This is a genomic window from Paenibacillus montaniterrae, from assembly GCF_018403185.1.
Lineage (GTDB): Bacteria > Bacillota > Bacilli > Paenibacillales > Paenibacillaceae > Pristimantibacillus > Pristimantibacillus montaniterrae.
Window position 1 is genome coordinate 173,015 of the sequence record NZ_BOSE01000002.1, and the last position, 57,335, is coordinate 230,349.

At 46.5% G+C, this 57,335-nt stretch carries 56 protein-coding genes (1 of these 56 cut by a window edge); 16 read left to right on the plus strand and 40 right to left on the minus strand.

All coding sequences use genetic code 11. The annotated features are described in order from the left end of the window. From KJS52_RS06610 to KJS52_RS06630, 5 genes are all read right to left on the minus strand, one after another. Positions 1–236, minus strand: partial view of an ABC transporter substrate-binding protein gene (locus KJS52_RS06610; protein ID WP_213513968.1) — the beginning only. It extends 1,237 nt beyond the left edge of the window; 236 of the gene's 1,473 nt are visible here — the first part of the coding sequence; it begins with the start codon at positions 234–236; the stop codon falls past the left edge of the window. A gap of 41 nt (positions 237–277) precedes the next feature. After that, positions 278–1,201, minus strand: coding sequence for an N-acetylmuramic acid 6-phosphate etherase (gene murQ, locus KJS52_RS06615; RefSeq protein ID WP_213513969.1), 924 nt, complete (start codon positions 1,199–1,201; stop codon positions 278–280). 1,128 nt (positions 1,202–2,329) lie between these two features. Further along, positions 2,330–3,193, minus strand: a complete 864-nt coding sequence (locus KJS52_RS06620; RefSeq protein ID WP_213513970.1) for a MurR/RpiR family transcriptional regulator — start codon at positions 3,191–3,193, stop codon at positions 2,330–2,332. A gap of 38 nt (positions 3,194–3,231) precedes the next feature. Next, a complete protein-coding gene (locus KJS52_RS06625) occupies positions 3,232–4,590 on the minus strand; it encodes a (Fe-S)-binding protein (protein WP_213513971.1) in 1,359 nt (452 codons plus the stop codon). Between the two features lie 4 nt (positions 4,591–4,594). Beyond that, positions 4,595–6,010, minus strand: coding sequence for an FAD-binding oxidoreductase (locus tag KJS52_RS06630; protein ID WP_213513972.1), 1,416 nt, complete (start codon positions 6,008–6,010; stop codon positions 4,595–4,597). A gap of 112 nt (positions 6,011–6,122) precedes the next feature. On the opposite strand from KJS52_RS06630, the gene KJS52_RS06635 reads away from it, so the two are divergent. After that, complete coding sequence (locus tag KJS52_RS06635; RefSeq protein ID WP_213513973.1) at positions 6,123–6,836, plus strand: FadR/GntR family transcriptional regulator; 714 nt, start codon at positions 6,123–6,125, stop codon at positions 6,834–6,836. 25 nt (positions 6,837–6,861) lie between these two features. Beyond that, positions 6,862–7,089: a hypothetical protein gene (locus KJS52_RS27335; protein WP_246563256.1), complete on the plus strand. Its 228-nt coding sequence runs from the start codon at positions 6,862–6,864 to the stop codon at positions 7,087–7,089. A 327-nt stretch (positions 7,090–7,416) separates the two neighbouring features. Here the strand turns inward: KJS52_RS27335 and KJS52_RS06645 are convergent, their stop codons facing one another. From KJS52_RS06645 to KJS52_RS06660, 4 genes are all read right to left on the minus strand, one after another. Then, the gene (locus KJS52_RS06645) at positions 7,417–7,938 is read right to left on the minus strand and encodes a DoxX family protein (protein WP_213513974.1); all 522 of its coding nucleotides are present in this window, start codon (positions 7,936–7,938) and stop codon (positions 7,417–7,419) included. 177 nt (positions 7,939–8,115) lie between these two features. After that, positions 8,116–9,216: a PAS domain-containing sensor histidine kinase gene (locus KJS52_RS06650; protein WP_213514434.1), complete on the minus strand. Its 1,101-nt coding sequence runs from the start codon at positions 9,214–9,216 to the stop codon at positions 8,116–8,118. Further along, positions 9,209–9,871, minus strand: coding sequence for a response regulator transcription factor (locus tag KJS52_RS06655; RefSeq protein WP_213513975.1), 663 nt, complete (start codon positions 9,869–9,871; stop codon positions 9,209–9,211). Before KJS52_RS06655 ends, KJS52_RS06650 begins: the two co-directional genes overlap by 8 nt. Positions 9,872–9,974: 103 nt before the next feature. Beyond that, entirely contained in the window at positions 9,975–10,424 is a 450-nt protein-coding gene (locus KJS52_RS06660) for a hypothetical protein (protein WP_213513976.1), read from the minus strand. Between the two features lie 185 nt (positions 10,425–10,609). Between KJS52_RS06660 and KJS52_RS06665 the strand changes: the two genes are divergently transcribed. From KJS52_RS06665 to pflA, 4 genes are all read left to right on the plus strand, one after another. Further along, positions 10,610–11,368: a Crp/Fnr family transcriptional regulator gene (locus tag KJS52_RS06665; RefSeq protein ID WP_213513977.1), complete on the plus strand. Its 759-nt coding sequence runs from the start codon at positions 10,610–10,612 to the stop codon at positions 11,366–11,368. A 915-nt stretch (positions 11,369–12,283) separates the two neighbouring features. Then, entirely contained in the window at positions 12,284–14,875 is a 2,592-nt protein-coding gene (gene adhE / locus KJS52_RS06670) for a bifunctional acetaldehyde-CoA/alcohol dehydrogenase (RefSeq protein ID WP_213513978.1), read from the plus strand. 35 nt (positions 14,876–14,910) lie between these two features. Next, entirely contained in the window at positions 14,911–17,172 is a 2,262-nt protein-coding gene (pflB, locus tag KJS52_RS06675) for a formate C-acetyltransferase (protein ID WP_213513979.1), read from the plus strand. Then, positions 17,172–17,960: a pyruvate formate-lyase-activating protein gene (pflA, locus tag KJS52_RS06680; protein WP_213513980.1), complete on the plus strand. Its 789-nt coding sequence runs from the start codon at positions 17,172–17,174 to the stop codon at positions 17,958–17,960. The genes pflB and pflA overlap by 1 nt, the downstream gene beginning before the upstream one ends. A gap of 118 nt (positions 17,961–18,078) precedes the next feature. On the opposite strand, the gene KJS52_RS27660 is transcribed toward pflA, so the two are convergent. The 6 genes from KJS52_RS27660 to erpA all read right to left on the minus strand — a co-directional run bounded on the left by KJS52_RS27660 (position 18,079) and on the right by erpA (position 24,226). Next, positions 18,079–18,207 carry a hypothetical protein gene (locus KJS52_RS27660; RefSeq protein ID WP_281425565.1) on the minus strand — a complete coding sequence of 43 codons (129 nt, stop codon included), beginning with the start codon at positions 18,205–18,207 and terminating at the stop codon, positions 18,079–18,081. A gap of 81 nt (positions 18,208–18,288) precedes the next feature. Then, complete coding sequence (locus tag KJS52_RS06685) at positions 18,289–18,822, minus strand: hypothetical protein (RefSeq protein ID WP_213513981.1); 534 nt, start codon at positions 18,820–18,822, stop codon at positions 18,289–18,291. Between the two features lie 18 nt (positions 18,823–18,840). Continuing rightward, a complete protein-coding gene (locus KJS52_RS06690; RefSeq protein WP_246563258.1) occupies positions 18,841–21,081 on the minus strand; it encodes an ABC transporter transmembrane domain-containing protein in 2,241 nt (746 codons plus the stop codon). An 806-nt stretch (positions 21,082–21,887) separates the two neighbouring features. After that, positions 21,888–22,415, minus strand: a complete 528-nt coding sequence (locus KJS52_RS06695; protein WP_213513982.1) for a hypothetical protein — start codon at positions 22,413–22,415, stop codon at positions 21,888–21,890. A 235-nt stretch (positions 22,416–22,650) separates the two neighbouring features. After that, on the minus strand, positions 22,651–23,523 hold the full coding sequence (locus KJS52_RS06700) for a putative RNA methyltransferase (RefSeq protein ID WP_213513983.1): 873 nt from the start codon (positions 23,521–23,523) through the stop codon (positions 22,651–22,653). A gap of 343 nt (positions 23,524–23,866) precedes the next feature. After that, entirely contained in the window at positions 23,867–24,226 is a 360-nt protein-coding gene (gene erpA, locus KJS52_RS06705; RefSeq protein ID WP_213513984.1) for an iron-sulfur cluster insertion protein ErpA, read from the minus strand. Between the two features lie 279 nt (positions 24,227–24,505). Between erpA and KJS52_RS06710 the strand changes: the two genes are divergently transcribed. After that, positions 24,506–25,570, plus strand: a complete 1,065-nt coding sequence (locus KJS52_RS06710) for an NAD(P)/FAD-dependent oxidoreductase (RefSeq protein ID WP_213513985.1) — start codon at positions 24,506–24,508, stop codon at positions 25,568–25,570. 190 nt (positions 25,571–25,760) lie between these two features. Here the strand turns inward: KJS52_RS06710 and KJS52_RS06715 are convergent, their stop codons facing one another. Beyond that, on the minus strand, positions 25,761–26,033 hold the full coding sequence (locus KJS52_RS06715; protein ID WP_213514436.1) for a YuzB family protein: 273 nt from the start codon (positions 26,031–26,033) through the stop codon (positions 25,761–25,763). A 91-nt stretch (positions 26,034–26,124) separates the two neighbouring features. Here KJS52_RS06715 and KJS52_RS06720 point away from each other — a divergent pair, with 91 nt between their 5' ends. Further along, on the plus strand, positions 26,125–26,370 hold the full coding sequence (locus KJS52_RS06720; protein WP_213513986.1) for a NifU family protein: 246 nt from the start codon (positions 26,125–26,127) through the stop codon (positions 26,368–26,370). Positions 26,371–26,427: 57 nt separating this feature from the next. Here the strand turns inward: KJS52_RS06720 and KJS52_RS06725 are convergent, their stop codons facing one another. The 10 genes from KJS52_RS06725 to KJS52_RS06770 form a co-directional block, all read right to left on the minus strand. Beyond that, the gene (locus KJS52_RS06725; protein WP_246563260.1) at positions 26,428–27,207 is read right to left on the minus strand and encodes an SDR family oxidoreductase; all 780 of its coding nucleotides are present in this window, start codon (positions 27,205–27,207) and stop codon (positions 26,428–26,430) included. Positions 27,208–27,397: 190 nt separating this feature from the next. Then, positions 27,398–28,105, minus strand: coding sequence for a Cthe_2314 family HEPN domain-containing protein (locus tag KJS52_RS06730; RefSeq protein ID WP_213513988.1), 708 nt, complete (start codon positions 28,103–28,105; stop codon positions 27,398–27,400). Between the two features lie 175 nt (positions 28,106–28,280). After that, positions 28,281–29,204, minus strand: coding sequence for a COX15/CtaA family protein (locus KJS52_RS06735; protein WP_213513989.1), 924 nt, complete (start codon positions 29,202–29,204; stop codon positions 28,281–28,283). 91 nt (positions 29,205–29,295) lie between these two features. Continuing rightward, complete coding sequence (locus KJS52_RS06740; RefSeq protein ID WP_213513990.1) at positions 29,296–29,634, minus strand: thioredoxin family protein; 339 nt, start codon at positions 29,632–29,634, stop codon at positions 29,296–29,298. 28 nt (positions 29,635–29,662) lie between these two features. Beyond that, the gene (locus KJS52_RS06745) at positions 29,663–31,330 is read right to left on the minus strand and encodes a putative polysaccharide biosynthesis protein (RefSeq protein ID WP_213513991.1); all 1,668 of its coding nucleotides are present in this window, start codon (positions 31,328–31,330) and stop codon (positions 29,663–29,665) included. Positions 31,331–31,353: 23 nt separating this feature from the next. Then, positions 31,354–32,067 carry a ThuA domain-containing protein gene (locus KJS52_RS06750; RefSeq protein ID WP_213513992.1) on the minus strand — a complete coding sequence of 238 codons (714 nt, stop codon included), beginning with the start codon at positions 32,065–32,067 and terminating at the stop codon, positions 31,354–31,356. 17 nt (positions 32,068–32,084) lie between these two features. Then, positions 32,085–32,564 (minus strand): DUF456 domain-containing protein, encoded by a 480-nt coding sequence (locus tag KJS52_RS06755; RefSeq protein WP_213513993.1) that lies wholly within the window; start codon positions 32,562–32,564, stop codon positions 32,085–32,087. A 23-nt stretch (positions 32,565–32,587) separates the two neighbouring features. Beyond that, positions 32,588–33,352, minus strand: a complete 765-nt coding sequence (locus KJS52_RS06760; protein WP_213513994.1) for a Cof-type HAD-IIB family hydrolase — start codon at positions 33,350–33,352, stop codon at positions 32,588–32,590. 430 nt (positions 33,353–33,782) lie between these two features. Then, on the minus strand, positions 33,783–35,903 hold the full coding sequence (locus KJS52_RS06765; RefSeq protein ID WP_213513995.1) for a peptidoglycan D,D-transpeptidase FtsI family protein: 2,121 nt from the start codon (positions 35,901–35,903) through the stop codon (positions 33,783–33,785). Between the two features lie 39 nt (positions 35,904–35,942). Next, a complete protein-coding gene (locus KJS52_RS06770) occupies positions 35,943–36,443 on the minus strand; it encodes a hypothetical protein (protein WP_213513996.1) in 501 nt (166 codons plus the stop codon). 227 nt (positions 36,444–36,670) lie between these two features. Between KJS52_RS06770 and KJS52_RS06775 the strand changes: the two genes are divergently transcribed. The 3 genes from KJS52_RS06775 (at position 36,671) to KJS52_RS06785 (ending at position 39,065) form a co-directional block, all read left to right on the plus strand. Next, entirely contained in the window at positions 36,671–37,867 is a 1,197-nt protein-coding gene (locus KJS52_RS06775) for an MFS transporter (protein ID WP_213513997.1), read from the plus strand. Between the two features lie 173 nt (positions 37,868–38,040). Then, the gene (locus KJS52_RS06780; RefSeq protein WP_213513998.1) at positions 38,041–38,574 is read left to right on the plus strand and encodes a class I SAM-dependent methyltransferase; all 534 of its coding nucleotides are present in this window, start codon (positions 38,041–38,043) and stop codon (positions 38,572–38,574) included. A gap of 149 nt (positions 38,575–38,723) precedes the next feature. After that, a complete protein-coding gene (locus KJS52_RS06785) occupies positions 38,724–39,065 on the plus strand; it encodes a toprim domain-containing protein (protein WP_213513999.1) in 342 nt (113 codons plus the stop codon). Positions 39,066–39,258: 193 nt separating this feature from the next. Here KJS52_RS06785 and KJS52_RS06790 read toward each other — a convergent pair whose 3' ends face one another. Next, positions 39,259–39,888: an SCO family protein gene (locus tag KJS52_RS06790; RefSeq protein WP_213514000.1), complete on the minus strand. Its 630-nt coding sequence runs from the start codon at positions 39,886–39,888 to the stop codon at positions 39,259–39,261. A 22-nt stretch (positions 39,889–39,910) separates the two neighbouring features. Next, positions 39,911–40,768, minus strand: a complete 858-nt coding sequence (cyoE, locus tag KJS52_RS06795) for a heme o synthase (protein WP_213514001.1) — start codon at positions 40,766–40,768, stop codon at positions 39,911–39,913. Positions 40,769–40,991: 223 nt separating this feature from the next. Between cyoE and KJS52_RS06800 the strand changes: the two genes are divergently transcribed. The 3 genes from KJS52_RS06800 to KJS52_RS06810 all read left to right on the plus strand — a co-directional run bounded on the left by KJS52_RS06800 (position 40,992) and on the right by KJS52_RS06810 (position 43,004). Then, positions 40,992–41,414 (plus strand): cell wall hydrolase, encoded by a 423-nt coding sequence (locus tag KJS52_RS06800; protein WP_213514002.1) that lies wholly within the window; start codon positions 40,992–40,994, stop codon positions 41,412–41,414. Positions 41,415–41,444: 30 nt separating this feature from the next. Continuing rightward, a complete protein-coding gene (gene gerQ / locus KJS52_RS06805; protein WP_213514003.1) occupies positions 41,445–41,870 on the plus strand; it encodes a spore coat protein GerQ in 426 nt (141 codons plus the stop codon). A 138-nt stretch (positions 41,871–42,008) separates the two neighbouring features. Next, entirely contained in the window at positions 42,009–43,004 is a 996-nt protein-coding gene (locus KJS52_RS06810) for a metal-dependent hydrolase (RefSeq protein ID WP_213514004.1), read from the plus strand. A 220-nt stretch (positions 43,005–43,224) separates the two neighbouring features. Here KJS52_RS06810 and KJS52_RS06815 read toward each other — a convergent pair whose 3' ends face one another. Beyond that, a complete protein-coding gene (locus KJS52_RS06815) occupies positions 43,225–43,437 on the minus strand; it encodes an alpha/beta-type small acid-soluble spore protein (protein WP_213514005.1) in 213 nt (70 codons plus the stop codon). A 117-nt stretch (positions 43,438–43,554) separates the two neighbouring features. Here KJS52_RS06815 and KJS52_RS06820 point away from each other — a divergent pair, with 117 nt between their 5' ends. Continuing rightward, a complete protein-coding gene (locus KJS52_RS06820) occupies positions 43,555–43,749 on the plus strand; it encodes a DUF5325 family protein (protein WP_213514006.1) in 195 nt (64 codons plus the stop codon). On the opposite strand, the gene KJS52_RS06825 is transcribed toward KJS52_RS06820, so the two are convergent. Beyond that, a complete protein-coding gene (locus tag KJS52_RS06825) occupies positions 43,737–44,138 on the minus strand; it encodes an O-methyltransferase (RefSeq protein WP_213514007.1) in 402 nt (133 codons plus the stop codon). The two genes, KJS52_RS06820 and KJS52_RS06825, sit on opposite strands and share 13 nt — an antisense overlap. Before the next feature lie 250 nt (positions 44,139–44,388). On the opposite strand from KJS52_RS06825, the gene KJS52_RS06830 reads away from it, so the two are divergent. Next, complete coding sequence (locus KJS52_RS06830) at positions 44,389–45,660, plus strand: methyl-accepting chemotaxis protein (RefSeq protein ID WP_213514008.1); 1,272 nt, start codon at positions 44,389–44,391, stop codon at positions 45,658–45,660. Positions 45,661–45,792: 132 nt separating this feature from the next. On the opposite strand, the gene KJS52_RS06835 is transcribed toward KJS52_RS06830, so the two are convergent. The 10 genes from KJS52_RS06835 to KJS52_RS06880 all read right to left on the minus strand — a co-directional run bounded on the left by KJS52_RS06835 (position 45,793) and on the right by KJS52_RS06880 (position 57,218). After that, complete coding sequence (locus tag KJS52_RS06835; protein WP_213514009.1) at positions 45,793–46,713, minus strand: CAP domain-containing protein; 921 nt, start codon at positions 46,711–46,713, stop codon at positions 45,793–45,795. A 301-nt stretch (positions 46,714–47,014) separates the two neighbouring features. Further along, entirely contained in the window at positions 47,015–47,743 is a 729-nt protein-coding gene (locus tag KJS52_RS06840) for a hypothetical protein (RefSeq protein ID WP_213514010.1), read from the minus strand. Between the two features lie 90 nt (positions 47,744–47,833). Continuing rightward, a complete protein-coding gene (locus tag KJS52_RS06845) occupies positions 47,834–48,559 on the minus strand; it encodes a hypothetical protein (protein WP_213514011.1) in 726 nt (241 codons plus the stop codon). 69 nt (positions 48,560–48,628) lie between these two features. Beyond that, complete coding sequence (locus tag KJS52_RS27665) at positions 48,629–49,363, minus strand: hypothetical protein (RefSeq protein WP_281425566.1); 735 nt, start codon at positions 49,361–49,363, stop codon at positions 48,629–48,631. A gap of 277 nt (positions 49,364–49,640) precedes the next feature. Continuing rightward, positions 49,641–50,576: a glycoside hydrolase family 43 protein gene (locus KJS52_RS06855; RefSeq protein WP_213514012.1), complete on the minus strand. Its 936-nt coding sequence runs from the start codon at positions 50,574–50,576 to the stop codon at positions 49,641–49,643. A gap of 28 nt (positions 50,577–50,604) precedes the next feature. Next, complete coding sequence (locus tag KJS52_RS06860; RefSeq protein WP_213514013.1) at positions 50,605–51,663, minus strand: glycoside hydrolase family 43 protein; 1,059 nt, start codon at positions 51,661–51,663, stop codon at positions 50,605–50,607. A 49-nt stretch (positions 51,664–51,712) separates the two neighbouring features. After that, complete coding sequence (locus tag KJS52_RS06865; RefSeq protein ID WP_213514014.1) at positions 51,713–53,701, minus strand: hypothetical protein; 1,989 nt, start codon at positions 53,699–53,701, stop codon at positions 51,713–51,715. A gap of 69 nt (positions 53,702–53,770) precedes the next feature. After that, a complete protein-coding gene (locus KJS52_RS06870) occupies positions 53,771–55,456 on the minus strand; it encodes a type 2 periplasmic-binding domain-containing protein (RefSeq protein WP_213514015.1) in 1,686 nt (561 codons plus the stop codon). A gap of 68 nt (positions 55,457–55,524) precedes the next feature. After that, positions 55,525–56,394 (minus strand): carbohydrate ABC transporter permease, encoded by an 870-nt coding sequence (locus KJS52_RS06875; protein ID WP_213514016.1) that lies wholly within the window; start codon positions 56,392–56,394, stop codon positions 55,525–55,527. Positions 56,395–56,408: 14 nt separating this feature from the next. Next, entirely contained in the window at positions 56,409–57,218 is an 810-nt protein-coding gene (locus KJS52_RS06880) for an ABC transporter permease (protein WP_246563262.1), read from the minus strand. Positions 57,219–57,335 lie beyond the last annotated feature (117 nt).

The following is a 57,335-nucleotide window of genomic DNA, read 5'->3' on the forward strand; positions in this document are numbered from 1 at the left end:
TCCATATCAGCAAATCTCGCTTGATAATTTGCAGATACAGGCGGCAGCAAAGCTGTAATTGTATCTTTTTCCGGCTCAGAGCCTGACGTGTTGTTGCCAGTAGAAGACGAGTTGTTAGTCCCTGTTTTATTGTTGGAAGCATTGGAGTTGCCATTGCTTCCGCCGCAAGCTGCAAGCAGTGAAACAAGCATCGTTACTGCCAAAAATAGAGATAAAACACGTAATCTTTTTTTCATAGATAGTACCCTCCTCAATTTTTGTAATTCTTTCAGCTTTCTCACTTCTGATTGATGCTCTGCTCAAGCGAGTGAATAGCTTGCTTGAGTCTGCCCTGATGCTGAGCGAGCACCTCCTCTGCTTCTTTCGCATCTAACCCCGTTTTAATCATCATAATCGCCAGTTTACAGTTCATAGATGCTTGCTCAAGCACTGCTTTAGCGGTAGTAGCATCCACATCAGTTGTTTGCATGATGATACGAATTGAGCGATCCACCAGCTTGATGTTGCTTGCCTTCAGGTCAACCATCAAATTGTTGTACGTTTTGCCAAGCTTCACCATCGTGCAGGTCGTCAGCATGTTGAGCACCAGCTTTTGCGCAGTTCCGGCTTTCAGCCTTGTCGAACCACCAATAACCTCTGCACCAACAACGGGAGCGATGCAAACATCTACAACAGGCTCCAGCTTTGAGCCTTTATTATTGCAAACCCCTATTGTAGCTGCTCCCAGCTCTTTCGCCTTCTCGAGCGCAGCAATGACAAATTGCGCGCTGCCGCTCGCCGAAATGCCCACAACCGCATCTTTCTCTGTAACGCCAGCATTAAGGATCAAGGAGATTCCATCTTCACCGTCATCCTCGCAGCCTTCAACCGCATTTCGCAGCGCATAGTCTCCACCAGCGATATAGCCTTGAACGAGCGAAGGATCCGTTCCGAAGGTTGGGGGACATTCCGAAGCATCCAGTACACCCAGACGTCCCGAAGTCCCTGCTCCTATGTAAAACATTCGTCCACCATTCGATAACCGATGATGTAGAATATCTACCGCTTTCGCAATACTTGGAATTTCTTTGGCTACTGCTGCGGGCACCAGAGCATCTTGCTGATTCATTAGCTGCACCATTTGCTCCGTTGTGCATTCATCGATCATGAACGTCTCTGGGTTAATTGCCTCTGTTGTTAATCCCGCAAGGTAGTCATTCATAGCCATCCTCCTCATGTCGATAAAATATAACGCTATAATTACGAGGAATGTTAGGTTAACTTACAATCCTTATACTTCTATAGTAAATCAACCACATGAAAACGTCAATACTTTTCGAAATAAAATTTCATAAAAAAATATTATTCTGAGGTTTTATTTCAAGATTCGATTAAATCCATCTCATTTTCTCATGGTTCCGTTTTCATTTTCTAATATATGGCATATGTTGGCGTTTACAAAAATTGTAAGCGTTTGCTTTTGGCTGCGACAAACGAAGCTGACAAATGTAACCAATCTTTTGCAAAAATAAACAAAGGCACTGGTCTTTTCTACAAGACCAATGCCTTTGTCATATTTTATTACACCGCTCCGGAGCAATGCATCCTCAAGTCGCTTTTTAAATCGTAATACTCTTATTTGAAATATTTATAGGTTGCATTACGATGTTAAAGGCGACACACTCCGTTTTTCAGCGCTCCGGAGCAATGCATCCTCAAGTCGCTTTTTAAATCGTAATGCTCTATTTGAAATATTTATAGGTTGCATTACGATGTTAAAGGCGACACACTCCGTTTTTCGGTATGCATTGCTCCTCCGCTGGAGCTTTTTTGAGTGCAGGGCCAAGAAGACTGTCAGAGTAGAATCGCTGCGGCGAATGCTACATGAGCACCGCAGCCTTCGGTAGTGTGACATATTCGTCGTCGAATACGCTACAACGCGCTACATCGTCATCAAAGTCCAGTTTTTTTAAACTTCATCTTCCAATAAAAGTTTAAAAAGTTCGGCTTTCAGGACCAAGAAGATGGCACGATACTAGAAGGCGAGGAGCGCAGCGTAGGCACTTGCTACGTGAGCACCGGAGCCTTCGGTAGCGTGACATATTCGCCGTCGAATACGCTACAACGCGCTACATCGTCATCAAAGTCGAACTTTTTAAACAACCTCTTCCAATCGAGGTTCAAAAACTGGGCTTTCAGGACCAAGAAGCTTGGACGCTAGTAGAAAATGAGGAGCGCAGCGTAGATAGACCTACGTGAGCACCGGAATTTTCGCTAGCGTTCAAGATTCGCCGTCGAATACGCTCCAACGCAAACGCATCGTCATCAAAGTCCAGTTTTTGAACTTCCTCTAATATTTGAGTTTTTTTGTTACAATATTATGCGTCATCGTCAAATACTTCTTCACGCTGTCGTATTCTGCGCTGGCTACTCCAGCAAACAAAATGTCGATTACAGTCAGCATCGCGATGCGTGAGCCCATGGCGCCGCTTCTGATCGTCAGCTCAGGGGTCGAGATGCTTAGTACAATATCAGCACGCTCGGCGAGCGCGCTTTTATGGTATTTGGTAATAGCAATGCAGGTCGCTTTATTTTTTTTCGCAATTTCAAGCGCATCCAATATTTCAATCGTAGCGCCAGAGTTGGAGATAAAGATCGCCACATCATCCTCTTCAAGCAGTGTAGCAGCAGTTAATTGACTATGGCCATCACGATAAGCATGACAAATTTTATTAATCCGCGAAAACTTTTGTTCTCCGTCCATGCAGATTAAGCCGGATGCTCCGACACCAAAAAAGGCAATGCGCTTACACTCGCGAAGGATATCGACCGCCTTGGCAATTTCCTCTCGGTCAATTACGCTTAAGGTGTCATCGATGGACTTGCGATTGTTCAAGGAAATGTTCGCTATTATAGTGGATAGCTCATCTCCTGGTCTAATGTCGGTGTACTGCACCTTCATTTCGTCATCACGCGAGCCAAGCGCAGCAGAAATGCTGACGATAAAATTGCGATATCCGCTGTAGCCTAGCGTCTTGCAGAAACGCAGAACGGAAGCGTCACTTGTCTTGCTTGCTTGTGCAAGCTCTTTAATCGACAGATGAGGAATCTCTTCTGTGTTTTCCAAAATATAGTCGCCTACCATCCGTTCAACGGGAGTGAGGCTCTCTCTCATTTCGCGAATTTTGATCAGTACATTGTCATATAAACTCATAATCTACCTACTCTAGCTTAGATTTATAATCACAATTGCTATTTTGAGAATAGCATTCGCTCGTGCAAAAAGTCAACAATATGCATCGCTTTCATTGGTTCACTTGGAAGATGCTTGTCAATTCCCAGCTTCATTTGCAGCAGGCAGCCAGGATTACTGGTCAGCATATAGCTGGCAGAGGTTTGTGCAGCATGTTCCATTTTATGCTCCAGAATAGAGCCTGCCATCTCCGGCTGCACGACATTGTACACGCCTGCAGAGCCGCAGCAGCGGTCTGCTTCCTTCATTTCGATAAATTCCGTACCTGCTACCTGCTTCATCAGCACGCGCGGTGCGCTGGAGCCCTTCATCACATTGCGCAAATGGCAGGAGTCCTGATACGTCACCTTAACAGGCTCAGCGCTTGAGCGCTCGGCAAACTGCGGCAGCCGCCCTTTCTCCACAAGCAGTGTGCTAATGTCTATAACGCGCGATGCAAACCATTTCGCAGCCTCTGCATACTGCTGATCCTCCTGCATCAAATGGTCATATTCTATCAGCAAAGCGCCACAGCCGCCCGCATTGGAAACGATATAATCAACACCGAGCGATTTGAACGTATCGATATTAATGGCAGCAAGACTGCGAGCATCCTCCATTTCGCCGCTATGCGCATGCAGGGCGCCGCAGCACACCTGCTCCTGCGGAATGTAAACATCAAAGCCCGCTTCAGTCAGTAGCTCAACCGTATTGACATTCGTATCTGCAAACATCACATCCATAATGCAGCCGCGGAACATTGCAACCCTGGCAATCGCTTCTCCTTTCGCCGGTACAAATGTGCCAAGCCGTTCAACAACTCCTTTGCCGCTTGCCGGCGGCAAAATGCCCTCCATTTCCCGCAAATGCTTCGGAAACAGCTTCATCGCTCCTGTTTTGTGAGCCAAACTTTGCATGCCCGATTTCTGGTAAAGCGCCAAGGAATGACCAAGCAGCTTTAAATTGCCCCGCTTCGGAAACAGCGCCTTGAATAATGTTTTGCGCATCAGCTTAACCGGCAGGCTATGGCTGGCATGCTGCTCAATCGCCTCCTTCGTCTGCTCGATTAATTGACCGTATTTGACATCGGCTGGGCAAGCAGGCTCGCAGGCACGGCAGCCAAGACACAGGTTCATCTGATCCTGAAATTGCTGATCCGGCTCCATCAGCCCGTCTACCGCCGCCTTCATCATCGCTATGCGGCCGCGCGGCGAAGCAGGCTCCATGCCTGTTTCCTTAAAGGTTGGACATGCAGGCAAGCAGAAGCCGCAGCGCATGCAATTCGTCAGCTGGTCATAATCAAGCTTTTCCAGCAAGGTACGGGCAAGCCGATTTTTGTGCTCAATATTTGGCTTTCCCAGTTTGCTTGCGTTATCCATTGTGCTAGCCATGCTGAATCACCACTCTTTTCTTCGTTTCCTTGGCAAACATTTTATTCGGGTTAAGGATGTTTTGCGGATCAAACGCCGCTTTAATGCCCTTCATTATCTCAATGCCAGCCGTACCAACCTTCCATTCCAGGTATGGAGCCTTTACGATGCCAACGCCATGCTCTCCCGTAATCGTGCCGCCAAGCGCAATCGCCGCCTCGAAAATTTCTGCAAATGCCTCCTCAACACGATGCACCTCCTCCTGATCGCGCGCATCGGTCGTTGCAGTTGGATGGAGATTGCCATCGCCAGCATGGCCGAAGGTGGCAATGCTCACGTTATACTTTTTCGCGATCGCATTTGTTTTCAGCACCATATCGGCGATTTTTGAGCGCGGTACCGTTGCATCCTCGAGAATCGTCGTCGGACGCAGTCTTGCCAGCGCGGTAAAGGCGCTGCGGCGTGCTGTAAGCAGCTGCTCTGCCTGCTCGCGCGTTTGCGCCATTTCAATTCGATCCGCCTGCTCCTGCTCACAAATATGATAAATGCTGGCCATGTCTCGTTCTACAACCTCCGGCTCGCCATCCTGCTCTATGATCAGAATCGCTTCCATATCGCGCGGCAAGCCGATTTTAGCAAAATCGTCGACGACCTGAATCGTCGCGTTATCCAATATTTCCAATGTCGCCGGAATAATTTGCTGCTTAATAATGCTGGATACGGTGCGCGCTGCGCCATAAATATCCTTGTACATGGCAACCATCGTTTTTTTCGTTTTCGGCTTTGGTACGAGCTTCAAAATCGCCTCTGTTACAACAGCAAGCGTGCCTTCTGAGCCAACAAGTAGCTTGGTCAGATCATAGCCAGCAACATCCTTCGTCAGCTTGCCGCCCGTTTTCAGCACCTCGCCGCTTGGCAGCACCGCGGTCAAGCCCAGCACATAGTCCTTCGTTGTGCCGTATTTCAAGCCGCGCAGGCCGCCTGAGCATTCGGCAATATTTCCGCCAATCGTTGATATTTTCATGCTGCTTGGATCAGGCGGATAGAACAAGCCCAGCTCCTCGACATGAGTAATAAATTCCCCAGTAATCACACCTGGCTGAACGGTTGCCGTCAAATTTTCCATGTCGATCTCGATAATGCGGTTCATGCGATGCATAACCATTACAATGCCGCCGCTAACCGGCGTCGTGCCGCCACACAGGTTGGAGCCGGAGCCTCTCGTTACGACAGGTATCACATATTGGCTGGCTATGCGCATAATTTCACTCACTTGCTCGGTAGTCTCGGGGTAGATGACACCGTCAGGCAGCGCTTGCAGCATCGGCGTCCCGTCATAGGAATGAGCGATAAGTGCTTCTTGATCGATGCGAAAATAAGCATCGCCTACAATCGACTTTAATTGCTGTACTACTGATTCGTTCAGCATGGTACATCCTCCATTTCGGTAAATTGAACAGGTCATCTGATGACTTTTCATTGCTTATAGTGTAAATTCGTTGTACAGTATAGTCAAGACGATGTTTTTCGGAGGAGACTGCATGCATTCGATAAAGGTTGAAACGGAAAAAGGGCATGAAATCGTGAAACGGATGATTTTAACGCAAATTCAGGAGGGCAAGCTGCAGCCAGGGGAACGGCTGCCTTCTGTCGTTGAGCTGGGCAACAGCTTCGGCGTCGGGCGCTCAACGATTCGCGAGGCTTTAAGCGCGCTGAAGGCGACTGGCTGGATTGAGGTCAAGCATGGCGGCGGCACATTTGTCAGCAAGGTTTTGCCAAGCGAGCAAGCGGAGAACAATGATCCGTTCCAGCAATCCGACAACATCCGCGAGCTTTTGGAGGTGCGTATTTGGTTGGAAAGCGGCTCTGCGGCTGCAGCAGCAAAGCGGCGCAATGAGCAGGATTTGAAGCAGCTATCCAGCATATTGGCGCAGATGGAGCAAGCAATTGCCAGCAATGACACTCAGCTGAGCGAGCGCGCTGATATTGAGTTTCATCTAGCGATCTCCTCCGCTTCACATAATGAGCTGCTGAATACGCTGATGGTCTCCCTGACCAGCAAGCTGGTCGAAACGATCGGCACTACCCGCAGGCTTAGATTTTTCGGAGACTCCTCATCAGCAACGCTGCTGCTTAAGGAGCATCAGGACATCTATAAGGCTATTGAGCAGGGCCAAAGCGAGCTGGCGAGCGAGCTTATCCAAACGCATTTGCTAAAGGTGCAGCAGGCGCTCAGCAGCAGTCTGCCGAACTGACCACATTTGAAAGGATGATTAGGATATGATATTAACCGTATTAAGCCATGTACGTACTAACAATTTTAGCGATCCGCAATTGCTGGATAAGCTGTCGCAGGCGTGGCAAAGCGCCTCTCGTTTGCTAGATGGCAGCAACACCGTACGCTCTGGCGTCTATCACCAGTATGAAAGCAACTATAAGGGCAACTATACATTAAGCATCGCAGTTGAAGCTGCCAGCCTTGCTGCTGATGCTGGCAGCCATGAATGATTAGAGCTGCCCGATTCTGCCCATTATAAAATCTTCCCTGTTGATTCCAGCGACGAGCTTGGAGTTGTAAAGGCATGGCAGAACATATGGGAGCTTGAAGAAGCAGGTGCATTGAACAGAGCGTACACCTATGATTTTGAAAAGTATAATACTGACGGAAGCGTAGAAATACATATTGCTACTAAAGCTTTTTGATTTTCATTTAAAATCAGATTCAAAAAGCTGGGCTTTCGGGACCGAAGCAAAAAAGGAGCTGCTGCCCTTCAGCATCACTGCTGAGGGCGATAGCTCCTTTCTGTTAAAACCAATACTGCTAGCTTTACTGTGTTATGCTTCAACAGGCTTTGGCTTTTTGAATTTGGCAATCAACTTGCTGCCTACCTTTTCCTTCAGCCACGGATTTACGAAATGGTCACCGCCGAATTTGCCAGCATTGCCTGCTGCCAGAATAACAATAAAGCCGAGTAAAATCATAAACGGGTTCGTGCTCACTGTGCCGGCAAACATAAACATAAAGTTCATCAACAAGCCGAAAAATGCAGCGGGCAAGGTTAGTATCCCGGTAATTAAGCCAATGCCGACAAGCAGCTCGCCCCATGGAATAATGAAGTTAATGACATCAACCATCGGCAGCGCAGCATGCTCGATAAATGCGTTGTATACTGGATAAAGCACCTCCTCGCCTTTTGCTACCGGATTGGTAATCACATTGTTCAAGTAGCCTGTTGCATCAAATGTGCCCTCTGTTATTTTGCCCCATGCGCTCGTAATCCATTTATATCCAAGAATAATTCGGATGACCGCTACAATAACAGCAGCGTATTTGTTCTCTCGCCAAAACTTTAGCATATGAATCACTCCTTGTTTTTATCGCTGATCTAATCTTCTTTATGGCTTTAGTATATAGCGGGCACAACGGGGGGTATGTGATTAAAATCACAAATTAAGTGAAATTTTTCACTTTGTTCACAGCAGAGGAGCAAAGCATTCCAAAAAACGACTGGAGAATGCTTTGCTCCGCAGCTACTACTTAGGAATGGTAAGCTGAACGACTGTGCCTTGACCTGGAGCTGATGATATTTGCAGCCTGCCTCCAACGCCATGCGCCCGCTCCTCCATACTGAACAGCCCGACACCGCTGCGCTCCAGCTTGCTGCGATCAAAGCCAACACCTTGATCAGCTATTTTAATATGAACCTGCTCATCATTTTCTTCGAACACGACTTCAGCCTGCTCAACATCCGCATACTTTGCAATGTTGGTTAGCGCTTCCTGTATCGTGCGGTAAATAACCGTTTCCTTCATCGAGCTAAGCCGCCGCTTGATTTTCCCTTCCAGCTTAACGGCAATGCCAAAATGCTCCGAGTAGTTTTCTATGTAGGTGCGAATCGCTGGCTCTACCCCCAAATCATCAAGCACGGACGGCCGCAGCTGCCACGCCATGCTGCGCACATCCTGCATCATCCCGGCAACATGGGTTCGCAAGCTTTGCAGCTCGGTAAGCTCCGGGTGGCTGGCTACAATATGATCGATCTGAATCATAAAGGAGAACAGGCTTTGTCCAATTCCGTCATGCAGCTCGCGGGAAATGCGCTTGCGCTCCTCCTCCTGCACCTCCATCACTTTGACCATCATATCCTTCAGCTCTTTTTCCGCCAGCTTCAGGCTGGTAACCTCATTGCGGATTGCCAAGTACTGATAAGGACGATCCTCTTCATCCAGAAACGGAACAATCGTTGTGTTAACCCAATAATAAGAGCCGTCCTTGGCGCGATTTTTAATTTCGCCAGTCCATACCTTCCCGGAAGAAATTGTTCGCCACAGCTCAGTAAAAAATGATTTGGGATGATAGCCGGAGTTAATGATGCGATGGTCCTGACCAAGCAGCTCTTCCTTGCTGTACTTCGATATTTCAACAAATTTATCGTTTACATATTGTATTTTTCCTTTTATATCTGTAATCGCGACGATCGAGCTGACGCCTAGCGCATATTGGACGTCGATTAGCTGGATAAGCCGCTGCTTCGTGCGCTCAAACAGCTCCTTATCCTCCATTTGCTGTTCCAAATTGGCAAGCAGCAAATCCATTTGTTCGAATTGGTTGCGTTGATTGCGATTATTATTCATCTTCAAATTGCAACAGCCCCTTTTGCAATGCATATTTGATCAGCTCTGGTCGGGTTTTCAGGCCCAGCTTCTCCATCAAATGGCTTTTGTGGGTTTCGACTGTTTTAACACTAATAAACAGCTGCTGCGCGATTTCCTTATTTGCATAGCCTTTTGCCAGCCAGCTCAGCACTTCCTTTTCGCGCTCAGACAGCTGCTGATAGGCATGATCGTCGGCCGGATCAAGATTTTGCTGATGAATGAACTGGCTCATCAGCTTTTTTGTAGCAGACGGATACAGATAAGCGTCTCCGCCGGCAACAGCGCCAATTGCCGCGACCAGCTCCTCATGCGGCGCATTTTTCAAAATATAGCCAGATGCGCCTGCTTTAATCGCTTGAAACAAATACTGCTCATCATCATGCATCGTTAGAATTAATATATTTACTTCAGGCATAAGCTTCTTAAGCTCCGCTGACGCTGTCATTCCGTCCTTGCCATGCGGCATGCTTAAATCCATTAGCACAACATCCGGCTTTAGCTGCTGCGCCAAAGCGATCGCTTCATCTCCCTCGGATGCTTCGCCGATCACCTCAATTTCATTTCTTCCGTTCAGCAGCATCGTCAGTCCCGAGCGAACGACTGCATGATCATCACAAATAAGAAGCCTAATCATCGAAACAATCCCTTCAGCTTATGTTTCTTTTATTATAGCGTTTAAGCGCCTGAAAAACAGCCATCTTTCAAAAAAGGGATTGGTAAACGATCATTAGGCTCTATTATATTCTGTCTCTATTCGTGAACATGCTCTCGGCAGTGAGTTCCTGCACCAGTCTTGTACCCGCTTCAATTTGCTCAGGCTCGTACCTTCCCGCATGACGCTTGCCGATTAAAATCGTGTATGCATACCATTCGCTTTGTGCTGCAAGCGGCCAGGCCGCAGCATGGCGCAGCTTTTCTGTTACCATAATCGCTTCGTCCAGCTCTCGCATCAGCCCGTTGTCTGTGCGAAATTGCATGAAGCTGCCTGTGCGCAGCACTTCTCCAACCAAGCCTGTATGCGCATGCTGTCGTATTTTTTCTGTACGTTCGCTTATGCTGCCGACAACTGCATGCCAGCGCAGCTTTCTTGTCTGGCGATCCACTACGCCCAGTGCTGCTAGATCACTCGCCGTTACTGCTGATAGCTGCTGCAGCTTTTGCACGATGCTAATCGTAGCTGGAGTCATGCTTGTGCTCCTTTCTGACTAATTTGTCCGAAATCATACCGAATACCCTTATTATAAACATTGATTCGAACACTGTATGTCAGGGAAACACCTTAAAACGATGTAGGGAGATTCCCGATATTCAAAAAATATGCTTCCACGTATAGTAGAGATAAGGAAACTGTTCTGGAGGAGATGACACTTCAATGAGTATTTATTATGATTCGAATGCTGTGAAAATAAAACGACCGGACAGCAAGCATCGCCCTGGCTCGCTCAGCACTGTGTTTACCGATGAGCAGCTTGATCTGCTTGCATCTGTTATGCACGTTAAAAAATACTCTGCGGGTACTCATTTATTCTGGGAGGGCGATGAGGCCATCGCCGTTTACTGGATCATTAAAGGCCGCGTTAAACTTCGTAAATCGACGTCCGAGGGCAAGGATTTGCTGCTTTCCATCCTGCAGCCTGATGATATGATTGCTGATATTGATGCTTGGGATACGACGCATCGCTATACAGCCGAGGCGATCGACCAGGTTGAGGTTGGCATTATCCCCCGTCTGCAATTGGAAATGCTAATGTGCAAATATGGGGATCTTGCATATCGCTACGCGATGTGGATGGGCTTAATTCAGCGCAAAACTGAATCGAAGCTGCGCGATCTGCTAATGGGCGGTAAAAATGGCGCATTAGCATCGACGCTTATTCGGCTGTGCAACAGCTTTGGCGAACATGAACAAGACCATATACGGATTAATATAAAATTGACTAATAATGAGTTGGCGGAGCTGGTCGGTACTACTCGCGAGGGCGTTAACCGCCTGCTGGCAAGCATGAAGCGCGATGGCATCGTCACCAATGAAGCAAATGGCTGCATCAAGGTTATTAATCTGCCAGCGCTGAAGGATATGGCGGGGTGTCCTCTATGCCCAACATGCCCAAAAGAAATCTGCCGCCTTTAGATGAAGTCAAAAAATTGGGCTTTGATGACGAGGTTACTTCTCTGTAGCTTATTCGACGGCGAATCTTGAACGCTAGCGAAAACTCCGGTGCTCACGTAGCTTTTGCCTACGCTGCGCTCCTCGTTTTCTACTAGCGTCCAAGCTTCTTGGTCCTGAAAGCCCAACTTTTTGACCTCGATTGGAATGGTTAGTCAAAAAGTTGGACTTTGATGACGAGGCGCTGCTTCGTAGCAGATTCGGCGTCGAATATGGCCGTCTACCGAAAGTTCCGGTGCTTACGTAGCTTTGCTCTACTCTGCGCCCCCGCTTTATAAGCACCAGTGGAGAAGCAACGCAATCCAAAAAACGAACGTGAATCGCCTTTAAATACTAATGCAGCCTTCAACATTTAAGTAAGAGCATTAGCATCTAAAAAGCAACTGGATGATGCTTTGCTCCGTAGTGCTGAATGATCTAATGAAACTGGGTATCGCTATTTGCACCAAACTAGGACATACAATGCTCTAAGGAATCTACAACGTCTTAATATGCAAGTTTTACTGTGATTCAAGTGATTTCCTGCTCTTAGCGTTGTAAATATTCGTTAGATTTCCATGTAGCTCATTGCTGATTAATTAACGTTACCCAGATTCTTTAGACACTTCGTTATTCCGTAAATCCTTCAATATTCCTTAGAATCCTCTCCTGCCTCTTCCTGACCTGACTCCCCTCCCCACTTTTCGCATTTCTCGTATATAACGCCTTACTCGTTCCACTCCTTATCGTAGCAGCGTCGTCCCCTCAGCTTTTTTCACATTGCTGCCATCTGGCAGGCAATTGATGTTTTACTTTGTGATTTTTAGCACATCCTTTTTCGGGGTTTGCTTTTACAATAGAACTGTAGCATTCAAAGCGAATATGTAAGGAGGGAGAACGATGGCCGTTAAGGAGTCCAAGCTGCAGCATTTCCATAAAGATACGCCGTTGCTGCGGCAATGTCTGGAGCGCGCAGAAGCCGCTGTCCAGCAATATGCCAGCTACGAGCAATCGACTATTGATACAATCGTCCAGCATATGACGCTGGCTGGCATTCAGCGCCATATGGAGCTAGCCAAGTTGGAGCTGGAGGAAACCAGGCGCGGCGTTTTTGAGGATAAAATTGTACTGAACATGCATGCGACAGAAAGTGTTTATCACGCGATCAAATATATGAAAACCGTTGGTGAAATTGAAAACAATCATTATGAGGGCTATCAAATGATAGCCGAGCCAATCGGAGCCATTATTTCGATTGTAACTGGCGCCTCTCCTGTTTCGACGATTTTGTTCCAAGCGCTTATTGCCGTAAAAACACGAAACCCGATTATCTTTATGCTGCAAAAGGATGCGGTAAAAAGCAGCATTGAGGCCGTACAGACGGTGCATGATGCAGCCATTCTTGCCGGTGCTCCGCCTTATGCACTGCAATGGCTCGACAATTACACGCAATCGGAGCTTATGACTTGCATATCCCATCCTGGTATCGCTTTAATTATATGCAGCGGAGACGAGGCTGCGGCGAAAACTGCCAAGCAGCTCGGTAAAACAACAATGAGTGTAAGCTATGGAAATATTCCTTGCTATATGGATCGTACGGCTGATTTAAAGCAAGCCGTTACAGATATTATATTATCTAAAAATTTCGACAACGGAATGATCTTTACGTCTGAGCAAGCGCTCATCATCCATCAGGATCTTTACCAGCAGGCAGTGCAGATGATGTCTGTGCTTGGCTGTCATATTCTCGATGAGATCGAATGCGAGCTGCTGACGAGCACACTATTCTCGGAAAACGGCATGATGCGCCAATCGTTCATCGGCAAATCTGCGGCAGAGCTTGCTGCGGCAGCGGGCATTGAGGTAGCGCCAGATACGAAGCTACTCATTGCACCGCTTGATGAAGTTGGCGAGCATCAGCCGCTATCGCTAATTAAGCCTTGTCCAATGCTGGCATTATATGAAGCCGAGAACGACGAGCTGGCTTTGAAGCTTGCCCAGCAGCTGCTGGAGCTGGGCCAAGCCAAGCATTCAGCAGTCATCCATAGCCATGATGAAGCCGTGAAGGCCAAATTCGCCGAACAGCTGCTTGTGAATCGCTTAATTGTCAACGCTCCTTCCATTGAAGGCGCACTCAGCTTCCGCGACAAAGAGCTTCCGTTCCATGCACTGGGCTATCAGACATCATTTCATCCGCAAGGCGTCAATGCTGAGCTATTGCATTTAAAAAAGGTATCCAATCGCAGCGTCGAAATGCAATGGTTCAAAATCCCGCCGAAGCTGTATTTCTCAGCAGGGGCAACGCAATATTTAAGCAAAATGCCCGACATTAGCCGCGTCCTGCTCGTTACCGATCATTATATGGAGCAGTTTGGCTACGTTGACAAGGTGCAGTATTATTTGCGGAAACGCGCCAAGCCTGTGCAAATAGAAGTTTTCGCTGAAGTCGAGCACGAGCCAACGATTGATCTCGTTATGCAGGGAACGGCGCGCATGCACGCATTTCAGCCGGACTGCATCGTAGCGCTTGGCGGCGGATCGGTTATCGATGCAGCTAAAGCGATGTGGCTGTTCTACGAAAGTCCCGAAACGAATTTCGATACGATTAAAATGAAGTTTATGAATATTCGCAATCGCGTCTACAAATATCCGCATCTAGGCAAGCGCGCCAAGCTTGTGGCGATCCCGACCACATCGGGCACGGGCTCGGAGGTCACCTCGTTCGCCACGATTACCGATACGAGCAAGGGACAATCGAAGTACCCGCTTGCCGACTATGAGCTGACGCCGGATGTGGCAATAATCGACGCAGAGTATACGGCAAGCCTGTCCTCCACTGTAATTGCTGATACAGGCATGGATGTGCTGACTCACGCCATTGAAGCCTATGTTTCGATTATGGCCAATGATTTCAGCGATGGGTTGGCAATTAAAGCTATTCAGCTGGTGCTGGAGAACCTGGAAAAATCATTTGCCTCTGGCGACGCTGTTTCTCGTGAAAAAATGCACAATGCTTCAACGATAGCTGGCATGGCTTTTTCCAACGCATTTCTCGGCATTTGCCACAGCTTGTCTCATAAATTCAGCGCTGAGTTTGGCTTGCCGCATGGACGTACTAACGCGATTCTGCTGCCGCATGTGATTCGCTATAACGCTTCGCGTCCGACCAAATTTCAAAACTTTGCCAACTACAAGCATTTTCAGGCGGATGTGCGCTATGCCGAAATCGCCAGACTGGCAGGACTGCCTGCCTACACAACTAATGAAGGGGTCAACAGCCTGATCCTGTCCGTTAAACAGCTGAACCGTTCGCTCGGCATTCCTGAAAGCTTTCAGGAGGCGGGCATTCCATCAGCACCGTTTGAATCCAAGGTGGAATATTTGGCTGAGCGCGCCTTCGAGGATCAGTATACCAACTACAACCCAAGGCTGCCGCTCGTTGCAGAGCTAGCCGAGCTTTACCGTCAAGCCTTTTATGGCGAATTCAAATAAATTTGAAAGCTTACAACATCAAGGAGGAATGAACGATGAAAACTGTACAAATGCTGCAATCCGATAAAGGAGCTCACCGCCAATTCAAGCAAGGCGCATGGTCAGAGCAAATTGATGTAAGAGATTTTATTATCCGCAACGCGACCCCTTATTTGGGAGATGAGCAATTTCTCGCCTCGGCCACCAATGCAACGAATGAGCTTTGGGCGCATATTAGCCGCTTGTCTCGCGAGGAGCGTGAGCGTGGCGGTGTTTGGGATGTTGATACGAGCAAGCCTTCCACCATTACTTCACATGCGCCCGGCTATATCGACAAAGAACTGGAAAAAATAGTCGGCGTGCAAACCGATGCTCCTTTCAAGCGCTCCGTTCAGCCGTTCGGCGGCATTAAAATGGTGATCGACGCCTGCAAGGCGTACGGCTATGACATTCCGCAGGAGCTGGTCGACCTGTTTACCAACATTCGCAAAACGCATAACCAGGGCGTGTTCGATGCCTATACGCCTGAAATGAGACTGGCACGCAAAACGGCGATCATTACAGGATTGCCTGATGCTTACGGCCGTGGTCGCATTATTGGCGATTACCGCCGAGTCGCGTTGTACGGCGTCGATCGTTTAATTGCCGAAAAAGAGAAGGATAAAGCGTTAACCGAGCAGCTGCCAATGTCTGAGGACGTCATTCGCGAACGCGAGGAGCATGCCGAGCAGGTTCGCGCGCTACAGGAGCTGAAGGAAATGGCCGCCTCCTATGGCTATGATATTAGCCGTCCAGCGGACAATGCGCAGGAAGCGATTCAATGGCTTTACTTCGCTTACTTGGCAGCGATTAAGGAGCAAAACGGCGCGGCGATGAGCTTGGGACGCGTCTCAACCTTCCTTGATATTTATATTGAGCGTGATTTGCAGGAAGGCAGCTTAACTGAAGCCGAGGCTCAGGAGCTTTTCGATCATTTTGTCATGAAGCTGCGCATCGTCAAATTTTTGCGCACACCTGATTACAATGAGCTGTTCTCCGGCGACCCTACATGGGTAACGGAATCCATTGGCGGTATTTCGACGGATGGCATGCCACTGGTCACCAAGTCCTCCTTCCGTATTTTGCATACGCTCTATACGCTGGGGCCGTCGCCAGAGCCGAACTTGACCGTGTTATGGTCGAATGACTTGCCGCAAGCCTTTAAAGCCTACTGTGCCAAGGTTTCGATTGAAACGAGTTCGATTCAGTATGAGAACGACGATTTAATGCGTCCGATCTATGGCGACGATTACGGTATCGCCTGCTGCGTTTCGGCCATGAGAATCGGCAAGCAAATGCAATTTTTCGGGGCGCGGGCCAATCTTGCCAAGGCGCTGCTGTATGCAATTAATGGCGGCGTAGACGAGAAGCTGAATGTGCAGGTGTTCCCTGGTCAGCTGCCGGCATTGACAGGCGAGGTGCTCGATTATGAGCAGGTGATGGGCAATTACGAGCAGGTGATGGAGTGGCTGGCGGGGCTATATATTAACACATTGAACGTCATTCACTACATGCATGATAAATATTGCTACGAGCGCCTGGAATTCGCGCTGCATGACCGTGAAATATTGCGTACGATGGCATGCGGCATTGCGGGCTTGTCAGTCGTTGCTGACAGTTTGAGCGCGATTAAATACGCAAAGGTTTACCCGGTTCGCAATGAGCATGGCATCGCCGTTGACTTCCGCATTGAAGGCGACTTCCCGCAGTACGGTAACAACGATGACCGCGTCGATTCGATTGCAGTAGAGCTTGTCGAGCGATTTATGGGCATGCTGAAAAAGCATAAAACGTACCGCAGCTCGATCGCTACGCAGTCTGTCTTAACGATTACATCTAATGTCGTATACGGCAAAAAGACTGGTACAACACCGGATGGACGTAAAGCTGGCGAGCCTTTTGCTCCTGGAGCAAACCCGATGCACGGGCGTGATCGCAAAGGCGCGCTTGCTTCCTTGACCAGTGTAGCCAAGCTGCCATACGAGCATGCTTTGGATGGCATCAGCAACACCTTTTCCATTGTCGGCAAGGCGCTCGGTAAGGACGAATCAGCACAGCGCAGCAATTTGACTGCTATGCTTGACACCTATATGGCGCAAAAAGCGCATCATCTGAACGTCAACGTATTTGATCGCGAAACATTACAGGACGCTATGGAGCATCCCGAGCTGTATCCACAGCTTACCGTGCGCGTATCCGGCTATGCTGTTAACTTCATTAAGCTGACGAAGGAGCAGCAGCTTGAAGTGATTAGCCGTACCTTCCACGGGTCGCTCTAATGATCATAGCCAACGAGCTTCAGGCTCAAATTCAGCATGATCGGCAAGCCAAAGGACGGATTCACTCCTTCGAGTCCTTTGGCACCGTAGACGGCCCAGGCATTCGCTTCGTCCTTTTTATGCAAGGCTGTGCCCTTCGCTGTCAATTTTGCCATAATCCCGATACATGGGATACAACGACCGGCAAGGTTATGACCGTTGATGAGGTGATTGCCGAAATCGAGCCATTTATACCGTATTACCAGGCATCCTGCGGAGGCGTCACCTTCTCGGGAGGCGAGCCTTCGCTGCAGGCTCCTTTTCTCGCAGCGCTGGGGCGTGAGCTGAAGCGCCGCTATCAGCTGCATCTGGCGATGGATTCATCCGGATTTTGCGAGCCCTCGCATTTGCAATCAACTGGCTTGCTTGAGGTACTGGATCTTATTCTGCTTGATCTGAAAATGATTGACGAGCACAAGCATATGAAGCTGACAACACAATCCAACCAGCGCATTTTGCGGATGGCCGAGCATGTCAGCAAGCAAGGTAGCAAGCTTTGGATCAGGCATGTCGTCATTCCCGATGTTACAACCGATCCAGCTGATGTCGATAAGCTCGCGGCGGTCATTTCCTCGCTCGAAGCTGTAGAAAGGGTTGAACTGCTGCCTTATCATGAAATGGGCAAATTCAAATGGCAGCAGCTTGGCTTAACGTATGAGCTTGAGCATATTAAGCCGCCCAGCAACGAGCAGTTGAAAGGCGTTCAACAACAGCTGCAGCAGCAGCTTGACGTTCCTGTAAACATTTAAATTTGCGATGCTGCACTGTCAGCCTGCAAAGCAAAAAAATCCTCCGATGCCTGTGAAAATGCTGGCTCGGAGGATTTTTGTACATCCTTCAACAAACGATAAGTGCTCGAATACCCAATTACTTTGCTGATACAGCGCGAAGCAGCTCCTGCTTCTTTAGCGCATCAAACGCCTGCATAACGCTTTTTTGAATTTTCACCTTGTTATCGCCTGAATTTTTGTCAAAGCTTGGTTTTGCTGGATACATGGGAACACCTCCTCTCTAACAACCTTCCTAACTTGTATTATATAGCCGCGAAGCTAAATAATCTGTAACCAAACTTACAACTTATTTCGATTTTAAACGGTTTAAAAAATGGTGCAGCTCGGTAAAATTCGCTTTATAGATGTTTTCCATGCCATGCAGGCCTTCCCTATGCCCGCAATGCCGAGCGAATTTGCGATACAGCTGATTAATATAGGCAATGTCGGCTCGCGCCGTAAATATAACCGTATGCAGCTCGGGAGCCTGCTTATGCATCTCGTTGATCCAATCGCGAAAGCCATGCATAAACACTCTGCTGCTTCGCTCCTCCGGCGCAATAAGCGCTGAACTGAGATAAACGAGTCTGCCGTCAGCATCATAGGCAAATTCATCCTCACCTGTTTCATCAGCTGTGCGCCAATAATTTAGCGCACCAATCACTTGATCCCGCTCATTGTAGGTAAGAATAATCGAGGATTGCTCCAAATAATTTAATAAATGCAGCAGTGCTTCATCCAGCAGCATATCGCGCGAGAAATGCTCGCGATAGCGCACAAAGAAAGCCGAAAATTGAGCCTTTTGCTCATCTGTTGACGCCATAACTGAATAGCTGTACATCGTTATCCTTCACCGTCCTTATCCAAGCCGTTCCTGCAGCACCTTCACTACATAGCTGTTTATGTCAGGATGCTTGCTTAGCAAATGCTGCAGCACCTTGCGCTGCAATGTAATGACGACACATGGCGTCAGCGCTTTAATCGTAGCCGTGCGCGGAACATTTTGCAGCAATGCGATTTCTCCAAAATGATCACCGTCCTCAAGCACGGCAACCTGTCGCTGCTGCTCTTCCAGCTCGCCAACGACCTGCTTCAAAACCTCAACCTTGCCGCGAATCAAAATATAAAACTTCTCGCCACGAGCGCCTTCTTCAATAATAGTGGCTCCTGACGCAAAGCGCTCCGTATTAAACAGCATCGCGATATCCTCAAGCACCTCAGGCGAAATCTGCTTGAAGAAGGCAAGCTGAGACAAGCGGGAAGCATTGATCTGCACATCGTCGCTTTCCTCTGACAGCGTAAAGCCCGTTTGCTTTTCCCATAAATAATAAAACTGCCCCTGCCGGGCCAGCAATTGCTCATGCGTCCCCTGCTCAACCAGCCTTCCTTCGTCAAATACGCATATAAGATCGGCATCCGCAACAGTTGACAGACGATGCGTAACAGAAATAACCGTTCGCTGCCGAGCCAGCCTGTTGATCGTTTGATTAATCGCCGCTTCGGTTGCCGGGTCTAGCGCTGAGGTCGCTTCATCCAAAATAAGCAATTGCGGCTCGCGCACGAGCGCTCGAGCGATTGCCAGCCGCTGACGCTGCCCTCCTGAAAAGTTGCTGCCTTCATCGTACACCTTCGTTGCATAGCCGTCTGGCAGCGACATAATAAAATCATGAATCTCTGCAAGCTGTGCCGCTCGTATGATGTCCTCATCGCTGGCAGTCTCGCTGCTCATTGCGATATTTTCCTTAATCGTGCCCTGAAACAAAAAATTGTCCTGAAATACGACAGCAAGCTGCTGCCGATAGGAAGCGAGCTGAGCGGAGCCCAGTGGAGCGCCATTTACCGTAATTGTACCTTCAGCGGGTTCGTACAGGCCAAGCAGCAGCTGCACCATCGAGCTTTTGCCAGAGCCGCTGCTGCCGACAAATGCGATATTGGCGCCTTGCGGAATCGACAATGTGATATCGTGCAAAACTTGCCGCTCCGGCTCATAGCCAAAGCTTACCCGATCAAATGCAATTTGCTGCAGCTTTGCTGGCTCAGCCTGCAATACTACAGGCTCCTCTGCTGCTTTTTTGCTTGCTTTGGAGGCAGGCTTGAAGACTTTCTCGCTTGCCGGCAGATCCGTTTTAATCTGCTCATCCCGTTCTTCCATTACTTGGGCTAGCCGTTCGATACTAACCTTGGCACTGGTTAATGAAGGAATAATAAAGGTAAGATTAAATACGGAATTGCCCATCGACATATACATCGTATAGAAAGCTACCAGCTCACCGAGCGAAATTCGATCCACGATTGCCAAGTACGAGCCGTACAGCATAATCGTCAAATTTACGAGCAGCAGGCTGATCATCGGCACTCTGCCTAATGCAGCATTAATCAAATTCAACTGATAGCTGCTTACGAACAGGCTTTTAAGCCGCTGTTCAAATCGCCGCAGCATCAATTGCTGCAGGCTGTAGCTTTTAATCAGCTTTTGCGCCTTCACATTTTCCGTAACATCACTGTTCAAGCCAGCTGCCTGCTCCCTGTACGCTTGAATGCGAGTGCTAGCCCGCTTGTTAAGCAGCAGCGGGCCGACAAAAATGACCGCGGCGCCCATAATAATAAGCAGCGCCATACTCCACTGCAAATAAAGCAAAATGCTCATACTGACCATAACAACAACCAGCGACTGAATGCCAGTCGACAGCAGAGCAGTCATCGCACTGCTTATCGCAGGAATATCGTTAGAAAACAAAATCACGCTATCCCCTGTTCGCTTTGCCTGGAAATAACTGATATGCAGCTGCTGCAGCTTCGAAAACAAAGCTCGCCGCAAATCCTGCTCAACCAGCGCATTCAGCCTGGAAAGCAGGCGATCTCCGAATACGCCGGCAATCGTACAAACGATGCCAAATCCAAGCAGCAAAGCTGCTATAAACAGAAACACATCCATATCCTTAGGCGCAACAGCATAATCGATAATGTAATTAAAGCTAAGCGGAGCTACAGATACAAATAAAAGATCAAGCCCAAACAGCAGCAAAAAGCACAAAGTAAGCAGCTTGTATGGCACCAAGTAGCGAAAAATCGTTCTAACAACCGTCCACATTAATAGCATCTCTTTTCATAAAAAATAAGCGTTTATCAGCGCTACGGAGCAAAGCATCTTCCAGTCGCTTTTTAAATCGTAATGCTCTTATTTGAATTTTAATGGTGGCATTACGATGTTAAAGGCGACCCTCTTCGTTTTTCAGCGCTACGGAGCCAAGCATCCTCCAGTCGCTTTTTAAATCGTAATGCTCTTATTTGAAATTTAATGGAAGCATTACGATGTTAAAGGCGACCCTCTTCGTTTTTCGGATGCTTGGCTCCTTCGCTGTAGCTTTTTTTGAAAGCAGGACCAAGAAGCTTGGACGCTAGTAGAAAACGAGGAGCGCAGCGTAGGCACTTGCTACGTGAGCACCGGAGTTTTCGCTAGCGTTCAAGATTCGACGTCGACTAAGCCACAACGCCCATCATCGTCATCAAAGCCCAGCTTTTTGAACATCCTCTTCCAATTGAAGTTTAAAAAGCTGGGCTTTCAGGACCAAGAAGCTTGGACGCTAGTAGAAAACGAGGAGCGCAGCGTAGGCCAATAGCTACGTGAGCACCGCAGTTTTCGCTAGCGTTCAAGATTCGCCGTCGACTAAGCCACAACGCCCATCATCGTCATCAAAGCCCAGCTTTTTAAACATCCTCTTCCAATTGAAGTTTAAAAAGCTGGGCTTTCAGGACCAAGAAGCTTGGACGCTAGTAGAAAACGAGGAGCGCAGCGTAGGCACTTGCTACGTGAGCACCGGAGTTTTCGCTAGCGTTCAAGATTCGACGTCGAATCCACTACAACGCAATCGCATCGTCATCAAAGCCCAGCTTTTTAAACATCTGCTAAAAATATTGGATGTTGGGGAATGTTGAAATGTACTCCCCCACCCCCTCGAAAGGCATGATGTAATAATGGAGCGTCCCATATACTGACTGATATGTCCGTGGCTGAAGAGAGAATCGCTTGGCGATCAGCGCTTGCAGCTGATCATCTGCTCCCGTCCAAAAATGGAGCTCCTTTACAGGCTCCTCCAAATAACGCAAGCATTGCACCAGCATGCTCAATAGCTCACGCAGCAGCGTTGAGCTGCGATAGTGCTCATCAATATACAGCAGCTGAATTTGTACAATTTCGCGGTTGCTGTAGTTCTCCTCTGCAGTGCCTCGTATAAAGCTTAAGCAGCCGATTGTCTGATGGTCATCATCAAATGCAAGAAAGATCTCTCCCTGCATCAGCACAGGACTGGCTATATAGCCTAACGAAACCGAAAACGGATACGGCAAATTGAGCTTCGCGTAGGAGTCAAGCGCAAACTCAATATATCGCTGCATGTACATAACGGTAGTCGCCCTTGTAATCTCGTACGGCAAAATAACACACCTCGCAATCGAATGCTCGTATTTTAACGCAGCACATCTATGTATGCTTCTATCATACATGAGCCCATCTATTTATAGTAGATTTTTCTTCGCAATAAGTGATGCAGATAACAGTTTTTCTGCCGCAATGTACATATCGTTGCAAGCAAACAAACAAGGCCAAGTCCTGACATACGGACTTAGCCTTGTTTGTTTGATTTAGATATAGACAGACAGCTTATCGTATTTAGTGTTTATTCTGGCCTACAAGCACATCCACATCAACGGTTAGCTCGAGCTCGTCCTGCTCTAAAAATGCTGCTATGCGCGAGGACTGGGCGTTCCAGGCTAACGGTGACATTGCGTGCAGCTTTTCCAGTTCGCCATCCCCCAGCTTGTGCGTATATGTGAGCCGATGCATGCTTTGTACCGTAAAATGCTGCTGAAATAGCTTTACGGTGCGCTCGTTGCTGTATGGCGCTCGTGTTGAATCGGGAAATAACGCTGCTCTTAGCTGTTGAAAATAGTGCTGACGCGGCACAACCTTAATGACAAGTCCATTTGGCCGCAAAGCTCTCTTAAATTCACTGTAGTTGGAAGGAGACAGCATATTAAGCACTACATCGCAGGAGTGAGCAGCAAGCGGCAAATTTGCCAAATCTCCTACAAGCCACGCCATATGTTTGTAGCTGCCTGCTGCCATTGCGATGCCTGCTTTGGCAATATCCAAGCCAACGGCTGTCAGATCAGGATGCTTACAAAGCTGCGCAATATGCTGCAAATGCGAGCCTTCGCCGCAGCCCGCATCCAACAAGCATAATGAGTCCATGGATGTTGCAGCATGCTGCATTATTAGCGCTGCGGTGAGCTGATGCAGTGGCCGATACAGACCGCTTTCAGTAATGATGCTGCGCCGTGCGGCGAATAACGACTTGCTGTATTGACTGCTCGCAGGCTTTGGCAAAAGATTGACATAGCCTTGCTTTGCAATATCGAAGCTGTGATTGGCAGTACAGACCAGGCTTTTGCCGACTGCTTGAAAAGCACTTTGACAGTGCGGACATACAGCAAGCTTAATCAGCTGCTGCGTTAGCTGTAAATTTGATTTATATTCAGACATATTCCCTCACCTTTTCCAATAAAAAATCATAGGCAAGCTGCCTATGATTTAGAGCAAAGGGAAATAGAACTGAGCTTTTAAAATATAAAAGAGAAAGGCATGCGATCTGCCTTTCTCTGCATTGATAATTTATCACCAAATGTAGACTATTAAAAAAGGACAGACTACTCCCGTTGCTCTGAATTCACAAACAGAGCCTTTGAACATATGAAATTACTTGTTCAAAGTTAGGGAACGTAGTCTGATGTAATGAATCATTTTTAATAGCCCTCCGACTGTAGTTTAAATGCAATTAATACGGATTCATTATAGAAGCTTTTCAAGCAAAAGTCAAAGCCGCTACTTAGCAAGGATCAGCAGCTGGATTGCCTGCGTCTGTTGCTGTGCGGAAGCTGGAGCCGCAGCCGCAAGTTACGGTTGCATTAGGATTATCGATCGTAAACCCGCCCGACATTGCTGTTTCCTTGAAGTCAATCACAAGACCGCGAAGGTATTTGGCGCTGTCTGCATCGACGGCTACCTTTAAGCCTTGTACTTCAAGAATTGTGTCATCCTCATTCTGCTCATCGTCAAAGCCCATGCCGTATGAGAAGCCGCTGCAGCCACCTTCCTTCACGCCTACGCGAAGGAACAATGCCGGGTTATTTTCTTCCTCAAGCATCTCGCTAATTTTTTCAGCAGCTAATTCAGTAATTGTAATCATGTTACTCCCTCCAGTCTATCGTAATCTCATGTATGAGACCTAAACTTACTTTTGTATAGTATTAGTATACTCCACTATGTGCGGAAGCTCAATAGTGACGAACTAACCAATTGCTCCAGCAAATGCTTCGGATCATCAGCAGCTGCTGCTGTTGCATAATTTGGCAAGCAGGCAATTGCAGATTTGTGCAAACAAATTGCCGCTATCGTTCATCCTATAGTAGTATACAGTATCACAAAGGATTATGATGATGAGCTTTATAAAAATGGAGATGACAGCATGAAAAAAAATCTTGTCGTTTTAGGTGGCGGGTACGGCGGCTTGGCAATTATTGAAGAGCTGCTGCAAAAGGGCTTGCCCAAGCATATTGCAATAACTCTCATTGATCGGCAGCCCTTTCAAGGCTTGAAAACGGAATATTATGCTTTGGCAGCAGGAACCTCATCCGATTGCGAGCTAAGAGTCGCTTTCCCCAAATCTCCAGATGTTCGGCTCGTTCTGGGGGAAATCCACTCCTTGGACCAGCAGAAGAAGTTGGTACATGTTGATGGCCACGACCCGATCAGCTATGACTTCCTCGTCATTGGACTAGGCAGTATAGATCATTATCATGGCGTTCTTGGCGCAGATCAATTCAGCTACGGTATTCAGACGTTTCAAGCTGCACGCAAGGCATATACTGCGCTGAATAATGTTGAGCCTTACGGCACAGTTACAATAGTCGGGGGCGGCCTCAGCGGTGTAGAAATGGCTTCAGAGCTACGCGAAAGCCGACCCGATCTTAATATTTCCTTGATGAATCGCGGCCCGCGCTTGCTAGGCGGCTTTCCCGAAGGAATTCAAACCTATGTTGCCGAATGGCTCAACGAGCACCAGGTGCAGCTGCTGCTGAACACCCAGCTGGAGCGGATCGAGCAGCAGACGCTTCATATTCTAGGCTCGCCCAAGCCGCTTCATACCGATATTACGCTTTGGACAGCCGGTATTCAGCCAGTGCCGCTTGTTCAGCAGCTGCAAGCGGAAAAGGATGCAGGCGGGCGGCTCAAGCTGAATAAGCATTACCAGCTACTCAATGATCCTGCTATATTTGTCGTTGGCGACTGCGCAGCGCTGCCTTATTCACCAAGCGCTCAAGTAGCAGGAATTCAAGGCGAGCATATTGCCCATATTTTACTTGCCATTTGGCGCGAAAAGAGCATCCCTGTTGAACCGATCAAGCTGCGCGGCACATTAGGCGCACTCGGCAAGCACTGCGGCTTCGGCGTGATGGGCTCAGTGGCGGTCAAGGGGCGGGTGCCGCGTCTGATTAAAAGCGGTATATTGTGGCGCTCCAAGCATTTTTAAGCAGCAGGTCAGTTGCAATCATTCGATAAAAAACGGCAGGCCAGGTTTTCCACCAAAGCCTGCCGCTATATTGTATGAAGACCGTTTTGGTTTTAAATTATGGCCAAAGCGCACATATTTTGCGGGCAATCTGGAATGATAAAAGCATCCCTGCAGAACCGTTCAAGCCGAGCGTGACTCTTGTGAGGGCTTATAAATCGTCAAGCAAGCGATCAAGCGCAGCTTGATTTTCTGCTTCCTCCACTAAAAATTTTTGAATTTTTTCGTCCAGCTCTTCGACCGATTCTGCTGCAACAATTGTGCCGTTTACTAAAGCAAACGGGCGCATATAGCATTCGCCGCAATTGCCAAGACAGCCATATTCCGTTGTTTCATACGTATCATCAAGCTCATATTTATCAAGCAGTACTTCTGTACCGTGATGCATATTGCTCGTACAAAATTCAATTGTTGGTTTTAGCATAACAGGCACCTTAACTTTCAAGAACTTTATTGAGAGTTGTATTCATTTGCATTTCTTTGTACTATAATAGAATAGAAAGGAGATGATTGCAATGAGTGAACAAGTACAAGATACAATGTATGATGAAGTACTGGACGTGCTTGACAAGCTTCGCCCTTTTCTACAACGCGACGGCGGTGACGTTGAGCTTGTAGACGTTGAGGACGGCATTGTTAAGCTTCGCCTGATGGGTGCATGCGGAAGCTGCCCAAGTTCCACAATCACGCTAAAAGCTGGTATTGAGCGTGCGCTTCTTGAAGAGGTAGACGGCATCGTAGAGGTTGTACAAGTATTTTAATAAATGTTCCGCTTAGATGTGGTCTAAAAAGCGATCTCGCGCTTATGCGAGATCGCTTTATTTTTGCAATATGTTCGCTTTAATCGGATCAAAGCCGCCTGTCACGTCAATAATATTGCCAGTTAAGTAGCTCGACTTGTTATCGCACAGAAATGCGATGACACGCGCCACATCCTCGCCTGTTCCCGGTCGGCCAATCGGATTTTCCTCATCATAATTGCTCATGACCTCATGAATCGACATTTCTTTGTATTCACCCTTAATATCTCCGGGACCAATCATATTAACCGTAATGCCGTAAGGCGCTTCTTCCACAGCCAGCGATTTGGTAAATGAGACCAGCGCTGTTTTCGCTGCAGCGTAAACGGCCCGCTGCGGCCAAGCTCTTGCTTCGTTCGCATGACCGAAGCCAAAATGAATAATTCGTCCCCAGCTATTGCTGCGCATATAGGGAAGCACATGATGGTCCAGCAGCATTGCCGATATTAAATTGCCTTGAATAAGCGACGTAATCAGCTCACGATCATACTGCTGAAACAGCTTCCGTTCTCTCACAAAAGGACCGGCATTGTTAATCAAAATATCTACGCCGCCTCCCCAGCGCTCAACCTCAGCAGCCAGCTGATCAACACCAATCGGGTTCGATAAATCAGCCTGGGCAAGCCGCACCTCCACGCCATGCTGCTGCAGCTGCTCCTTCAATGCCTCTGCTTCCTGCCCGCTTGCCATGTAATGAAGCATGAGGTTACAGCCTTGAGAGGCTAGCTCCATCGCTGTACGCTTTCCTAATCCTTTGGCACTTCCTGTAATAAGCGCCTTTTTCCCCGCAAGCTTCACAGCCATTCTCCTTTCCAAAGAATGTAGGACCTGTCTGAAAACCCGCTCAGAGGCCCCTTTCATCGCCTTTTCGCCCCTGCTTCGTTCCGTTTGTTTGACGTACGCCCGGTACGCCTTCACAATCGCGCCTTGCATGGAACGAAAATTCGGCAAAATGGGCTGTCCTCGGAGTTCTCAGACACGCCCTAGATCAATTACGATGAAGAAGACGCTCCGCATAACGAAACGTCAGCCTGATGGATTGGGTGGTCATATGAAGCCCCGCAGTTAAATCATCCATTTGCTGATCGAGATTTTCCAGCATAATTTCTTGACCGTACATTCTCGTTTGTTGCACCAAATCATCCTGCATTTCAGAGTTCATATAGTGAATCTCAGTATTTCGTCTGCGGCGCAAACGATGCGTCGATTCCTTGCAGCTTTCCTTAAGCTCATTGAGCGGCTTGGTCAATTCCGGATGCAAGCCGCGCTCGCGCATTTGTCTTAATACCGTAAAGTATGAAAAATGCGGCTTGATGCGCTCTGTGCGCAGCTCCAGCAGTTCATTTAGAAAGGTGCCGAGCTTATCAAGCAATGAAAACACACGTATGAAGCCATTTTTATCAAAATAAACGTAGCGCGCATAGTCCAGTCGCTGCTGCTCGTCCATATCTGTTAACGACCTGCTCGTAATATTTTGTTTGAATTTCCCGGCGGCATAGTGGCTCGAATATAGCTCGTGGATCGAAGCACGCAAGCCGTTGCTCCATATTTCAAAGCGTGACCAAATCTGGTTTACGGCGTCGCTTTCCTTACGCTTTTTAGCTGCCGCTGCCGCATAGCGCTGCAATAGCTGATCGACTTCAACAAAATTTTCATCTGGTTTATGTACATCGTCTGGAAATAAAAATTGCAGCACGTTGCTCACCTCTTTTAATCGTATGTAGCTTCAATGATACCATATTTTGTCCTGCTTACGCATCTTCTATTGGCTACTGCACGTAAAAGTACGATTACAAGTTGACTCGCTGGTACTTAAAGTCTTTACTTGCAAAAAAGCTGCCACCCTGCTTAAGGATGACAGCCTTTCAAAGCTAATTTTTTTTACGATAAATCCAGGAACGTATAACCAAGTCCACCAGCATACCGAACAGGGCGACTATAATAAGGTTGTGCAATAAGCTCGTAAACAAGAACCAGTTGTCGCTGCCAATCGTGTTGACCAGCCAAGCGCCACTCGCGATTTGTGCGAGCACCAAAATGACGATCGCTTGTGCAGTCTTGGTCAACGAGGAGTTGCCGGTCAAGCGCTTAATATAAAAGTACAGCGCAATCAGCACAATACCTAAAATCGCCGCACCAACGCGGTGAATAAATGCGATTCCAGTTGCTCCCGAGAGCTCAGGAATTACTTCTCCGTTGCATAATGGCCAGCCTAGACAGCCGCCAGCGCTTTCGGTATGGCGAATAAAGGCGCCAAGGTAGACAACTACGTAGCAATAAATCGATGCAGCCAATGCCCAGGGCATAATTTGGCGAGGAAATACGGTTGTTTCCACTATTCCTCTTTTATCGCGATAGCACCAAATGACGAGCAATAGCGTCGCTGCAAAGGCTACTAAGGAAATTCCAAAATGTATAGCCATGATCGGTGGAGATTGCGGCCACATAACGGCGGCAGCTCCCATCAACGCCTGAATAATGGTGAAAAGCAACGCATACCAAGCATATTGCATTGGCTCGCGATATACTTTGCGCTCGCGCTTGTACTGTCTGTAAATCATAAAAAATACAGTCGCTACAAGAATGCCCTCCAAGCCGCTAACTGCGCGATGCGAATACTCGATCATCGACTCAACCGTATATGCCGGTATAAACTTACCATTGCACAGCGGCCAATCGTCACCGCAGCCACGACCCGAATCCGTATTCGTAACAAGAGCTCCAGCAAGCAGAACAAGCAGCATCCCGATACAAGACAGATTTGCTAATATTCGAAACCGTTTTGTAACCTTCATGTACTCACCTAATTCTTATTGATCTGTCTCATTCATTATAGCGACTGGATTAGGTAAAAACCATGTTCAAAATGTGAATATTGTAACAATACTATAACACTTCTGCTACTTCTATTGCACGATTCACAAACTGTTCAATTTCATCACGTGTTTTGCGCAGCTTGTTGACGAAACGAACAAGCTCCTTGCTGTTTTTAAATGCTACAAAGCTCGGAATGCCTAGTATATTTAGCTCAGAGCAAAGATCGGGCAGCTCGTCACGATCAATTTCATAGAAATCAACCTTCTCTTTATATTGCTCCTCAACCTCAGGCATAAACGGATTGATGTAATGACAATCGCCGCACCAGGTTGTTTTAAATACGATAATGGTCAGCTTCTCATTCGCAATCAGCTCACGATATTGAGCCTCTGATGTAATCTTGTTCATCTCTATTCCTCCTTAATCTGCTCAATTGTTAACCTGCTCGCACGACACGCATCAGCTTTTTCATCGGCCCACGTAATTTCCCAGGCAATGATTCGACATCCTGTTGTGTAATCACCTTAAGCTTCAGCAATAATATGCCATAGATGCCGCATAATATACTGCCGGACACAAGCACGGCGAGCAAATAGGCCAGCTTGTCCGCCATGCCTTCTGTAATAGAAAGCATTACGTACTCCGCTCCCCAGCAAGCCAGCGTTGAGATAATGACAGCAGCAATATACGGCAGCCATTTTTTGCCCATCACATGCAATGTGACATCGCGTTTAATTAGTCGCAAATTCATTAAAGTAACCATCAGGAAGCAGACAGTTGAACCAATCACAAAGCCTGCTACGCCAAAATAATAGCCGCAAATCCAGCTTACGACGACTTTCCCCAGCAAGCCGCTTATCGTATTGACCATCGTTTGCCTTTGCTTGCCCATCCCGTACAAAATGGAGTTGGTCGTCATCATCGTAATTTGCAGGATCGTACCTGCACATAGCATAGCGACTGTCTCATAGCCGCCAGGACTGGAAAACAGCAGACCTGTAATCGAGAAAGCAGACGCAGTAAAAAACATCGCAACAGGAACGCCAGATACGCAGACAATTTTCATAACCATCGATGATTGCCGATTGACCTCTGCCTGGTCCTTGCGAGCAAATGCCGCTGCGACGATCGGAATAATAGACGAGCCTAGCGCAATCGCCAAAATTGGCGGGATGCCGGCAAGTGATTGCGCCTTAATCCCCAGCACAGCGGCGGCCTCGGTTGCCTGAAGCTCCGTATAAATCCGTTCGGTAATCCGTACAAAAAACGATGAGTCAAAGGTATAAACAAGATTGATAGTCATTGATGTTATAAGAGCCGGAATCGACATGCTTAAAATTTCCTTGTAAATCGTGCGAAACTTCAGTTTTTCTCCCCGTTTTGCAACAAAAGGCTTGTTGGGCATCAATGCTAAGCGAGCTTCAGCCGACATCGTTTTCGTCAGCCGATCATCCTGCTTTTTCAGCTTGCGAGCGTAAACCACCATTACGATAAAGGCCGCAATGCTTCCGAACACGCTGCCGAATGTAACCGCAGCTGCAGACGCCTCGTCGCTATAGCCAAGCGAAACGAAGATATAGCCTAGTCCGAGACCAAGAATAACGCGGGCAAATTGCTCAACAATTTGCGATAATCCACCCGCAGTCATCATTTGCCGTCCCTGAAAGTAGCCTCGCATCATTGCAATAATCGGAAATAAAATCAACGCTGGTGCAATCGCTTGTACAGCAAGGGTAACGGATTCCTTCTTGACAATGGTAGCAGCATACATTGGCGCCATAATGTAAAGCGTAAGAGCCAGCAACAAGCCCGTAACGGCTCCAAAAACGAGCGAGGCTTTATAAATGCGCTTTGCATCCTCGTAATTCCCCTCCTCCATGCGCTCCGAAACCATTTTACTGATCGCGCTTGGAAAGCCTGCCGTTGCAACAACAAGCAGCAGCAAATAGATTTGGTTGGCTGCGAAAAAGGCAAATTGCCCTTCCGCATCCAACATATATTCAAGGGGAATTTTTTGGAACATGCCTAGTACTCTGGCAACCAATGCTGCCAACGCCAGAATAATCGTCCCTTTCAATAACGAGTCTTTCTTTAAAGTTGTCATGGATCTACTCTTCTTTCCTTTGCCTATAGCTGCTCCAACGGCTGATGATTGCCGCGCACAGGCGCAGCTGTAACGGTTGGCTTAGCCCAGTGGATTCCGTTCTCAATTACTTTTAGAATGTGCTCATTGTAATAGGTCGGGAACGTTTCATGCCCCGGGCGGAAATAAAAGATTTTGCCTTGTCCGCGATAAAACGTACAGCCGCTGCGGAATACTTCTCCGCCTTGGAACCAGCTTAGAAAAACAAGCTCGTCCGGTGCTGGAATATCAAAATGCTCACCGTACATTTCCTCATGATCAAGTGTAATGTATTCTGGCAAGCCTTCCGCAATGCGATGGCCTGGATTAACAACCCAAATACGCTCCTTCTCATTAGCCTCGCGCCATTTCAGGTCACAGCCTGTCCCCATTAGCTTTTTGAAAATTTTCGAGAAGTGGGCAGAATGCAGGACAATTAAGCCCATTCCCTGCATAACGCGAGCATGAACACGATCAACGATCGCATCCTCCACACGGTCATGGCCCATATGTCCCCACCAGATCAATACATCCGTTTGATCAAGCACTTCTTGCGTCAAGCCATGCTCAGGCTCCTCCAGCGTCGCTGTGCGAATGTTGAATTGCTCATTTGCTAGCCCTTTCTGCAGCGCGATATGTATCCCTTCAGGATAAACGCGAGTTACTTCCTCATGCACTTTCTCATGCAAAAACTCATTCCAGATCGTTACATTAATCATTTAAAGCTCCTCCTTTATTACCAAACCCATACGATAAATAATATGATCATCACAAGCTGCAACACTATTTTTACGAAAACGCTGCTAAGCAGTCCGATTAGCGAGCCCCAGCCAACAAGCAGCGATTGCTTTAGCTTGGAACCAGCGAGCAATTCGCCGATCACGGCACCAAGAAACGGGCCTAGAACAAGGCCAAACGCTGGTATTACAAAAGGTCCGGCAATGATCCCTATTGTGGAGCCTACGACAGAAGCTTTAGAGCCGCCGTATTTTTTAACTCCCCATGCGCCAACAACATAATCGGCAATGATCAATACTACTAGTATAAACGTTTGAATTATCCAAAACCAGACGTTGTACTTATCGAAGCTGAAAAACCATCCATACACAAAAAATGCTGCGTAAATCGCGAATACACCTGGCAGCACAGGATATATTGCACCGAGCATGCCCACGACGAATAAAATCACGACAATGGCAATCCCTAAAATATCCATTTGATTTCCCTCACTCTACAAAACTAAAGCTCTTCCTCACCATTAAATATATAGCGCCTAATCACCTCTGCCACACCGTGCTCATTATTGGAAAATGTGACCGCATTTGCTGCGGCTTTAACCTCATCCTGGGCGTTGGCCATTGCTACTCCAAGTCCGACTGCCTGAATCGCTTTAATATCATTCAAGCTGTCGCCTACAGCTATAACTTCCTTCATGTCGATCGAAAGGTAGCTGCATAATTGCTCGAGAGCGCTAGCTTTGGACACACCTAAAGGGTTGATCTCTAAATTATATATGGAAGAATTCGATATTTCCAGTGACTGCCAAGCCTCGATTTGCTGGCGAATCTGTTCAATAATAGAAATATCCTCATCATAGTAGCCAAATTTCAGCCAGTCATGTGCTGTCAAAGGCTCGCTAACCTCATGCCAGCTATCCTTATTGTAAATGCGTTCCGTTGTATAAGCCCAAAACCATGTTTGAGGAAATTGCTTTGTAAGCTCATGCAGCTTGGCAACCCATGACGCTTGCAATGTTTTACGCTCAAGCAGGACATAAGGTTTCGACCATATTTCTCCGCCATTTACCGTAATCATCGGCGCATCTAACCCGATATTGTGAGCATAGTCGACGGCATTTATAAAGCCGCGCCCTGTTGAAAGCATCACGATTACACCATGCTCAATTGCTTTTTGAATCCAATGCAAATTTTTATCGCTAATATGTAGCTCGTCATTAAGCAGCGTTCCATCCATATCCAATGCCAACAATTTATAATTTGTCATCGTTTACCTCCTTCATACGCTATGTCCATCTTACCATATCTTGACCTAAATAACCCCACAAAAGCTTCATCCAATAAACAGATGAAGCTTCGTCAGCTTAAAATTATAGCATATGCGCTGTGCTGTTTCTCTATGCTTTTCACCCTTTTATACTTCCTCCTGCAGCAATTGCGGACAAAATAGCGAGCAGCTTAATGACGAGAAAAAATCTGCGCACCGCACCGTTATATCGGTATGCGTCTGTCTCGCTTAATTTCATAACATGCACCTCCTTTATGGATTTGCTATAGCATATGCATGTTTTTATGTTGCGTTACTACAACTTTGTTGCATCGTTGCTCGTTTAGGCCGGCAAAAAGAAAGGCTGATCTCGCAGCGAGCTGCTGCCGATCAGCCTTTTACTTGTTGCTATAGAAAAACGATAATTGCATTATTGCTGCTCTTGATCCGATGAGTCAGACTCACCATCGTCTGCAGCATCTTCTGCGTCTGTCTTATTAGTATCAGCAGTTCTGTCCTTGCCAAACAGCTCTTTATAAAGTGTATCATTCGGCTTGTCGCCCAAACCATATACGGCATCATATGCATCAAAGATTTGACGTGCAATCGGTGCAGCACCAAAGCCGCCGAAGCCGCCATCCGGTACAACAACTGCTACAGCCAGCTTAGGATTTTTAGCTGGTGCATAAGCGATAAACACCGCATTTTCTGCACGACGGGTCGCTACATCCTGCTCTGATGTACCCGTCTTACGGTTAAAGCTGTGCTGGAAGCCATCAAAGCCCTGCACTTTAACTTGTGCCATGCCGGTCTCGATTTCCTTCCAATATTCATCGGGGATATCAACCTCATTTAGCACAACCGGCTCATACGATTGCAGCAACTCGCCTGTAGAAGAACGAACCTCATTAACAAATTGCGGCTGTATCCGTTTGCCACGGTTTGCCAGCATAACCGTATATTGCGCCAATTGCAGTGTTGTATAGTAGCCCTGTTGACCAAAAGAAGCATATACTAATGCTGATTGTGAGCTTCCACGCTCAGCTTCACTAAAATAATTAATAACGCCTGAGCTTTCGCCAACAAGTCCACTGCCTGTCGAGACTCCTAACCCGAACTGCTTCATATAATCATCCCAAATTTCCAGGCCTGATTTGCCATTAACCTCGCCTCTCATATAAAGTCGATTGCCGATCATTGCTGACATAAACGTGTTTGATGACTTGGCAATCGCCATGGAAGCATCAATCGAGCCATTAGCTTTTCCGCCACCTGAGTTGCGTACATACGTTTCATGCCCTGCTTTACCAAAACCAAAGCGGCCTGTGTCATTATAATGGGTGCCTGTCGTAAATAAGCCTTCATTCAATCCGATTAAAACAGTCAAAGGCTTAATTGTCGAGCCTAGCATTACAATTGATGATGGATGCTGATTGCGCTCCTCTTGTGTTTTGTATGGACCATAGACAGGACGAATTGTTCCGTTGCTCAAATTATTTTGATACTTTTCATAATTCTCTGGACTAATACTGCCGCCTGCCCATACATTAGGATCATAATCCGGCATACTGGCCATTGCAATTACTTTGCCTGTTTCAACCTCCATCGCTACTGCATAGCCAGTAGTAGCATACTGGGCACGCTCGCTGCGATTGCTTGATGTGCGAATTTTTTCAATGTGCTCCATAATTGATTTCTCAGTATGGAGCTGCACATCCTTATCAATGGTCAAATACAGATCGGCTCCTTTTTCAGGATTTGTAATCGTAATATCGCCAGTAATGGCTCCTTGATTATTAACCGGATATGATTTTAAACCGTTCGTGCCGCGCAGCATATCCTGGTACATATATTCAATTCCGTCAAAGCCAACCTCTTCCTCCGGCAAATACTTATAAAGCGAGTTGGTTTCCTGCGCCTTTTGCGCATAAAAATCATAGGAATCACGGGCACCGCGGAATTTTTTCAAATAACCGACCAGCTGTACCGCAATCGTTTCCTCAGAATAATGACGGACACTTTCCTCAAGAATGTTGACTCCTACAAACTCCGATTGGTTTTCCATAATGTAAGCAAGCTCTTCGTTTGTTAGCTCCGTTTTAATTCTGCGAGGCGTTGAAATATAATTCCGTCTGAAGGTCAAATCCATCTGATCAATAATTTCTTCCTTCGTCATTATCTTGTCGGGATTGCCATACTGGGCAAATACTTGAGCCAGCTTTTCCGCCATTTCCTCGGCTTGCTCCGTAGAGTTTTTTCCTCCTTTTACTGTTGGCTGAATGTTGTAGTATAAGGATTGACTCGATGTAGAATAAGCGATTGGAAACCCATTCGCATCATAAATATTGCCACGAATTGGTGCAATCGGATCTTCACGCTCGGATTTTTTAGTGCCAGATGCACTAAGCTGCGGACCCTCTACAAATTGCAGAACGGCCAAACGGACAATGAGCACGCTAAAAACGACAAATAAAATAAAAAAGAAAATGTTTAAGCGAAACGAAAATTGTTTTCTACGGTCAATTTCCCTTTGCTTTGGATCATCCTGCACGCTAGTTCACCTCATTGCTAAAAAATACATTAGCTCCTGCTATTTCCCGCTGTTGCTTTTTGCCTGCTCAATAAACTCGGCAACAACATCATTTGTTTTTACTTTAAATGCCGGTGCGCCTTTTAACGAAATCGAAACTTCATCGCTCCCAGCCTTTCCTGTGACGACTATGGCATCAGACGTCACTGTAAAGCTTCCATCAGCTTCTACTTTATAGGTCGCGTTTTTTGCGCCTTGCACCATCGCATCCATTGCATCCTGCTTGACATTATCAGCTACTTTGCTGCCAATCTCCTTCAATTCTTCTATACCGGAGCTGACTAGGCCTGCGCTAATATTTTTCACATCCTCCAGACTGTAGCCGCTGTACGCAATTAGCGCCAGCACAACGAGCAGAATAATGCCCCACTTGGCAACAGTCTTCACCAAATTCACTACAATCAGCACAATAACCAATGCAATGACAATTACATACCACTTTTCCATAATAAACGTGGACCAGGTATCCCAATCATAGTCTGAAAAATCTAAAAAACTCATGTTTATCCCCCCAAACAATATTACCAGTTTCAACACTTGAATTATTATTATAGCCTACCTCGGATATGAGGTACAAATGCAAATTGCGATTATAGACATAAGTTGTCCCTTTCGCGCGTACAAGTAGTAGTACTATGCGACAAGCCTATGCTTTCCATTATAGCTTTTCGTTGCACGTAGGCCGGCATAGCCCAGTTATTACGAAAAGTGTTAGGAGGATTGTGTCTGTGAAAACAGCATTATGGCTTTATTTATTTCTATTCATCGCTTTTTTTGATTTGCATGCCCAGTATCCGATTCTGACTCCATTTGCTATCTCATTAGGTGCTGCGCCATCATTCATTGGCTTAATGATGGGCCTATATTCTGTTACACATCTGCCTGGCAACCTGATGGCGAGCGTATATGTGGATCGCTTTGGCAGTCGTCCTTTTATTATAGGAAGTCTATTGCTGGCAGGCTCGATTCTATTGATTCAAGCTATGGTTACCAGCCCATGGCAGCTGCTTTTGCTGCGCTCGATCGCAGGCTTTGTACTGGCGTTTCTATCACCAGCATGTCTATCATTATTAGCGAGATTAAGCAATGATATAAGTCAGCAGGGCAAATTAATGGCAGGAAACGGCTTAGTGCACACTTTGGCATCCGTTTTATCTCCTGCCGCAGGCGCGATACTTGTAGCTAAGCTGGGGTTTACTTCTGCATTTTTCATTCTAGGCGTCATATTAATCGTCACAGCATTATTTGCTTTATTTTTTCTTAAAGAAGCGAAAGTGGCGAGTGATCAGCCAGCAGAAAATAAAGCTGCGCCTACTGTTAAGGCACCCTATCATCATAGCACAGAACTGGTTGACAATACCTTAAAAAGCAGTCACATTTCGTGGAATATTTTTTTGATTCCAGTTGGCTTAAGCTGTGCTCAAGGTATTATTACGTTTGAACTGCCGCTTATGGTGCAAAATAATGGCTCGATTATGACAACTGGGCTGCTGTTCACTGTTATAAGCATTGGCTCGCTCATCACGTTGTGCATGCTGTTTATAAATCGATTCAACCCGGCCTATCGAACTGTATTAGGTACGATCGCGTTAGCTCTGCTCTATTTTATGCTGGCCGCAGATGCGCCTATTCCGTTCATGGCGATTTTACTGTTCATTGGAATGTGCAAAGGGTTAGTCTTTCCTGCGCTTTCACACTGGCTTATTCAGTTAAGCAACGGCGAGCGCTACGGCCGCACCTTTTCGATTTTGGCTATAGCCTCGTCTATCGGTGCATTTTTAGGACCGTTTCTCGCTGGTCATCTTCGTGACTTCATTTCGCCATATTTTATATCCTTTATCGTGCTTTCCTTGGCACTTGCCTTTAATGCTTTGCCAGCAAGAAAGTCACCAAAGATTATTGGTCCAGAAAGCCCTGCCGCTTAAGTCTCTATTGAAACGGTATCGAAAGATTCAGCGCTCTCGTAGTCAAGTCCAAACGCTAGCTGCGTTAATTCAGCCTGACTGTGCTACTATCTATATCCTAATGAAATGATGCGACATATGATAGGCAAAGAGTATAAGTATTCAATAACATTTCAAGGAGGCAGTACATCAAAATGAGTTTACTTTTTAATTGGCATCACGGATTTATTTTAGAATTAGCGCGTATAGTACAGCCCAAAGTATATGTGGAGTTAGGAATTTATACCTGTCAGCTTTTTAACTCGATGATCCCATATGCAGAGCAGCTAGTTGGTGTAGATATTGATAGCGGTGCAGGCAGCCACATGCAGGATTTACCAAAAACGCGATTTTTCCATGGAACGACGCAGCAATTTGCAGAAGAATTGCAAAAGCAGCCGCTTGCGATCGACTTGCTGTTTATCGATGCCGATCATTCCAAAGAAGCTGTGCTGGAGGATTTTCGCAGCTTTTTCCCTTATGTCGTTCCGCATGGGTTAATTTTATTGCATGATACCCATCCCGGCTCTACAGGGAGAATGGATCCGCGGCTTTGTGGTACAGCATATCAGGCTATTGAGGAATTAGCTCGAGAGACGGATGCCTTCGAAATGATGACTATCCCAGTAGACCCAGGCTTGACGCTGTGCAGAAAGCGCAAGCAGCAGCTTTCCTGGCATGAGAGTTAACAGTCTAGCCCCATCTATTGGGGCTTCTAATATATAATGGCCCCTCATTCGCATGGAATGTCGTTTTTGAAATCGTAAGCCTTGTTTCATATTGTGCGCAAAGCGTGGTACACTATTGCTTGAACACAACAGGCTGGCGGAGGTATAAAATGCGAGTGTCGATCATCGTAGAAGGAAAGCATGACCGCAGTAGGCTCAAGCATGTAATAAGCGACGATGTGCATATCGTATGCACATTTGGCACGCCTGGAACAAGGCAGCTTCAGGCGCTGTTCACAGAGCTGCGCGATGACGAGGTTTTTATTTTTACAGATAATGATGCCTCCGGGAAAAAAATTCGCGCTTTGCTTGGCGATTTATTTCCGGATGCTGTCCATATTTATACAAAACGAGGCTACAATGGCGTGGAGGGCACGCCGCTTGATTATTTAGCGCTGCAGTTGGAGAAGGCGGGGCTAGAAGAGTTTATCATATACTCCCCTGAGATGTAGTTTAAAAAGCAGGACTTTGATGACGATGCGGTTGCGTTGTAGCGTAGTCGACGGCGAATATGGCACGCTACCGAAGGCTGCGGTGCTCTCGTAGCTTTTGCCTACGCTGCGCTCCTCGCCTTCTAGTATCGTGCCATCTTCTTGGTCCTGAAAGCCCTGCTTTTTAAACCTCTATTGAAGTGAAGTTTAAACCTTAATATAGCTTTTTCACTTGCTTGTAAATGTCTTCTGGCAAAATGTCAGGATCGCCTGCTTCGAGGTTAGGCGAGCCGTTGATCCATTCGCGGATGTTGCCGTCCTGATCGACTAGTGTGATCACATTGGTATGATAGAACGTTTTCTTCTCTTCATCATATATAACAGCCACGCCAAATTCACGCGCCAGTGCGATCATATCCTCTTTGTTCTCACCGCGTAAAAATCGCCATGACTCCATTTCAGCGCCGCTGCGCTCCGCGAAGTCCTTAATAACCTCCGGTGTATCTGTCTCCGGGTCAAAGGTGATAGAGATCAGCTCCACCTTGTCGCCAAGCTCTCCCTTTTCACGCAAAATGTCCTGCACCTCTCCCAGTAAATAAGTCGTTGGCGGACACACATCCGGACAGCTGGCAAAATAAAAATAAACAATTCTTGCCTTGCCATTGGTTGACTCCAGGCTAACAGGGTTGCCATCTACATCCGTCAATTCAAAGCTAGGCGCCTCCTGCTTGATTGTGAGCGGAGCTTCTGGCTTCAATACATATGTATAGAGCAAATAGCCGCCCATAAGAAGAATTAAACATACCAATGCAATTTGAAATGCGTACTTTTTTAGAAATGCCATTTCTCTTTTCCCCTTTTCAGAGTTATAGCTTTGGAGTATTTACAATCATCATAATGAAAACAATCATTAAATAATTCACCGAAATAAGAAAGTTTGTTTTCGCCCATTTCTCGTCATTGCTGGTAAAGAGGCCTGACACAGTATGAATAATCCAAATTACGGTCAACACTCCTGCAACAATGAGATACCAAATGCCGGACAATTGGTAGGTGTACATTAAAATAACTGTAGCAAGCAAAAGTACGAGATACGGTATCATTTGAATTTTTGTACGCTTTACGCCTTTAACGACTGGAAGCAGCGGAAAGCCTGCTGTGCGATACTCCTCCACCCTGCGAATCGCCAACGACCAAAAATGAGCCGGCTGCCATAAAAACAAAAATGCAAACAATAAAAATGCACCCATATCGAATTCGGCAGTCACTGCACAATAGCCAATTACCGGCGGCATTGCTCCAGAGATTCCACCAACCGAGGTGCTCCAAGTTGAACTACGCTTTAACCACATCGTATAAATGACAATATACGCAAACCAGCCAATCAAACCGAGTATACCGCATAACACATTTACAAGCGCGAACAACACAGACAAACCAATTAAACCAAGTATAATGCCGTATAGCAGTACATGCTGGGGCTTCATGCGGCCAGAAGGCAGCGTTCGATTGCGTGTGCGCTCCATCTTCATGTCAAGCTCACGATCATAATAATTGTTAATCACTGTCGCTGAGGCCATCGTAAATGTACAACCAATAAGCATCCAGAGCAGTGTAATAAAATCAAATGACCATTTAGAAGCAATCCAATAGCCTGCAAATGCTGCAAATACGTTAAGCCGTAATAGGCCAGGCTTCGTTAAGCTTAATAAATCTTTAAACACTTATTGATCCTCCCGTTTCACGCAAAACGGTTTTTTGCGTTTATCCATCTTGATGAATCGTAACTAATCATACCGAAAAATCAAGGTTGTGACAACGTTCACTTTTTTTGTTCATCAATTCGTCATTCAAATGTGACAAAAACATTGTCACATTTAATTGGGCAGCTCCATACTATAACGTATAGTTTAATGCCCATTCACACGAAAGGAGTTGAGGGCAACTATGGCAGTAATAAAAACAAATTCCGAGCACACCAAAATGCTTGCTCGTCTCATGCGTGCAGAGGCAGAAGGCGAGGGGGATCTCGGCATGCTTATGGTAGGCAATGTCGGGGTCAATCGCATTCGTGGCAATTGCCTTGATTTTCGCAATATACGCTCTATTCCAGATATGGTGTTTCAGAACCCCGGCGGCTTTGAAGCGACGCAGAAAGGATATTTTTATCAACGGGCGCGCGATAGCGAAATTCGACTGGCAGAGCGCGTAATTCGCGGTGAGCGCCAGCATCCCGCTTCATTTGCGCTTTGGTTTTTCAGACCAGGAGGCGATTGTCCGAGCACCTGGTACAATCAGGCACATAGCGGACGCTTTAAAAGCCATTGCTTCTTCCAGCCTAGCTGGGAGGACTGTCCAACCCTGTTTTAACGCTAACAATTAGGAAAGGAAGTTGCATTTATGAGTTATTTTTATGCCAATCAGCCTTATTATTACCCTCAACCTTACGAGCCATTCTATCGCGATAGCCAAATGATGATGCCGCCACTCGTCCCAAGCGGTGCAGTAGTGACACCTGCTGGCGGCAATGTTGTGACGGCTCAGCCGCAGTTTGAGGAATCCTACATTGAAAATATTTTGCGCCTGAATCGCGGCAAAGTGGGTACATTTTACATGACATATGAGAACAACTCTCAATGGAATGCCAAAATTTTTAGAGGTCGGATTGAAGCAGCTGGACGCGACCATATCGTCATTAGCGATCCTGCAACGAACCAGCGCTTTTTGCTGCTGATGCTGAACCTGGACTACGTAACCTTTGATGAGCCTATCAGCTATGAATATCCGTTCCACGGTCAAATTGTAACTCCCGAGTCTCCGATATAAGCTGGGGTTGATGCTATGGTTTCCTGGACTCAGGGAATCATAGCTTTTTTGTGTCAGTATGCTTTCATGTTATGATTACAGTATCATCCCGTTGGTCAATACTGATAATAATATGATGATCCTACTGGAGGTAATACAATGGATTCAGCTTCACATTTTGTCATCGGAGTAGGCTTGGCTGGATTAGCGCATATTGATCCTGTTGTCAACAGCAATCCGGCTTTATCAACAGTCGTTATCATCGGAGCAATTATAGGCTCGCAGGCGCCAGACTTCGATACGATTACCAGACTTAAAAATAATGAAACGTACATTAGACAGCACCGAGGCGCATCCCATTCGCTTCCTGCAATTGTTCTTTGGACGGTTTTACTGACTACGATTTTATATTTATTCGTTCCAGAGCCGCGGCATTATTTGCATCTGCTCGGTTGGATTGCACTGGCAGTCAGCTTGCATGTGTTTATGGACTTGTTCAATACATATGGCACGCAAGCGCTGCGGCCATTGTCTAACAAATGGATATCGTGGAACATTATCCACATCTTCGATCCATTTATTTTCGGAACTCATGCTGCGGCGGCATTGCTTTGGATGTTCACACCAATTAAGCCGCAAATTATTTTTCCTGTGCTTTACGCTATTGTGCTGCTTTATTATATCGTGCGCATCGTTTATCATCGTTGGATTGACAATACGGTTTCTCGGCAATTGTCCATATCTGAGGATGATAAGCTGATTGTGATGCCTACCGTACGCTTTCGCAATTGGCACCTCATGATTAGACAGGAAGATGGCAGCTACAGGCTTGGCAGCTATAGTAAAGGTCAAGTGCAATGGCATGAAACTGTGCGCTCAGATCAGCATCCATTGATCGAAACTTCCCGCACTCATCCGTCAGTAGCAGCTTTGCTCGATTTTTCAAGACATACGATTGTACATGTAACCGAGCATCATTGGGGAACTGAAATTCGCTGGTTTGATGCTCGCTACCGCTATCGCAAGCAATATCCATTTGTCGCTATTGTCTTTTATGATCATCAGCAGCAGCCGATTGCTTCATATGTTGGCTGGCTGAACGATCAGAAGCTCTACCGCCGCTTGTATCAACAGGCTAATCTGTCTCCATCGTAACAACGCAAGCTCGCTTTAAATAATCAGTTGCGTTGCCAGGCAGCGTCACTTATAATTTTGAAATGGACATGAAATAACGTTAAATTGAGGTCGCTCAGAATTGTGAGCGGCCTTCAAGCTTGCTCGTTAAATTGCCCAGCAGGCTCAGGCTCAGTTATTTAAAATAGAAAGAGCTCAAGGAGTGTCCTTGAGCTCTCTCATTAGTAAGTGGAATTAAATCTTAACGCTGACCGCCAGAAAGTTGTTGCTCAGCGATTTGAACTAGCCTTTTAGTAATATATCCACCGATAGAACCTGCTTCACGAGTTGTAAGGTTTCCGTTGTAACCCTCTGGAGAAAGTTGAACGCCTAGCTCTTGAGCAGCTTCCATTTTAAGTTGGTTCAAAGCTTGAGTGGCTTGTGGAACGATTAATTGATTGCTTCTGTTTGCCATGATGTAAGTCTCCTTTCGACCTGTTCACATAATTTCATTTGCAAGCTTGCAAACATATTATGTGCATCAACAGAATTACTATACACGAATTCGAAATTTTTTTAAGGAGAGAATTTAATGCCTAAATATTTGTCCTTATTATTCGCTACGATCGGTATTTTGTTTCTGAGCGCAATGTCAATCTCGATCGCTCACAGCTTGAAATGGGTAATCATTTGGGGCGTGCTTTTTTTCGTTACAGTTGGACTTGGATTTGTTGTGCGCAGAAAATATTCGGCTGGAAAAACTCAGACCGAGGCTCAAGAGGAGTAATTCATGAGGCTTCTTCTTTCATGAAGAATTGCGTTGTTCCATGTAGACATATTGTAGTTGGACTCGTACAGTACACTGGCTGACCAGCCCTTGTGATTCGACTTTACCGAAAAATCATACAGAATTTCGCCATGTGTCCAATTTCGCTTCAGCTTCAGCGCTTCAATAGCGAGTCCTCGAAAGCTTTGCACCTGGTCGCGAGTAAGACCTGACTGTTCTGCATGGACTTCATTGTCCTTTAGGTATATGGGGTGATGCTTTACACCAAATTTCCCAACGACGTTGTTGCGAACCTGTAGTAATACAGTCCCAGCACATGCTCCTATCAGCTCATGCTCAAGCTGCTGAAACACAAAATCAATCTGCCTTGCCAAAGGTACATCCTTCATAAAAAAGCTCCTTCCTATATTGAAATATTGCTTTATCGTCAGTATATCAAGCAAAATCGGTTGATTCACCGCATTTTTCTCGGTATTTTCCGCAAATATCGCTGTTTTCTTCCGCAAATCAACAGTATTCCCCGCAAAATATATATGAGCTTTACAAATCATATATATGTAAAATTACCTATTTCTCTCATAGACCGAACTATAAAGTGGTGCTATAATATGGATATATTTGAAAAAGGAGCGCTTTCATATGGAGAAAATAACGCAATGGTTTAACTCATTATCCGTAAGAAAAAAGCTTATGTTCGTTACATACACGAACCTGGCCATTCTGACGATATTGGCGCTAGTGTTTTCTTTAATTGTTGGTCAATACACGGTCGTTATCCTTATATTGGCTGTAGTTGCATTTGGTATCGCTTATCCGATCATAAGCTTTACAGAAAACGCAATTACCTCATCATTTGATGAAATTCAAAGTGCTGCTAACCGAATTTCCAAGGGAGATTTTACACAAACGATTGACACCGAAGCAACAAATGCTGGGGAGCTTGGACATACATTTAATAGCATGGTTCAAAAATTAAGAGATCTTTTATCTGAAACAATGAACATTACTCGTCATGTTGCCGATACGAGCCGCAGCATTTTTGACAAAAACAACAGTATTCAGCAAACGATGGAGCAAGTGGCTGTCTCCGCGAACGAGCTGGCAACCGGGGCCAATGAAATATCCGAGGATGTAGCGGGCATGACTGAGGCAATTAACGAAATCGAGCAAAAGGTTGCGAACTATGCTCACTCCACCAAGGAAATGAATGTGCGATCTGAGCAAACGATTGAACTGGTCAATCGGGGACGAATTGCACTTGAAAATCAAAGTGCTGGCATGAGTCGCAATATTGAAGCGACAGAGCAAGTAGCGGTTACGATAAAGGATCTTGCCGAGAAAGCAAAAGGCATTAGCGCTGTTACGAAAGCAATTTCCGAGATCGCCGAGCAAACGAATCTGCTCTCATTAAATGCTTCGATTGAAGCTGCTCGAGCTGGCGAGCATGGACGAGGCTTTGCGGTAGTTGCGCAAGAGGTACGCAAGCTGGCTGAGGAATCAACAGCCTCCACCAAAGAGGTATTTAATCTTGTGAAAAGCATTGACAAAGGGATACAGGACACGCTGCAAAACATGAAAATAAATGAGGAAGTCGTCAGCATGCAGGCTGAGCATATCCGACAAACCGAAGAAATTTTTAGCCAAATCGTTGAAAGCATTCAATTTATTGGTCAGCAAATTTATCAATTTTCCAAGGAAAGTGATAATATGCTCGAAAGTGCTAAAAACATATCCTCTGCAATTCAAAATATTTCAGCAATTACAGAGCAATCTGCAGCTGGAACCGAGCAGGTTTCTGCTTCTATGAATGAGCAAATTCCATCTGTACAAGCTGTTGTAGAAGAAACCGAAAAAATGCTCAATATGGCCACTCAATTACAGCGCACGATTCAAGTGTTTAAATTAAAGTAAAACACAAGCGTAGGAACAAAGCAATTCCGAAAACCGTATGAACAGGAATGCTTTGTTCCTAAGCGATCAATTCACCGCATCCGCCCTTGTTTCCTCAAACTTATAACTCATTATAAAATTTCAAATAATTGCTTATCCGATAAATAATTGAACCCATTTGCCATTTACATAGCCTACACCGAGCTTGGAGTAGCTAGAATTTAGAATGTTAGCACGATGACCAGAGCTGTTCATCCAATCATTCATTACCTGCTCAGCAGTACGTTGTCCAGATGCAATGTTTTCCCCAGCTGTGCGGTAAGAAACTCCGTATGTTGCCAACATATCAAATGGCGAGCCATAAGTTGGGGATGTGTGGCTAAAGTAATTGTTTACATCCATATCTCTTGCTTTTTCAGTTGCAACCTCATTCAGCTTCGTATCAAGCACTAGTGCAGAAAGTCCAGCTGCTGCTCTTTCTTGATTAACAAGCGACAAGATTTGCTCCTGTACTTCAGTTGCGCCAGTTGGCTGAGAAGTAGGTTGTGCTGTCGGTTGCGCCGTTGGCTGTGCTGTCGGTTGCGCCGTTGGCTTCGCTGTCGGTTGCGCCGTTGGCTGTGCTGTCGGCTGCGCTGTTGGTTGAGCCGTTGGCTTCGCTGTCGGCTGTGCTGTTGGCTTCGCTGTCGGCTGCGCCGTTGGCTGTGCTGTCGGTTGCGCCGTTGGCTGTGCTGTCGGCTGTGCTGTCGGTTGCGCCGTTGGCTTCGCTGTCGGTTGCGCCGTTGGCTTCGCTGTCGGTTGCGCCGTTGGCTGTGCTGTTACTTGTGGAAACTCAAACGAGAATTGACCTTGTGAAAAATATATTTTCCATGGGCCAAATTGAACGCTAATATTAGAATCCTTTGCATACAATCCAAGCTTTTCAGAAATTTTCTGAATAATGATTGATTGTTGAGGCAAGCTAAAGTTAACCTCCTCTTTTGATTGAGCATTTGCAGGCGCTACAAGACCATATGTAGCTATAACCGCTGTTGCTGCAAAGACTGCTACGCTTTTTTTGAATGTTTGCTTCGGCATAATTCAACCAACCTCCTAATAACTTTTACAGGCTCCAAACTTCAGTTACATGAAGATCAGGATAACCCTGCTAAATGATTGATAACTTTCTGTACAGTAAAGTTAGTTCAAGCATCCTGATCACAAACATCAGGACTAGCTCTAAAATCATCCTAGCAAAGCATAAATAGGTTGGCATTCCATAATATTTACCAAACGAGAAATGTAAGCGCTTAACTTGTTGGTTAGTCTGCATTATTAGAATTAACTCATGTTTAATTGAAAAAACTCCGTCCAGGTTCAGACGGAGTTTAACAAACCCTTATAAAGGCTTGTTGTATGGCGTGATCCGCAATGAAATTTGCGAAAAAGTCACATCAACTACACCAACAGTTGCGATCAATTTTATAGAAGGATTACTCGAAGAAGCCTGAAAGGTTTTCGTAAAAGTAAAAGGTAAATTACAGGGCCCATAGTAATCTAGAGAAAGAGGCTGATTAATAGTTGCAGTATCATTGCTCCCTGCTCCCCAGGTTATCTGAGATGTTAGAACTTGCCTTCCCAATGAGTCAGAATACACTACGTTAGAATAGATACTGAATTCGTAATTTTCTCCCACAGTGAGTCCACTCAAGCTTTGATCAAATATTGTAGCAGAACTATTGTTTGATACTGTTTTATCAGAATAATTGTAAATCCCAGGCTTTACTGAGCCTGCATCCCCTTGTGGACCTGTTGCTCCTTGCGGACCGGTCGGACCCTGTTCCCCTCGCGGACCTGTCGCTCCTTGTGAACCTTGTTCTCCAATCGGCCCCGTCAGACCGGTCGGACCCGTCGCTCCTTGTGAACCTTGATCTCCTCTCGAACCTGTCAGACCGGTTGGACCCGTCGCTCCTACTCCGGTTGGACCCGTTAGGCCGGTCGGTCCGGTATAACCATTCTGTCCATTCAAGCCGTTTGGTCCTGTAGGGCCTGTCGGACCCGTTGGACCCGTTGGACCCGTTGGACCAGTTTCCTGCAAGTCCTGTACATATTGTTCTGCATTTGACATAAACACCTTTCTCCTTTATATCTATTGGTCTCTCGGCATTAGCCAAGGCGGTGAAACAATCCATCTGTTTCAACTCTGATCCCGACAGTGTTATGAAGTTAATGAGCTGCATGGCGTGATCTTCAATGAAATTTGGTAAAACGACACTACCAAACTATTGTCAATATCCAGTACGGCCACTTCTACAGAAGGATTACTCGAAGCCTGAAAGTTTTGAGTGAAAGTAAATGGGTAATTATAGTTATTAGAGGCCGCATATGTTAAAAACGGGTAATTAACAGTTGTAGTCTCACTGCCCCCTTCTCCCCAGGATATCTGCAGTGTTAGCGTTAAGATTTGGGGTGATCCAGAATACTCCAAGTTAGAATAAATACTGAATTCGTAATATTCCCCTGCTGTGAGCCCACTCAAGCTTTGGTTAAATATTGTATGACCACCGCCTTGCAACGATATTTTATCAGCATATTCGTAAATCATAGGCTTTACCGAGCCTGCATCCCCTTGCGGACCCGTCGCTCCTTGCGGACCGGTCGGACCCTGATCCCCTTGCGGACCCGCATCTCCGGTCGGACCATGTGGACCCTGATCCCCTTGCGAACCTGTCGGGCCTGTCGCCCCTGCCCCTGCTGGACCAGTTGCACCGGCCGGACCGGTCGGACCTGCTTCTCCTGCTCCAGTTGGACCCATTGGACCCGTTGGACCATTAGCTCCATTCTGTCCCTGGTAGCCTGACATTCCCATCGGGCCTGTCGGCCCCGTCGGTCCAGTTGGACCGACTTCCTGCAAGTCCAGAACTTTTTGTTCTTCGTTTGACATAACATCTTTCTCCTTTATATTTATTGGTCTCTCAGCGTTAGCCAAGGAGGTGAAGTTAATGAACCTCTATCAGGATTTGTTGCATGGTGTGATCTTCAATGAAATTTGGTAAAACGACACTTGCATTTCACCATCACCCTCAATAGCTAGTACGGTCAATTTTATAGAAGGATTACTCAAAGCCTGAAAGGTTTTAGTGAAAGTAAATAGGAAATGATCATAGGGGGGCACTCCAACTGTACCTAATTGGTAATTAACAGTTGTAGTTTCACTGCCCCCTTCTCCCCAGGATATCTGCAATTTTAGAACATACGGGTACTGGTATGTTCCAGAATACTCCAAGTTGGAATAGATACTGAATTCGTAATACTCCCCCGTTGTGAGCCCACTCAAGCTTTGGTCAAATATTGTATAAGGAGAACCGCCGCTTGTTGTTATATCAGAATAATCATAAATCGTGGGCTTTACCGAGTCTGCACCCGCAACCCCTTTCGGACCCGTCTCTCCTGTCGGACCGATCGGCCCCTGATCCCCTTTCGGACCCGTCTCTCCTTTCGGACCGGTCGGACCTTGATCCCCTTTAGAACCCGTCGGACCTGTCGCTCCTATCCCTGTTGGACCAGTTGCACCGGTCGGACCTGTCGGACCTGTCGTTCCTGCTCCGGTTGGACCTGTTGGTCCTATTGGACCAGTTGCTCCCTTCCTTCCCTGTTGTCCTCTTGGACCAATAGGTCCTCTTGGACCTGTTGGACCGGTCGGGCCAGCTTCTTGTTGAGGCTGAAAATTCTGATCTTCTGTCGGCATAATCCTTTCGCTCCTTTATTTTAGCTCTCAGCATTCGATGTATTAATTAATGCTGTTACTATACATTATTAATAGGTCGGTACGTTTATGTTTGCAGACGAGCATCTTCGACATAAAATATAGCTTTTTCTTTGGGTATCCCATTTAGACCAAAAAAAGACATCCTTCTGCAAACGATCAGAAAGGATGTCTTTTTTTGATGTCTATGAGGGATGACGAAGAAAATTGCATTTTTATGTTTTTAGCCATAGTCCTTGTAAATCGACGATAAGGCTGTTTACATACATTCAACCATTCCTGGATAACCGAAATCAGGCATGCCATCCTGCTTCCAAGTGAACGCTTGCGCTCTTGCATGGCGGTTTGGATCGAACAGTGGCTCTCCTTCGATTTCTTTATAGGAGCGAGCATGATAGATCAGTATATCTTGCTTGCCATCCGGGGACGTTGTAAAGCTATTATGTCCGGGACCATACTGCTTGGTTTGCTCATTTGTGCTGAAGACAGGCCCCTCTACCTTGCGCCAGGAACGGGCATCCAGCAAATCACTTGAATCTTCTGCTACTAGCATTCCCATCGCATAATTATGATCGGTTGCGCTTCCGGAATACGTAATAAATACGCTGTTATTGCGCAGCAATACGGCAGGCCCTTCAACGACGTGGTGACCAATTCTTTCCCAAGCTTGATCTGGTGCAGCGATCATCACTTGCTTGCCTTTAATCGTCCACGGATTGCTCATTTCAGCAATATACAAATTGGTTCCTCTGCCCATTGCCGGATCCTCCTGCGCCCAAACAAGATAGCGCTTTCCAGCTACGACAAACGTAGTCGCATCGAGTGTGAAGGATTCCCAATTCGTTGTAACCTGGCCCTTCTCAAGCCAGTTGCCTTGCAAAGGATTTTCAGCTTCATTTTCCAAAACGTAAATACGTTGGGCAAAATTCGCATCGGCACGTCCCGATGCAAAATAGATGTACCATTTTCCGTCGATATAATGGATTTCTGGCGCCCATATATATCCGCCCATCGGCCCGCTTTCATGCTTATGCCAAATCGTTACAGCTTCAGCTTCCTGCAATTGCTCAAGAGCCTTTGCTCTGCGCAATTCAATACAGTCGTATTGAGGGACTGATCCGGTAAAATAATAGTAGCCATCATGATGCAAATAAACCCATGGATCAGCCCGCTGCTCGACAATAATATTGCTCATTACATCATAGCCTCCTCTTTACGGTCTACTATTGATTAAAATCTGCAATTGACCAACTGTCAAGCCAAGAAATTGATACGCTTCCATTTTGATCAATGGTTAGAGGCAGCCATACATGTGGAGATTTCCCAAGCTCATCAGGAGTCCAACGGTCACCCATATAAATAAATTTGCCTTTTTCCTCGTCTATCGGCAAAACAAATGTGCTTTGTGAACGAAAGGTGGTTTGTTCCACGTCGTCCATACATGGATCGCCCTTTACGACGTATTCACCCAGCGGATGATCAGCAACTGCGTATTCAGCCTGATTCGGCTTCCAGCCCGTACAACCTGATGTGATCATATAATATTTATCGCGGAATTTAAAAGGCGTTGGCGCTTCCCGCATCTTGCGCACAAACTGACGAGACCATACTTGACCAAGATGCTCTGCCTTGCATTGCGGACGTACCCGCTTCTCGTCCGCGGGCAGATCGATCCAGGTATAATCCGCATTAAGACGCACGATATACAAGGTCCAGTTTCCTTCGGAAGCGTAAATTACATATGCATCGTTTACCCCGTCACCATTGCTGTCCTCGTCATCGACGAACAGATGCATATCACGAAAGGAATTGCCCAGCTCTCGCTCATTTGTATGCTGATCGTATCCATTCTCAGGCTCAAACAAAACAGGCCGATCAAAAAACAAAAATTCAAACGGGCCTGTCGGACTGTCGCTAACCGCTACACCAGCGCTAGAAAAGGCATAGCCTTGCCGCTCAGCATGCATCCACATCACAAATTTCTTCGTCTTTGCATTATAGATCACCTTTGGCCGTTCAATTCGTCCTTCATGACGACCTTGCAGCTCTTCAGGCATATGCTCTTGCTTAAGCACCGTACCTTCGTATTGCCAGTTGTATAAATCTGCAGACGAATAGCAGCTTACTCCGACATGATTCAAGTATCCTTTAGAATTATCCTCTCCGTACCAGTAAAAGCGACCTTCATGCTGCAATATTCCACCGCCATGCGCGCTAATATGCTGACCCCGATTATCCGGCCATAGCTGCCCCGGTAAAAACTGTGTTAGCGTTGTGTTCATTGTCCTTCCACTCCTTCATTTTTGCTCACAATCCTTATAGCTTTCGCACTTAAAATCCTGTCCTTGGAATTTCTTTAGGACAATGCTGCAGCGGTGCTGTCTTGCCCGTACGCACCTCATACATCCGCGCATGCGTTCTTGCCATGGCCTCGGTAAATGGGCGGTAAGGCTGCTGACATCCATCCACTACGCCAATCTGATAATTTTCACCATCAAAGCGGCCTAACACTGGCTGATCATTCAGTTGAAAATAATGAACGCCAATGAGCTCTGGAATAGAAGCGGCCTGCTCTACATAATATTGATAAGCCAAGCCCCGATCTGCTTGAGTTTCCACAGCGCGTATGCCATAAGCCAGCATGCCGACATCAGCCGCGCCAAAATGGAATTCTCCAATCATTAGCGGCTTGTTCAAACGCTCGCTAATGATTTTAATTTGCTCACGACTTGGCGCCATGTCGTAGCAGTTAATCGAAAATACATCAAACGCCTCACAGCCCTCAAGCACCTCTTCGCTGCTCACCCAGGCATATCTCATTCCCAAATTAAGATGATGAGGATCTGCCAGCTTGCAAGCGCGTGACGGTAATTCAACATAACGGCGGATCATTATTCGATTAAACGTAGAGAAATCATCGGGACAACTGCCGCTATCTAAATATGCTGCCGCCAGCTTGGCATCATACAAATCATCAAAAGCCATAAAGCTGCTGTCCCAAGCAGCATTCCACTGATCAACTGCTCCATATTTTTCACTCAGCCACTTTACAAAGACAGTTTTGCTTTCAAAGCGATGAGCTGAGCGCAGCAGCTGCTCAGTCAAATTAAGCCCGTCGACAAATGCCCAGTGAGGCTCATTCCGCAAAAAGTAGCCGATCAAGCGCCGATCGTCCTTCAATGGAAGCAGCTGCTCGGCAAACCTTGTTGCTTGCTCCTCATATTCTTTGCTGAACACATCGGGAAAATCTCTGAAAATTTTATATTGTGTTGACGGAAAATCGCTCAATGGATAAACATAAGGCAATGTTGATTCCCGAATAAATTCCATGTCCGACCAGTTGCCGATTGTATTGATTCCCCATACCTTCAAGCGCTGCTCGGTAAGCTCCTTCCATTTGCTTCTCCAATTGGCTCCAAAAGCAGAGATGAGATTGGCAACACCGAAGCTATACCCTTCACCGACCCAGGCATCAGCAAATTCACCTTCCCGCTCAGGAAGCGGCGGCGTCAAATGCTCCATACCATCGACACGCATCGCGCCAGCTGGATGAATGCAGTCCATTCCTGTGCTAAACAGAGCATATCCGTCGGGATCGACAAACCACCATCTGTCGCCATCAAAATGTGTGCGGAAATAGCCTGTCGCGGCAAAGCGCAGCGATTTCCAGCCACCGTATTGACTCCAATTGTCCAGCGCCTGATTTCCCTGCTGCAGCTCCTCCCATTCATCATGTAAGGCCGCAGCAAGCTCCTCTCGATCTCGCAGCTTTCCTTCCCAGCTTTTCCAGGAGAGCTGCCCAAGCTGATCAACATAGGGGGTATAAGCATAATTAAAGGATGGAATAGATTCGCTTAAAGCAAGCTTTGAAATCTCGAAGCTTCGTGCTGTTATAGAAGGAACTGTCGCTACGGCAAACTGCTTAATGGAAGCCCTGTCAACAAAGGCGTCACCACGCAGAACAGATTGCATAACGCCGGGATAGCGATCCAGAAACAGCTTTTCCCCGTTCAGTGCGGCCAATGGCAAGCATAAACGAGTCTCCACTTGCGGCAGCACGCCAAAGTGAACGGTAATCGTCCGCCCTTTATCGTCAGTAAAAGAAAACAATACAACGAGCACATCATGCGCTTCATGATAGATATCGGCGGTGACATAATGATAATCCGTCCACGCCTTCTGCTGCTCATCCGCCACCTCCATAACGGCAGTGCCGCCATGGGCAGGTGTCTGCAGGCGAAAACTATTCTCTTCCTGTAAATCCAGACGGCCATCCGCTATAGCACGGAAGGCGTGAGCAGGCAATGCATAAGTTCCCATCATCCCATCTCCTTAAAAATGCGAAGAGGCGGCCCCGAGGAGACACCTCTTGCTATCATCTCTAGCGTATTAGTTCAATCCCATGCTGGACATAACATCAACTTTACTAGCATTGCTATACCATTCGTTAACTTCTTCCGTAATTTGATCTCCGCCTTTTTCATGCCATTGTTTAACGAATTGATCAAATGCTTCAAGCGGCTCATTGCCATAAATAATTTTCGTATACGTCTCTTTCTCCATCGTAGTCAGCTGCTCCCAGTTGCTCTGCATCGTTTTGGTTGGAGGACCGTTAAAGAGCGTAGGCAGCAGTGTTTCACGGTTTTCGTAGGAAATGACAAAGCCTGCTTTTGCTGTTTCTTTCGCCGCATTCGCAGCCATTAGCGGCCCGGTATTCGGCTCTACTCCTTGCGCCAAATCATAAAAGTTTTTACCAGCATCGCCTATAGCAGGCGTATTTTTCGTAAAGGCCATCTTGCCTACCATTTGCAGCGAATCCATCGGCTTATTGAATTTTTTCGGATCAAATACGACCTCGTCATTTACGATATCGTAGTCATAGCCTTGCGCATAACCGTATTGGAAATCGCCGGTGCCGAAAGCAGCGTCATAGAGCTTGTCGTAATACAAGAAGAAGGCTTCCATGTTGTTAAAATCTTTGCTGAACATAAATACGCCATCGTTAAGCTGGGCAGATTGATACGTTCTGTCGCCAGTTACACCATCAATCGTCGGATATGCGCTAATTTTTGCGCCAGCAATATTCGTCTCAACCGCTGCAACACTGTCATACAGCCAAGGACGGCCTACAATAATGCCTGCCTTGCCTTCTGCAAAATCAGCAATCGCATCCCATGCGCCTTGCGTTGCCAGTTCCTTGTTCAAATAGCCCTTCGAATACCAATCTCGCAGCGTCGCCAGCGCTTCCTTATTGCCTTCATCTACTGAGCCATAAACCAGCTTGCCGCTTTCCTCATCCAGCTGCCAGCTGCTTGGAATATGCTTGCCGGTATATGCGCTGAAGATCATAACCGGATCGCTTACCCAGCCCGTGTTATATGAATCCTTCCCTGAGAAGGTAAAGCCATATGTGTCTTTTTTGTTGTTGCCGTCTGGATCATCATTCGTAAACGCAGCGATAACTTGCTCGAATTCTTCAATTGTTGTTGGTGCTTGCAGCCCTAAATTGTCAAGCCAGTCTTGACGGATCAGCATAACCTGCCCCTCAGTAAGAACCGGAGAAATCGCCATACCGTAAACCTTGCCTTCATGAATAACCGGATTAAATGTAGACGGATATTGCTTATAAATTTCCTTCAAGCGGTCTGGCATATAATTTTTAATATCTTCCGTAATTTCTTTTACGCGGCCAGATTGAATCAAATCATTCATCAGCATCGTGTCGTATACAGGTATTACATTTGGCAGCTGCTCAGAGCCAGTCAACGCCAAACGCAGCTTGTTGTTATATTGCGCCGCGTCGCCGCCGAGCAGCGTCGTTTCAATTTTAATGCCGAGATTTTCTACTCCCCAGCGCGTCAAGACATTGTCGTTCAAACTTTCTCCTTCAAAGTATTTTCCGGCATTTTCATCCTGCTGCTTGCCGATTGTAATCGTAACAGGCGGGTCATACTTGCCGTTAACTAATGTGCTGCTCGTTCCCTGATCGGCTTCATTGCCGCCCTTGCCTCCGCAACCTGCCAACAAACCAGCCATTAGTACGGCTGCCAACGCAATATTACTTGCTTTTTTCATAACCTTACCCCTTTTCTGTAAATATATCGTAGAAATCTTTATCGATTATAGCTGTGAGAAGCTAAAGCTTACTCCTTCACCGCTCCCAGCACAATCCCTTTGACGAAATAACGCTGCAAAAATGGATAGACAAGAATGATAGGCAGCGTACTAATAAATATTTGTGCTGCCTTTACGCTTTGCTCTGCCATTGCTGCAACCTCCGACTGGCTCATCGCCATACTTTGCGCGTTAGTCTGCACGACGACTGTTTGCAGGAAGGAAGCTAGCGGATAATCTGCCGGATCTGACATATAGAGCAACCCATCGAACCATGAATTCCAGTGGCCAACCATAATAAATAAAGAGACGGTCGCCAGGCCTGGCAGCGATAGCGGCAAGTAAATGCTTCTAAAGATGACGAAGAAGGAAGCTCCGTCGATAAATGCCGCTTCCTCAAGCGCCTTCGGAATAGTACGGAAGAAATTCATCAGCAATATGAGATTATAGGCTCCGAATGCCCCGGGCAAAATTAATGCCCACAGCGTGCCTTTCAACCCGAGACTCGTTACCAAAATATAAGATGGAATCAAACCGCCGTTAAACAGCATCGTAAACACGAAAATCCACATCAAGCCGTTGCGTCCGCGAAAATCCTTCGACAGCGCATAAGCGGCAGTCGTTAAAATTGTCATGCTTAACAAAGTACCCAGCACAGTACGCACGACCGAGATGAGCATCGAGCCGGTAAAGTTCGCGTTGTTAAAGGTTGTCGCATACGCATTCGTATTAAACCCAACCGGCCAGAACGATACAAGATTGCCTGTAATCGCGGCCTTGCTGCTGAAGGACTGTGCCAGCAAATGCAGCAGCGGCAAAAAACAGGATAACGCAGCCAAAATTAAAATGATATAGTTGAAAACCGAAAATATTTTATAGCCTTTTGTTTTATGATACATTCGACTCCGCCCTCCTAAAAGATTCTGTAATTAGCTAATTTGTAGGCAAGCCGATACGCGATCACAATCAAGATTAAGCTGACCACCGATTTAAACAAACCAACAGCTGTACCGAATCCATACTGACCATTTAACAGCGATGAACGATACACATAAGTATCAATAATATCTCCGGTGCTGTAAACGAGCGGATTGTACAAGTTGAAAATTTGATCAAAGCCCGCATCGAGAATACTGCCCAAATTAAGGGTTGCAATTACGATAATCATCGGCAGCATGCAAGGCAGCGTCACATGCCAAATCTGCTGACGGCGTGTAGCTCCATCAATTTCAGCCGCTTCATAGTAGGAGGGGTCAATGCCTGCAATAGTCGCCAAATAGACAATCATGCCGAAGCCAAAATTTTTCCACAGATCACTAATGACGATTGTTGCTCTGAACGTTGATGGATCTCCAAGGAAATAGATTGGCTCTGTGCCAAACAAACTGGTCAAAATATGGTTGATGCCGCCATCGAGACCTAAAATATCAATCATCATGCCGGCCACCGTAACCCAGGACAGAAAATGCGGCAAATAAACAAGTGTCTGTACGCTTTTTTTAATGCCGATGTTGCGTACCTCGCTAAGTAAAATCGCCATCACAATCGGTACAATGATTCCGACCACGATTTTCGATACCGCAATAATCAACGTATTAACAATCGCTTGAGTGGCTCCTTCATATTGAAAAATCCGTTCGAAGTTATCCAATCCTATCCATGTTGAACCTGTTAAACCTAGCCATGGCTTATAGTCTTGAAACGCCATAACTAAACCGACCATCGGACCATATGCAAAAATAAGGACAAATACGAGGGACGGGATACATAGCAAATACAATGGCCAATTTTTTTTAATTTCTTTGCTCCAGGGCTGCTTAGGCTGTCTCCTGTGCTTACC

Excerpts from the sequence above, each read along its gene's own strand:
- murQ (WP_213513969.1), bottom strand. The coding sequence starts at position 1,201 with ATGAATGACTACCTTGCGGGATTAACAACAGAGGCAATTAACCCAGAG.
- KJS52_RS06620 (WP_213513970.1), bottom strand. The coding sequence starts at position 3,193 with ATGAGTTTATATGACAATGTACTGATCAAAATTCGCGAAATGAGAGAG.
- KJS52_RS06625 (WP_213513971.1), bottom strand. The coding sequence starts at position 4,590 with ATGGATAACGCAAGCAAACTGGGAAAGCCAAATATTGAGCACAAAAAT.
- KJS52_RS06630 (WP_213513972.1), bottom strand. The coding sequence starts at position 6,010 with ATGCTGAACGAATCAGTAGTACAGCAATTAAAGTCGATTGTAGGCGAT.
- KJS52_RS06635 (WP_213513973.1), top strand. The coding sequence starts at position 6,123 with ATGCATTCGATAAAGGTTGAAACGGAAAAAGGGCATGAAATCGTGAAA.
- KJS52_RS27335 (WP_246563256.1), top strand. The coding sequence starts at position 6,862 with ATGATATTAACCGTATTAAGCCATGTACGTACTAACAATTTTAGCGAT.
- KJS52_RS06645 (WP_213513974.1), bottom strand. The coding sequence starts at position 7,938 with ATGCTAAAGTTTTGGCGAGAGAACAAATACGCTGCTGTTATTGTAGCG.
- KJS52_RS06650 (WP_213514434.1), bottom strand. The coding sequence starts at position 9,216 with ATGAATAATAATCGCAATCAACGCAACCAATTCGAACAAATGGATTTG.
- KJS52_RS06655 (WP_213513975.1), bottom strand. The coding sequence starts at position 9,871 with ATGATTAGGCTTCTTATTTGTGATGATCATGCAGTCGTTCGCTCGGGA.
- KJS52_RS06660 (WP_213513976.1), bottom strand. The coding sequence starts at position 10,424 with ATGACTCCAGCTACGATTAGCATCGTGCAAAAGCTGCAGCAGCTATCA.
- KJS52_RS06665 (WP_213513977.1), top strand. The coding sequence starts at position 10,610 with ATGAGTATTTATTATGATTCGAATGCTGTGAAAATAAAACGACCGGAC.
- adhE (WP_213513978.1), top strand. The coding sequence starts at position 12,284 with ATGGCCGTTAAGGAGTCCAAGCTGCAGCATTTCCATAAAGATACGCCG.
- pflB (WP_213513979.1), top strand. The coding sequence starts at position 14,911 with ATGAAAACTGTACAAATGCTGCAATCCGATAAAGGAGCTCACCGCCAA.
- pflA (WP_213513980.1), top strand. The coding sequence starts at position 17,172 with ATGATCATAGCCAACGAGCTTCAGGCTCAAATTCAGCATGATCGGCAA.
- KJS52_RS27660 (WP_281425565.1), bottom strand. The coding sequence starts at position 18,207 with ATGTATCCAGCAAAACCAAGCTTTGACAAAAATTCAGGCGATAACAAG.
- KJS52_RS06685 (WP_213513981.1), bottom strand. The coding sequence starts at position 18,822 with ATGTACAGCTATTCAGTTATGGCGTCAACAGATGAGCAAAAGGCTCAA.
- KJS52_RS06690 (WP_246563258.1), bottom strand. The coding sequence starts at position 21,081 with ATGCTATTAATGTGGACGGTTGTTAGAACGATTTTTCGCTACTTGGTG.
- KJS52_RS06700 (WP_213513983.1), bottom strand. The coding sequence starts at position 23,523 with ATGTCTGAATATAAATCAAATTTACAGCTAACGCAGCAGCTGATTAAG.
- erpA (WP_213513984.1), bottom strand. The coding sequence starts at position 24,226 with ATGATTACAATTACTGAATTAGCTGCTGAAAAAATTAGCGAGATGCTT.
- KJS52_RS06710 (WP_213513985.1), top strand. The coding sequence starts at position 24,506 with ATGAAAAAAAATCTTGTCGTTTTAGGTGGCGGGTACGGCGGCTTGGCA.
- KJS52_RS06715 (WP_213514436.1), bottom strand. The coding sequence starts at position 26,033 with ATGCTAAAACCAACAATTGAATTTTGTACGAGCAATATGCATCACGGT.
- KJS52_RS06720 (WP_213513986.1), top strand. The coding sequence starts at position 26,125 with ATGAGTGAACAAGTACAAGATACAATGTATGATGAAGTACTGGACGTG.
- KJS52_RS06735 (WP_213513989.1), bottom strand. The coding sequence starts at position 29,204 with ATGAAGGTTACAAAACGGTTTCGAATATTAGCAAATCTGTCTTGTATC.
- KJS52_RS06740 (WP_213513990.1), bottom strand. The coding sequence starts at position 29,634 with ATGAACAAGATTACATCAGAGGCTCAATATCGTGAGCTGATTGCGAAT.
- KJS52_RS06745 (WP_213513991.1), bottom strand. The coding sequence starts at position 31,330 with ATGACAACTTTAAAGAAAGACTCGTTATTGAAAGGGACGATTATTCTG.
- KJS52_RS06750 (WP_213513992.1), bottom strand. The coding sequence starts at position 32,067 with ATGATTAATGTAACGATCTGGAATGAGTTTTTGCATGAGAAAGTGCAT.
- KJS52_RS06755 (WP_213513993.1), bottom strand. The coding sequence starts at position 32,564 with ATGGATATTTTAGGGATTGCCATTGTCGTGATTTTATTCGTCGTGGGC.
- KJS52_RS06760 (WP_213513994.1), bottom strand. The coding sequence starts at position 33,352 with ATGACAAATTATAAATTGTTGGCATTGGATATGGATGGAACGCTGCTT.
- KJS52_RS06770 (WP_213513996.1), bottom strand. The coding sequence starts at position 36,443 with ATGAGTTTTTTAGATTTTTCAGACTATGATTGGGATACCTGGTCCACG.
- KJS52_RS06780 (WP_213513998.1), top strand. The coding sequence starts at position 38,041 with ATGAGTTTACTTTTTAATTGGCATCACGGATTTATTTTAGAATTAGCG.
- KJS52_RS06785 (WP_213513999.1), top strand. The coding sequence starts at position 38,724 with ATGCGAGTGTCGATCATCGTAGAAGGAAAGCATGACCGCAGTAGGCTC.
- KJS52_RS06790 (WP_213514000.1), bottom strand. The coding sequence starts at position 39,888 with ATGGCATTTCTAAAAAAGTACGCATTTCAAATTGCATTGGTATGTTTA.
- KJS52_RS06800 (WP_213514002.1), top strand. The coding sequence starts at position 40,992 with ATGGCAGTAATAAAAACAAATTCCGAGCACACCAAAATGCTTGCTCGT.
- gerQ (WP_213514003.1), top strand. The coding sequence starts at position 41,445 with ATGAGTTATTTTTATGCCAATCAGCCTTATTATTACCCTCAACCTTAC.
- KJS52_RS06810 (WP_213514004.1), top strand. The coding sequence starts at position 42,009 with ATGGATTCAGCTTCACATTTTGTCATCGGAGTAGGCTTGGCTGGATTA.
- KJS52_RS06815 (WP_213514005.1), bottom strand. The coding sequence starts at position 43,437 with ATGGCAAACAGAAGCAATCAATTAATCGTTCCACAAGCCACTCAAGCT.
- KJS52_RS06820 (WP_213514006.1), top strand. The coding sequence starts at position 43,555 with ATGCCTAAATATTTGTCCTTATTATTCGCTACGATCGGTATTTTGTTT.
- KJS52_RS06825 (WP_213514007.1), bottom strand. The coding sequence starts at position 44,138 with ATGAAGGATGTACCTTTGGCAAGGCAGATTGATTTTGTGTTTCAGCAG.
- KJS52_RS06830 (WP_213514008.1), top strand. The coding sequence starts at position 44,389 with ATGGAGAAAATAACGCAATGGTTTAACTCATTATCCGTAAGAAAAAAG.
- KJS52_RS06835 (WP_213514009.1), bottom strand. The coding sequence starts at position 46,713 with ATGCCGAAGCAAACATTCAAAAAAAGCGTAGCAGTCTTTGCAGCAACA.
- KJS52_RS06840 (WP_213514010.1), bottom strand. The coding sequence starts at position 47,743 with ATGTCAAATGCAGAACAATATGTACAGGACTTGCAGGAAACTGGTCCA.
- KJS52_RS06845 (WP_213514011.1), bottom strand. The coding sequence starts at position 48,559 with ATGTCAAACGAAGAACAAAAAGTTCTGGACTTGCAGGAAGTCGGTCCA.
- KJS52_RS27665 (WP_281425566.1), bottom strand. The coding sequence starts at position 49,363 with ATGCCGACAGAAGATCAGAATTTTCAGCCTCAACAAGAAGCTGGCCCG.
- KJS52_RS06855 (WP_213514012.1), bottom strand. The coding sequence starts at position 50,576 with ATGAGCAATATTATTGTCGAGCAGCGGGCTGATCCATGGGTTTATTTG.
- KJS52_RS06860 (WP_213514013.1), bottom strand. The coding sequence starts at position 51,663 with ATGAACACAACGCTAACACAGTTTTTACCGGGGCAGCTATGGCCGGAT.
- KJS52_RS06865 (WP_213514014.1), bottom strand. The coding sequence starts at position 53,701 with ATGGGAACTTATGCATTGCCTGCTCACGCCTTCCGTGCTATAGCGGAT.
- KJS52_RS06870 (WP_213514015.1), bottom strand. The coding sequence starts at position 55,456 with ATGAAAAAAGCAAGTAATATTGCGTTGGCAGCCGTACTAATGGCTGGT.
- KJS52_RS06875 (WP_213514016.1), bottom strand. The coding sequence starts at position 56,394 with ATGTATCATAAAACAAAAGGCTATAAAATATTTTCGGTTTTCAACTAT.
- KJS52_RS06880 (WP_246563262.1), bottom strand. The coding sequence starts at position 57,218 with ATGGTCGGTTTAGTTATGGCGTTTCAAGACTATAAGCCATGGCTAGGT.